This is a genomic window from Candidatus Tisiphia endosymbiont of Ptychoptera albimana (genome assembly GCF_964026605.1).
In the GTDB taxonomy this organism is placed as follows: Bacteria; Pseudomonadota; Alphaproteobacteria; order Rickettsiales; family Rickettsiaceae; genus Tisiphia.
In genome coordinates, this window is the sequence record NZ_OZ032164.1 from 1,356,274 (window position 1) to 1,413,944 (window position 57,671).

At 32.2% G+C, this 57,671-nt stretch carries 57 protein-coding genes, 1 tRNA gene and 1 pseudogene (1 of these 59 running past the window's edge); 32 read left to right on the forward strand and 27 right to left on the reverse strand.

The annotated features are described in order from the left end of the window. Positions 1-156 precede the first annotated feature (156 nt). The 3 genes from AAGD36_RS06465 to AAGD36_RS06475 all read right to left on the reverse strand — a co-directional run bounded on the left by AAGD36_RS06465 (position 157) and on the right by AAGD36_RS06475 (position 2,420). Positions 157-831: a TIGR02281 family clan AA aspartic protease gene (locus AAGD36_RS06465; RefSeq protein WP_341756028.1), complete on the reverse strand. Its 675-nt coding sequence runs from the start codon at positions 829-831 to the stop codon at positions 157-159. 26 nt (positions 832-857) lie between these two features. After that, positions 858-1,580 (reverse strand): amino acid ABC transporter ATP-binding protein, encoded by a 723-nt coding sequence (locus tag AAGD36_RS06470; protein ID WP_341751450.1) that lies wholly within the window; start codon positions 1,578-1,580, stop codon positions 858-860. Between the two features lie 93 nt (positions 1,581-1,673). Continuing rightward, positions 1,674-2,420 (reverse strand): MBL fold metallo-hydrolase, encoded by a 747-nt coding sequence (locus AAGD36_RS06475; RefSeq protein ID WP_341755366.1) that lies wholly within the window; start codon positions 2,418-2,420, stop codon positions 1,674-1,676. Between the two features lie 31 nt (positions 2,421-2,451). Between AAGD36_RS06475 and AAGD36_RS06480 the strand changes: the two genes are divergently transcribed. From AAGD36_RS06480 to AAGD36_RS06500, 5 genes are all read left to right on the forward strand, one after another. Beyond that, complete coding sequence (locus AAGD36_RS06480) at positions 2,452-3,123, forward strand: phosphatase PAP2 family protein (RefSeq protein WP_341755367.1); 672 nt, start codon at positions 2,452-2,454, stop codon at positions 3,121-3,123. 96 nt (positions 3,124-3,219) lie between these two features. Then, entirely contained in the window at positions 3,220-3,393 is a 174-nt protein-coding gene (locus AAGD36_RS06485; protein WP_341748418.1) for a zinc-finger domain-containing protein, read from the forward strand. Further along, positions 3,368-5,389 (forward strand): DNA mismatch repair endonuclease MutL, encoded by a 2,022-nt coding sequence (gene mutL, locus AAGD36_RS06490; RefSeq protein ID WP_341755368.1) that lies wholly within the window; start codon positions 3,368-3,370, stop codon positions 5,387-5,389. Before AAGD36_RS06485 ends, mutL begins: the two co-directional genes overlap by 26 nt. Before the next feature lie 43 nt (positions 5,390-5,432). Continuing rightward, positions 5,433-6,677, forward strand: coding sequence for a 5-aminolevulinate synthase (gene hemA, locus AAGD36_RS06495; RefSeq protein WP_341751454.1), 1,245 nt, complete (start codon positions 5,433-5,435; stop codon positions 6,675-6,677). A 190-nt stretch (positions 6,678-6,867) separates the two neighbouring features. Further along, the gene (locus tag AAGD36_RS06500; protein ID WP_341755369.1) at positions 6,868-6,993 is read left to right on the forward strand and encodes a hypothetical protein; all 126 of its coding nucleotides are present in this window, start codon (positions 6,868-6,870) and stop codon (positions 6,991-6,993) included. Here the strand turns inward: AAGD36_RS06500 and AAGD36_RS06505 are convergent. The 3 genes from AAGD36_RS06505 to AAGD36_RS06515 form a co-directional block, all read right to left on the reverse strand. Beyond that, positions 6,979-7,716: a sugar phosphate nucleotidyltransferase gene (locus AAGD36_RS06505; protein ID WP_341755370.1), complete on the reverse strand. Its 738-nt coding sequence runs from the start codon at positions 7,714-7,716 to the stop codon at positions 6,979-6,981. The two genes, AAGD36_RS06500 and AAGD36_RS06505, sit on opposite strands and share 15 nt — an antisense overlap. Position 7,717: 1 nt before the next feature. Next, positions 7,718-8,470, reverse strand: a complete 753-nt coding sequence (locus AAGD36_RS06510) for a YebC/PmpR family DNA-binding transcriptional regulator (RefSeq protein WP_341755371.1) — start codon at positions 8,468-8,470, stop codon at positions 7,718-7,720. Between the two features lie 146 nt (positions 8,471-8,616). Then, entirely contained in the window at positions 8,617-9,327 is a 711-nt protein-coding gene (locus AAGD36_RS06515; RefSeq protein WP_341755372.1) for a B3/4 domain-containing protein, read from the reverse strand. Positions 9,328-9,506: 179 nt separating this feature from the next. On the opposite strand from AAGD36_RS06515, the pseudogene coxB reads away from it, so the two are divergent. The 5 genes and pseudogenes from coxB to AAGD36_RS06540 form a co-directional block, all read left to right on the forward strand. Next, positions 9,507-10,265: pseudogene (gene coxB, locus AAGD36_RS06520) on the forward strand (cytochrome c oxidase subunit II); the annotation flags it as partial. 19 nt (positions 10,266-10,284) lie between these two features. Then, positions 10,285-10,902 (forward strand): CatB-related O-acetyltransferase, encoded by a 618-nt coding sequence (locus AAGD36_RS06525; RefSeq protein WP_341751460.1) that lies wholly within the window; start codon positions 10,285-10,287, stop codon positions 10,900-10,902. A gap of 8 nt (positions 10,903-10,910) precedes the next feature. After that, positions 10,911-12,536, forward strand: coding sequence for a cytochrome c oxidase subunit I (ctaD, locus tag AAGD36_RS06530; RefSeq protein ID WP_341755373.1), 1,626 nt, complete (start codon positions 10,911-10,913; stop codon positions 12,534-12,536). Then, a complete protein-coding gene (locus tag AAGD36_RS06535; protein WP_341755374.1) occupies positions 12,533-12,961 on the forward strand; it encodes an RDD family protein in 429 nt (142 codons plus the stop codon). Before ctaD ends, AAGD36_RS06535 begins: the two co-directional genes overlap by 4 nt. Before the next feature lie 10 nt (positions 12,962-12,971). After that, complete coding sequence (locus tag AAGD36_RS06540) at positions 12,972-13,733, forward strand: gamma-glutamyl-gamma-aminobutyrate hydrolase family protein (protein WP_341756029.1); 762 nt, start codon at positions 12,972-12,974, stop codon at positions 13,731-13,733. A 354-nt stretch (positions 13,734-14,087) separates the two neighbouring features. On the opposite strand, the gene dnaE is transcribed toward AAGD36_RS06540, so the two are convergent. After that, positions 14,088-17,672 (reverse strand): DNA polymerase III subunit alpha, encoded by a 3,585-nt coding sequence (gene dnaE, locus AAGD36_RS06545; RefSeq protein WP_410521235.1) that lies wholly within the window; start codon positions 17,670-17,672, stop codon positions 14,088-14,090. After that, entirely contained in the window at positions 17,662-18,966 is a 1,305-nt protein-coding gene (locus tag AAGD36_RS06550) for a UDP-glucose dehydrogenase family protein (RefSeq protein ID WP_410521260.1), read from the reverse strand. Before AAGD36_RS06550 ends, dnaE begins: the two co-directional genes overlap by 11 nt. A 108-nt stretch (positions 18,967-19,074) precedes the next feature. On the opposite strand from AAGD36_RS06550, the gene AAGD36_RS06555 reads away from it, so the two are divergent. Continuing rightward, positions 19,075-21,594 carry a DUF3971 domain-containing protein gene (locus AAGD36_RS06555; RefSeq protein WP_341755376.1) on the forward strand — a complete coding sequence of 840 codons (2,520 nt, stop codon included), beginning with the start codon at positions 19,075-19,077 and terminating at the stop codon, positions 21,592-21,594. 66 nt (positions 21,595-21,660) lie between these two features. Here AAGD36_RS06555 and AAGD36_RS06560 read toward each other — a convergent pair whose 3' ends face one another. Together AAGD36_RS06560 and AAGD36_RS06565 are read right to left on the reverse strand one after the other, a co-directional pair. Then, the gene (locus tag AAGD36_RS06560; protein WP_341748052.1) at positions 21,661-22,008 is read right to left on the reverse strand and encodes a type II toxin-antitoxin system PemK/MazF family toxin; all 348 of its coding nucleotides are present in this window, start codon (positions 22,006-22,008) and stop codon (positions 21,661-21,663) included. Then, complete coding sequence (locus AAGD36_RS06565) at positions 21,989-22,201, reverse strand: hypothetical protein (RefSeq protein ID WP_341748051.1); 213 nt, start codon at positions 22,199-22,201, stop codon at positions 21,989-21,991. Before AAGD36_RS06565 ends, AAGD36_RS06560 begins: the two co-directional genes overlap by 20 nt. Positions 22,202-22,390: 189 nt before the next feature. Here AAGD36_RS06565 and sdhC point away from each other — a divergent pair, with 189 nt between their 5' ends. The 6 genes from sdhC to AAGD36_RS06600 all read left to right on the forward strand — a co-directional run bounded on the left by sdhC (position 22,391) and on the right by AAGD36_RS06600 (position 26,254). Beyond that, positions 22,391-22,777, forward strand: a complete 387-nt coding sequence (sdhC, locus tag AAGD36_RS06570; protein WP_341748050.1) for a succinate dehydrogenase, cytochrome b556 subunit — start codon at positions 22,391-22,393, stop codon at positions 22,775-22,777. A gap of 420 nt (positions 22,778-23,197) precedes the next feature. Further along, positions 23,198-23,581, forward strand: a complete 384-nt coding sequence (gene sdhD, locus AAGD36_RS06580; protein WP_341755377.1) for a succinate dehydrogenase, hydrophobic membrane anchor protein — start codon at positions 23,198-23,200, stop codon at positions 23,579-23,581. A 21-nt stretch (positions 23,582-23,602) separates the two neighbouring features. Continuing rightward, the gene (locus AAGD36_RS06585; RefSeq protein ID WP_341755378.1) at positions 23,603-24,508 is read left to right on the forward strand and encodes a HEPN domain-containing protein; all 906 of its coding nucleotides are present in this window, start codon (positions 23,603-23,605) and stop codon (positions 24,506-24,508) included. A gap of 322 nt (positions 24,509-24,830) precedes the next feature. Next, positions 24,831-24,916, forward strand: a tRNA-Leu gene (locus AAGD36_RS06590). A gap of 43 nt (positions 24,917-24,959) precedes the next feature. After that, the gene (locus tag AAGD36_RS06595; RefSeq protein ID WP_341751468.1) at positions 24,960-25,523 is read left to right on the forward strand and encodes a NifU family protein; all 564 of its coding nucleotides are present in this window, start codon (positions 24,960-24,962) and stop codon (positions 25,521-25,523) included. A gap of 5 nt (positions 25,524-25,528) precedes the next feature. Continuing rightward, positions 25,529-26,254 (forward strand): SDR family oxidoreductase, encoded by a 726-nt coding sequence (locus AAGD36_RS06600; RefSeq protein ID WP_341755379.1) that lies wholly within the window; start codon positions 25,529-25,531, stop codon positions 26,252-26,254. A 59-nt stretch (positions 26,255-26,313) separates the two neighbouring features. Here AAGD36_RS06600 and AAGD36_RS06605 read toward each other — a convergent pair whose 3' ends face one another. From AAGD36_RS06605 to AAGD36_RS06650, 10 genes are all read right to left on the reverse strand, one after another. Then, on the reverse strand, positions 26,314-27,009 hold the full coding sequence (locus tag AAGD36_RS06605; RefSeq protein WP_341756031.1) for a metal ABC transporter ATP-binding protein: 696 nt from the start codon (positions 27,007-27,009) through the stop codon (positions 26,314-26,316). Between the two features lie 365 nt (positions 27,010-27,374). Continuing rightward, positions 27,375-27,710, reverse strand: a complete 336-nt coding sequence (locus tag AAGD36_RS06610; RefSeq protein ID WP_341751470.1) for a DUF2610 domain-containing protein — start codon at positions 27,708-27,710, stop codon at positions 27,375-27,377. Between the two features lie 338 nt (positions 27,711-28,048). Next, positions 28,049-28,804 carry an inositol monophosphatase family protein gene (locus AAGD36_RS06615; protein WP_341755380.1) on the reverse strand — a complete coding sequence of 252 codons (756 nt, stop codon included), beginning with the start codon at positions 28,802-28,804 and terminating at the stop codon, positions 28,049-28,051. A 154-nt stretch (positions 28,805-28,958) separates the two neighbouring features. Further along, entirely contained in the window at positions 28,959-29,525 is a 567-nt protein-coding gene (gene efp, locus AAGD36_RS06620; protein WP_341751472.1) for an elongation factor P, read from the reverse strand. A gap of 97 nt (positions 29,526-29,622) precedes the next feature. Further along, positions 29,623-30,144 (reverse strand): methylated-DNA--[protein]-cysteine S-methyltransferase, encoded by a 522-nt coding sequence (locus AAGD36_RS06625; protein ID WP_341755381.1) that lies wholly within the window; start codon positions 30,142-30,144, stop codon positions 29,623-29,625. Between the two features lies 1 nt (position 30,145). Then, positions 30,146-33,439 (reverse strand): FAD-dependent oxidoreductase, encoded by a 3,294-nt coding sequence (locus tag AAGD36_RS06630; protein WP_341755382.1) that lies wholly within the window; start codon positions 33,437-33,439, stop codon positions 30,146-30,148. Between the two features lie 25 nt (positions 33,440-33,464). Then, positions 33,465-34,241 carry an ABC transporter permease gene (locus AAGD36_RS06635; RefSeq protein ID WP_341755383.1) on the reverse strand — a complete coding sequence of 259 codons (777 nt, stop codon included), beginning with the start codon at positions 34,239-34,241 and terminating at the stop codon, positions 33,465-33,467. Then, positions 34,241-34,978, reverse strand: a complete 738-nt coding sequence (locus tag AAGD36_RS06640) for an ABC transporter ATP-binding protein (RefSeq protein WP_341755384.1) — start codon at positions 34,976-34,978, stop codon at positions 34,241-34,243. Before AAGD36_RS06640 ends, AAGD36_RS06635 begins: the two co-directional genes overlap by 1 nt. 16 nt (positions 34,979-34,994) lie before the next feature. Continuing rightward, positions 34,995-35,318, reverse strand: a complete 324-nt coding sequence (gene trxA, locus AAGD36_RS06645) for a thioredoxin (protein ID WP_341755385.1) — start codon at positions 35,316-35,318, stop codon at positions 34,995-34,997. Between the two features lie 241 nt (positions 35,319-35,559). After that, positions 35,560-36,405, reverse strand: a complete 846-nt coding sequence (locus AAGD36_RS06650) for a pyruvate, water dikinase regulatory protein (protein WP_341751478.1) — start codon at positions 36,403-36,405, stop codon at positions 35,560-35,562. A 392-nt stretch (positions 36,406-36,797) separates the two neighbouring features. On the opposite strand from AAGD36_RS06650, the gene hemE reads away from it, so the two are divergent. From hemE to AAGD36_RS06670, 4 genes are all read left to right on the forward strand, one after another. Then, the gene (gene hemE, locus AAGD36_RS06655) at positions 36,798-37,817 is read left to right on the forward strand and encodes a uroporphyrinogen decarboxylase (protein ID WP_341756032.1); all 1,020 of its coding nucleotides are present in this window, start codon (positions 36,798-36,800) and stop codon (positions 37,815-37,817) included. Then, positions 37,795-38,883: a ferrochelatase gene (gene hemH, locus AAGD36_RS06660; protein ID WP_341755386.1), complete on the forward strand. Its 1,089-nt coding sequence runs from the start codon at positions 37,795-37,797 to the stop codon at positions 38,881-38,883. The genes hemE and hemH overlap by 23 nt, the downstream gene beginning before the upstream one ends. A 17-nt stretch (positions 38,884-38,900) precedes the next feature. Continuing rightward, positions 38,901-39,338 carry a protoporphyrinogen oxidase HemJ gene (hemJ, locus tag AAGD36_RS06665; RefSeq protein WP_341755387.1) on the forward strand — a complete coding sequence of 146 codons (438 nt, stop codon included), beginning with the start codon at positions 38,901-38,903 and terminating at the stop codon, positions 39,336-39,338. Between the two features lie 110 nt (positions 39,339-39,448). After that, complete coding sequence (locus tag AAGD36_RS06670; RefSeq protein ID WP_341755388.1) at positions 39,449-40,819, forward strand: MFS transporter; 1,371 nt, start codon at positions 39,449-39,451, stop codon at positions 40,817-40,819. Here AAGD36_RS06670 and AAGD36_RS06675 read toward each other — a convergent pair. Next, the gene (locus AAGD36_RS06675; protein ID WP_341755389.1) at positions 40,764-41,459 is read right to left on the reverse strand and encodes an HD domain-containing protein; all 696 of its coding nucleotides are present in this window, start codon (positions 41,457-41,459) and stop codon (positions 40,764-40,766) included. The two genes, AAGD36_RS06670 and AAGD36_RS06675, sit on opposite strands and share 56 nt — an antisense overlap. A 185-nt stretch (positions 41,460-41,644) precedes the next feature. Here AAGD36_RS06675 and AAGD36_RS06680 point away from each other — a divergent pair, with 185 nt between their 5' ends. Further along, complete coding sequence (locus tag AAGD36_RS06680) at positions 41,645-43,597, forward strand: primosomal protein N' (protein WP_341755390.1); 1,953 nt, start codon at positions 41,645-41,647, stop codon at positions 43,595-43,597. A 195-nt stretch (positions 43,598-43,792) separates the two neighbouring features. On the opposite strand, the gene AAGD36_RS06685 is transcribed toward AAGD36_RS06680, so the two are convergent. Continuing rightward, positions 43,793-45,280 carry a carboxypeptidase M32 gene (locus AAGD36_RS06685; protein ID WP_341755391.1) on the reverse strand — a complete coding sequence of 496 codons (1,488 nt, stop codon included), beginning with the start codon at positions 45,278-45,280 and terminating at the stop codon, positions 43,793-43,795. Between the two features lie 724 nt (positions 45,281-46,004). Here AAGD36_RS06685 and AAGD36_RS06690 point away from each other — a divergent pair. The 4 genes from AAGD36_RS06690 to metG all read left to right on the forward strand — a co-directional run bounded on the left by AAGD36_RS06690 (position 46,005) and on the right by metG (position 49,220). Continuing rightward, complete coding sequence (locus AAGD36_RS06690; RefSeq protein WP_341755392.1) at positions 46,005-46,766, forward strand: SIMPL domain-containing protein; 762 nt, start codon at positions 46,005-46,007, stop codon at positions 46,764-46,766. A gap of 125 nt (positions 46,767-46,891) precedes the next feature. Continuing rightward, positions 46,892-47,116 carry an AbrB/MazE/SpoVT family DNA-binding domain-containing protein gene (locus tag AAGD36_RS06695; RefSeq protein WP_341755393.1) on the forward strand — a complete coding sequence of 75 codons (225 nt, stop codon included), beginning with the start codon at positions 46,892-46,894 and terminating at the stop codon, positions 47,114-47,116. Further along, a complete protein-coding gene (locus tag AAGD36_RS06700; RefSeq protein WP_341748102.1) occupies positions 47,113-47,511 on the forward strand; it encodes a type II toxin-antitoxin system VapC family toxin in 399 nt (132 codons plus the stop codon). The genes AAGD36_RS06695 and AAGD36_RS06700 overlap by 4 nt, the downstream gene beginning before the upstream one ends. Positions 47,512-47,681: 170 nt before the next feature. Next, on the forward strand, positions 47,682-49,220 hold the full coding sequence (gene metG, locus AAGD36_RS06705) for a methionine--tRNA ligase (protein WP_341755394.1): 1,539 nt from the start codon (positions 47,682-47,684) through the stop codon (positions 49,218-49,220). A gap of 15 nt (positions 49,221-49,235) precedes the next feature. On the opposite strand, the gene AAGD36_RS06710 is transcribed toward metG, so the two are convergent. From AAGD36_RS06710 to AAGD36_RS06730, 5 genes are all read right to left on the reverse strand, one after another. Continuing rightward, entirely contained in the window at positions 49,236-49,556 is a 321-nt protein-coding gene (locus tag AAGD36_RS06710) for a DUF721 domain-containing protein (protein WP_341752329.1), read from the reverse strand. Beyond that, complete coding sequence (locus tag AAGD36_RS06715) at positions 49,543-50,556, reverse strand: UDP-phosphate alpha-N-acetylglucosaminyltransferase (protein WP_341755395.1); 1,014 nt, start codon at positions 50,554-50,556, stop codon at positions 49,543-49,545. The genes AAGD36_RS06710 and AAGD36_RS06715 overlap by 14 nt, the downstream gene beginning before the upstream one ends. Next, complete coding sequence (gene radC / locus AAGD36_RS06720) at positions 50,553-51,233, reverse strand: RadC family protein (RefSeq protein ID WP_341751491.1); 681 nt, start codon at positions 51,231-51,233, stop codon at positions 50,553-50,555. The genes AAGD36_RS06715 and radC overlap by 4 nt, the downstream gene beginning before the upstream one ends. 8 nt (positions 51,234-51,241) lie before the next feature. Further along, positions 51,242-52,036, reverse strand: a complete 795-nt coding sequence (gene map / locus AAGD36_RS06725) for a type I methionyl aminopeptidase (protein WP_341755396.1) — start codon at positions 52,034-52,036, stop codon at positions 51,242-51,244. Positions 52,037-52,264: 228 nt separating this feature from the next. Beyond that, entirely contained in the window at positions 52,265-52,825 is a 561-nt protein-coding gene (locus tag AAGD36_RS06730; RefSeq protein WP_341751493.1) for a cytochrome c oxidase assembly protein, read from the reverse strand. A 137-nt stretch (positions 52,826-52,962) separates the two neighbouring features. Here AAGD36_RS06730 and rpoH point away from each other — a divergent pair, with 137 nt between their 5' ends. From rpoH to rpsI, 6 genes are all read left to right on the forward strand, one after another. Beyond that, the gene (gene rpoH / locus AAGD36_RS06735; RefSeq protein ID WP_341755397.1) at positions 52,963-53,847 is read left to right on the forward strand and encodes an RNA polymerase sigma factor RpoH; all 885 of its coding nucleotides are present in this window, start codon (positions 52,963-52,965) and stop codon (positions 53,845-53,847) included. A 59-nt stretch (positions 53,848-53,906) separates the two neighbouring features. Further along, positions 53,907-54,659 (forward strand): tol-pal system protein YbgF, encoded by a 753-nt coding sequence (gene ybgF, locus AAGD36_RS06740; RefSeq protein ID WP_341755398.1) that lies wholly within the window; start codon positions 53,907-53,909, stop codon positions 54,657-54,659. Between the two features lie 28 nt (positions 54,660-54,687). Continuing rightward, on the forward strand, positions 54,688-55,341 hold the full coding sequence (locus tag AAGD36_RS06745) for a DUF2659 family protein (protein ID WP_341755399.1): 654 nt from the start codon (positions 54,688-54,690) through the stop codon (positions 55,339-55,341). 153 nt (positions 55,342-55,494) lie between these two features. Beyond that, positions 55,495-56,736 (forward strand): PQQ-binding-like beta-propeller repeat protein, encoded by a 1,242-nt coding sequence (locus AAGD36_RS06750; RefSeq protein WP_341756033.1) that lies wholly within the window; start codon positions 55,495-55,497, stop codon positions 56,734-56,736. A gap of 123 nt (positions 56,737-56,859) precedes the next feature. Continuing rightward, entirely contained in the window at positions 56,860-57,327 is a 468-nt protein-coding gene (rplM, locus tag AAGD36_RS06755) for a 50S ribosomal protein L13 (RefSeq protein ID WP_341748112.1), read from the forward strand. A gap of 6 nt (positions 57,328-57,333) precedes the next feature. Then, positions 57,334-57,671: the 5' portion of a 30S ribosomal protein S9 gene (gene rpsI / locus AAGD36_RS06760; RefSeq protein ID WP_341755400.1), read on the forward strand. The gene runs 136 nt beyond the window's last position; 338 of the gene's 474 nt are visible here — the first part of the coding sequence; it begins with the start codon at positions 57,334-57,336; its stop codon lies beyond the right edge, outside the window.

Sequence of the window (57,671 nt, forward strand, 5' to 3'; positions counted from 1 at the left end):
TCAAAGTAGCACCACTACGCATTATGTAAAAACAAACTATTATAAGCAGTTTGTTAGGAGCTAACACTTGATAAGTGCTATCAAGTTCATAATGGAAGAAGCAAAAATGCTCAAAAATCAATATGTTAGATAGTTGTTTCCTAGAAGAGTATACACCTAATAACTCAAAATCAACATATCTCGATCTATTCTGAAACCTTTAAAACGCTCTAATAACGACATGCCTAGTAACGATACGTCAAGACCGCCAGTACCTATGTGAGCTTCAACATTTCTAAAAAAAGCTCCTCTACCAATCTCAACACTATTTAATCTCACGGAAGCAGCCCTACTCGTACCATTAGCTGTAGAGTAAGTTCTGGTGTAATTTAGTTTTGATAAGTCAAATCCCAGCATTTTAGCATCGTTAGTAGTAAGGGCAACATCACTTGCTCCGGTATCAATCATAAACTTAATCTTTACCCCATTTACTAGTGCATTAATATAAAAATGCCCATCGCTACTACGACTAATCACTAATTCCCCTTGTTTATTGACCCAATTATATGATGGTATTAGTACGGATATGACTCTTTGAGCGGCGTAATTTAACTCAAACTTGAAAGCATAACTAGTAATTATAATTAAGAAAATTCCGCCCCAAGTTAATAATTGAATAGAGACTATTTTTATCCCCTTCTGACTAAGGGAATTATAAACGATACTGATAATAATCAAAATCGTTATGAAGCAAGATATACTATTCTGATTACTCCAAGAGAATTCAGGAAATTGGGCATCTACCAATTTACGTATCAAGAAGGTAATAACAGTACTAATACATAGAAGCATTGCTAATTTTACAAGACTTTTATTACTCACATTAAATCACCTATATTCTCTAAAAATAATCTTGCTCTATGAGATTTGGGTTTTTCAAAAAACTCTACTGCCGGCTGATCAGCTAAAACTTGTCCGTGATTCATAAAAATGATCCTATCCGCTATCGCTTTGGCAAATTTAATATGGTGAGTAACAACAATCATCGTCATTTGACTTTTTAATAAAGAGATAATTTCAATAATATCTTTAATATTTTCAGGATCTAAAGCTGAAGTAGGCTCGTCAAATAACATTATTTCTGGATTCATCATCAAGGCTCGGCAAATCGCCACTCTTTGTTTCTGTCCCCCAGATAAATTGACAGGAAAGGCGGTAATTCTTTGTCTTAAACCAAATTGTTCTAATAATTTCTCTGCCTTAGCAATGGCAGCCATTTGCTTCATTCCTAAAATATTAACAGGAGCATATATTAAATTATCTTGGACATTTAAGTGCGGAAAAAGATTAAACGCTTGAAAAACCATGCCAATTTTAAGACAAAGTTTCCTTTTATTTTTTTGCGTCAATTTTTTGTCATCGATTAACACATGCCCACTGGTGGGAACTTCTAAAGCATTGATAATTCGCAATAAAGTAGATTTACCACTACCAGAAGATCCTATAATCGCTATAGTTTCTTTTTTCTTGAACTCAAGACTAATATCTTTAACAGCATAGGTTTTGCCATAATTTCTTGAAACCTTATCGAGTATTATCATATACTCCTAATAATTTGAAAAGTTGATAGACCTACGTGAATTCGGGATGAGAATTAACTAATTTTTATCCCGAATTGGGGTAACTCAGGTTTGTTAAACTATAAATTTGTAACCATCATATAGAGGTTTTATATTACTTGGCAATATTTTTGATATCTCATGGTAATCAATAAAATGATTCATATTCGTTAATAATATTTGTTGAGGTTTATATTCATCGTTCCACTGTAAAATTTTATCTAATCCTGCATGGCAATCATTAGATTCATACGCCATACAGTCTAATATCCAAACATTGATATTTTTCAAGAATGGTTTAGATTCTGCCGGAAAAGCTAGCACATCACTAGAATATACAAAATCATCCATTCTAATACCTAAACTATCTATAGGACCATGATGTTGTCTGAAGAATTGTACATCTATGGTATTAATTTTAAATTTTGCAAAAAAATCTACCGGTCTTGCAATCAGTTTATCTGGAGCAAATAAATGTTGGTGACGATTCTCAATTTTCAATGCTGTGCTACTGTCAGAAAAAATTTCTAGTGGTATTTTTTGGAAAAATGGAAATACACGTAACTCATCAATACCGTTAACATGATCTGCATGATAATGGGTTAATATAGCACCATCCAATTTTTTAATCTTTTCTCGCATTAATTGATTCTTGATATCAAAACCAAAATCAACAAGAATTTGACTATTACCATCATCGATGTATATTGATGATCTAGTTCTTTTATTGTAACTTGAAGTAGAAGTGCATATATTGCAATCACAATTAATTATCGGCATACCAAGTGATGAGCCACATCCTAGCACTGTTATTTGTAGCATATACTTAAACCAAACAAAATTGAAATTGAAAATGTTTGAACTTTTATATAATTTCCATGGTCTTAATCAAGAGATATTCTTGTGGATCAATAGAATTACTAACCATTTTAGCATAATAGCTTATATTCTACAAATTATCTCTTATTGTTTTAATATTACCAACTTTGCTATCGTTTATTTTATATATTGTGGATATTTCTATATCCAGTTAAAAAAGATTCAAGATTTTAATCAGCGTCAGATCAAATTTTGGTCTATATATAATAAAATGGTAATGATTGGTATAATTTATGCTATATTCGGTTGTACTTATGCTCTATTTAAGTTTTCGGTTAATATACCTAGACCATTTTGCTCATTACCTCTTAATAGTTTTGTAACAATTGCTAATGTTGAAGTTGAAAGATGTTTATCCAGTTTTCCAAGCAGTCACTCCGGATTAGCATTAATGGTATCTTACTGTATTTGGCCATATATAACAATGTGGCAAAAAATTATAGCCTTTTTGATTGTTTTATTAGTGGCAGTCTCACGTATTACTCTTGCTATGCACTATCCAGCTGATATTATTTATAGTTTCCTTATCACCATAATGATTATAGTGGTTAGTAAAATGATTTTTAAAATTTTTACCAACAATTTAATAAAATGGTTTGGTGAAAGGATTCTTTCTCTATTATATCATAATTTTCTAGACCACTAATATAATTAGTGATTTTTATTTTGAATAAATTTCACTTATGTTTTATAGTAGTAAGATACTAAAAAACTCTTATATAGCTTCAAATTTATGCAAAATATGGAAATTATTGAGACTATCTCTACATCCGTATCATGTTTTGGCAAAGAACCACCTTTTGATCATCCAAGAATTTATTTGGAGATTGATTCAACCAAAGGCTCTATTGTGTGTCCTTATTGTAGTAAAACATTTGTGTTAGTAAGTAATGAAGATAAAACTCCTGTCAGATAGTACTATAAACCGCATCGCTGCTGGGGAAGTAATTGAACGACCAGCTTCGGTAGTAAAAGAATTAGTTGAGAATGCTATTGATGCAGCTAGCACTAAGATAGATATAAGCTTACAGCAAGCAGGGAAAAATCTTATTATTATTTCTGATGACGGAATAGGCATGTCTGAAGAAGAGCTAAAAATTGCTGTAGAACGTCATACTACTTCTAAACTTGATGAATCAGATTTACAAAATATTCACACTTTTGGTTTTCGTGGAGAGGCATTACCTTCAATAGGTTCTGTAAGTAAGATGTTGATTACTTCAAAGGCACGTGGGGCTGATAGGGCTTATCATATACAACTTAGCGGTGGGCATAATAAAGAGATTAAACCTACCATTTATAACGAGGGTACTAAGATTGAAATACGTGATTTATTCTTTGCTACCCCTGCAAGACTAAAATTTTTAAGATCTGATAAAACTGAATTAGCAGCTTCGGTTGATGTAATCAAGAAAATTGCATTAGCTCATCCTAAAATCAGCATTAATTTATCTCATGATGGAAAAAATATCATAAAAGTAAAAGGTCAAGATGGAAATTTTGATGATCTGTTAAAGCAAAGAATAATTGACATATTGGGTTATGATTTTATTGAAAATTCTGTCCATATTAATCTACAAAGACCGGAAATATCAGTATATGGCTTTACCAGCATTCCTACCTTTAATAGAGCTTCTGCTGAGGATCAGTTTTTATTTGTTAATAATAGACCCGTTAAGGATAAATTACTACAAATCGCTCTAAGACTAGCTTATCAGGATTATTTAGCTCGGGATAGACATCCAGTTTCAGTTTTGTTTCTACAGATAGATCCCCACATGGTCGACGTTAATGTACATCCTGCCAAAACAGAAGTAAGGTTTCATGATCCGGGTACTATACGGGGATTACTAATAAGCTCTATCAAAGATGCCCTTGCCACTAGAAGTCATATGGTGTCAACGAATGTTGCCACAACTGCCTTAGGTCTTTTTCGAAATACTACTACTAACTTTGTTAAAACAAATAAGGCATTTCAAAAGAACCCTGCCTCTTCTTCTGACAAAGTATATCCAAATGGTTTAAGTATATCTGATAATATCAGTACTTATAAGGCTCAAAATTTAACCATCCCTAGGCACAATGATAGTTCTAATGTTCAGCAACAATTAATAAAGACAGACCCACATGCTAAAGTAGAAGTGCTAGAGGATGATATCCTAGACCTAGATTGTAATAATAAACCTCTTGCAAAATTCACTTCTACTAGGGAATCTGCAGGAGGATTGAAACCTCATCCTTCAAGCAGTATGGCAAATTCCGTTATGGATTCGAGTCTAGCACCATTGCCTAAATTACCAGCAGAAGTAGAGTTATGCAAAAAACCTAATGTTGCACTAGGAGCAGCAAGAGCCCAACTGCACGGCACTTATATAATATCACAAACAGCAGATAGTATTATTATCGTAGATCAACATGCAGCACATGAGCGTTTGGGATACGAGAAAATTAAGCAAATGATAAGTAACAATGGCTTAATTAAGCAACGATTACTCATGCCTGAGATAGTAGAATTACCGGATGTCAAAAGAGCTGATTTATTGTATAATAAAAAGGATGATCTTTCTAAATTAGGTTTAAGCCTAGAAAAATTTGGCGAGCGATCTATCATTGTATCAGAGACTCCAAGCTTACTTGGAAATACCGATATAAACCGACTTACCCAAGACTTGGCAGATAATTTATCTGATCTTGGTGAAAATATTTCCTTGATTCAATTGATTGAACATGTTACAGAAACCTATGCATGTCATTATGCTATCAGAGCAGGTCGTAAATTATCTTCTGAAGAAATGAATGAATTATTAAGACAAATGGAAAAAACCCCATTTTCTGGTCAGTGTAATCATGGTAGACCAACTTACATCGAACTCAAACTCAAAGATATTGAGCGATTATTTGGACGTAGGTAACCTGAGGTTAGGTAGGTTTTAAACTGTATAAAAAAATAATATAATGTCTAACTATAATAATATATTTGATAATCACATAACTAGAATTAAACAAGAAGGCAGATATCGTGAATTTGTTCCTGTTCAAAGGCAGGCAGATAACTTTCCGTCTGCTTGGCATGGTGATAAAGAAATTGTTATGTGGTGTATCAATGATTATCTTGGTATGAGTAAGCATCCAGATGTTACCAAAGCTGCTCTAGAGGCTACAACCAAATATGGAATTGGTTCTGGTGGCACAAGAAATATAGGCGGCAATAATAGCTGCATAATAGAATTAGAGCAAGAACTAGCAACCCTACATAATAAAGAATCAGCTTTAGTATTTACGTCCGGTTATGTTGCCAATGATACTACCCTTGCAACACTGGCAAAAATAATGCCTAATATAGTTTTTTTCTCAGATGAATTAAATCACGCTTCTATTATTTCCGGTATCTGTAACTCAAAAGCTGAAAAACATATTTATCGACATATTGATATTCAACATCTTGAAGAATTACTCAAAGGAGTGGATATTAATAGACCAAAGATTATTGTTTTTGAGTCAGCTTATTCTATGGATGGATTATTTTCTCCCATAGAAAAAATAGTGAACTTAGCTAAAAAATATAATGCTTTAACCTTTATTGATGAAGTACATACAGTGGGTCTATACGGCAAGCATGGTGCTGGCATTGCCGATCTTCAGGGTTGTGCTGATAAAATTGATATGATCCAAGGAACGCTTGGTAAGGCTTATGGCACTATTGGTGGTTATGTTGCAGCCAATCGTCAAATTATCGATTCTATAAGGCTTACTGCACCAGGTTTTATATTCACCACCTCTCTACCCCCAGTTATTGCTTCAGCAGCAACTGCCAGTGTTCGTCATTTAAAAAATTATAATATAGAGAGGGAAACTTACCAAAAGGTAATAGCCAAGGTAAAAGAATCTTTTGATAAAGCTAAAGTGAATTATTTTAAAAATGATAGCCATATTATACCAATAATTATTGGCGATCCAATTAAAGCCAAACAAGCCTCTAATATGTTGCTAGATAACTATAATATTTATGTTCAGCATATTAACTTCCCAACAGTACCACGTGGCACAGAACGTTTAAGAATCATCCCAACACCTAACCATACCGACCAAATGATTCATGACCTCACCACAGCCCTTGTTGAAATTTTTAGTACTCTCGATATATCACCATCAATCAATTCTTACTCTATAATAAAATTACCTTTACACCCTGCAGCGTAGCATAATTGCAATCAGTAGTTAATGTACATAGTAGCATTAACTACCAAAGATGCCATTCCTACTTGTCACTATGTCATCAACCATGATTTTAATAGCAGGTGTAGCAATAATAATTCTTCTTACTAATACATTTGCTTCGATCGATTTCTAAAGAAAATAATGTATAATTAAAATTATAGGAGAAAAGCTTATGGGTATTAAGGCTTCAAGGGTACAAAACAATAACAAAAATAGTACCACTGCGATGGTGCAAATTTCACCTTCTACTCCTCGCAATGACGTTGAAGAATTTTGTGTGTATTTACCTGCCCATTAACTTAGCAATAGTTTTATTAGCTTCTTCTAGCTCCTGTTTAGTATTTACTCCAAGCACTATGTCGTGGTCTGAAGATAGCAAATATGATACTTTTTCTCCGCTATCCTTAGCTATTTTTACAAGGGCGGTCAAATATAACTCTTTTGATCTATCAACCTTACCTAAAAAAATAGTAGGTAGATATTTTTTTAATATACCAGCTTCAAAAGCCATAATACCAGAATTACAAATTGTTATAGCTTGTTCTTCACTCGTTGCCTCTTTAAATTCCACAATTTTTAAGAAATATCCTAGTTCATCAGTAACTATTCGTCCATATTGCCCCGGGTTATCACGTCTAAAGCATAACGTTGTAATGGCGGAATTTGTAGAAATTAGGTGGTCTAATAAATCGTTAATAATATTTGCGGTGATTAAAGGATTATCTCCGTAAAGCACTGCTACAATTTTATTGTCATCAACTAAGTCTAAAGCAGTATATACCGCATGAGCAGTACCAAGAGGTTCTAGCTGTAATGCAAATTTACAAACCTCCTTATAAGAAGAGGTATATTCTTCTAATTGCAATGAACGAACTAAAATGATATCGTTAGTCACTTTGTTAGCATTTGTTATCACCCTATCAAGCATAGGTCTACCACCAACTTCGTGCATTACTTTTGGTAACGAAGATTCCATTCTTCTCCCATTACCGGCAGCTAAAACAATAATTTGGCAATCCATATTAAATGTCCTTCATAGCTTGATAAATTGCATCAGATAATTCATAATTACCAAAAACTTTTTGTACGTCATCGCTTTCTTCTAAAATATCCACTAATTTTAATAGCTTCTCTGCTTTATCATTATCTTCTATAATTATGGTATTTTTAGGCACCCAACCTACGTAAGATTCTTCAGGATGTCCATATTTATTGGTCAGAAAATCAACAGCTTGCATAAAGTTCTCAATATCCGTGTAGATTAAATATGTATCTTCTTCAGAAATCACATCTTTTGCCCCAGCCTCTAGGCTACTGTCAAACATAGCTTCTGTTGTTGCTAAATTTGCCGGATATTGTATTACTCCAAGATGATCAAACATATAACTGCTACTTCCAGTTTCACCTAAATTACCACCAAATTTGCTAAAAGCTGCTCTAATTTCCGCAGCCGTACGATTTTTATTATCAGTTAAAGCCTCTATTATTATCGCAATCCCACCAGGAGCAAAGCCTTCATATCTAATCTCTGCATAATTTTCGTTATTATTCGAATCACTTGCTGCACTTATTGCCTTATCTATTCGATCCTTTGGCAAATTTTGACTACGAGCTGCCGCTATACTACTCCGCAGCCGTGGATTATTGCTTATATCAGCCCCTAATTTAGCAGCAGTAATAATTTCTCTAACTAACTTAGTAAAAATTTTTGCCCTTTTTTTATCTTGTGCACCTTTTCGATGCTGAATATTTTTAAATTTTGAATGACCAGCCATATTGTAATCTTAAATCATTTTAAAAAATCTACTCATTATAGCTAAACTAACGCCTCTTCGCAATGACGGAGCAACGCTAATCAGGTTAGCTATAGTAGCCGAATCGTACCAAAAGGCTGCTTAAAGTCAATAATAAATTCTTCAAATTATAGAAGTAATTCTTGAAACCCATCTTTGATCGAATAAGTATGCACATTAGTAGCACCAGCATATTGTGTTAATAACCTTGTCATTTCATGCATTTGTTCTTGTAACAACTGATTTCCATCAAAACTAAAAATTATTGTAATAAGATCAGTTGTTGAGTCCTGAATTAAGACCTTACTTGAATCAGATGTAGGGCTGCCAAATGGTCCATCCTGATCACATAACACGGGTAAATGCTCAAGATTAATTGCCCTCTTTGTAGTACCAATATAAGTTTCCCCTAGTTTTCCTGGTCGAAATTCAATATCTCCTGATAACTTAGATAAATCATAAGATCCTACAGACCGTAATGAAGTAATAGAAATATAATTATTTATGTCTACAACCGTATTAATTTGATATAATCCCTTATCTGAAAGAATTCTTTTTAATAAAGCTTCATTAGAGCCCGGGTAACTAGAAACTTTTACCCCTAAGTTCTTGTAAGCATCGCGTAAAGCTTTAATAGGAATTAGTTCACTAATTGTTTTAGGAGCATGTTTTTTTTGACTTTTGCCACTATCTTGCAACAAATCCCATAAGCTTTGGTTTAATGAACTTACTTGCACCTTTGCTGTAACAACCCCTAATACTAGAACCCCTCCTGAGGCTTCTATCAATTCTTTGCTGATACTTATTCGTCTGTTAAACTCTCGTACCACACTTTTCATAATTGAATCTCCAATAATTTAATAATAAATTCTTCAAATTTTTTTACCATCCCATATTTTTTACTTTAATAAAACTACATATCATCTTATTATTGTCTAACTATAGCATATGGAGTTAAGCCCACTAAGTATTATTTATGAAAAAATTTATAATTTTATATCTGTTATTTGCTCACGATTGCTTAGCCTCAGAACCTCAGGCGTGGCAAATGTTGTTACAAACTCCAGCAAGCCCTCTTATGGAAGAGCTTCACGGGTTTCACAATTTCCTACTGTTAATATCAGGAGGAATAGTTGTCTTTATTACCATTCTACTAGTCTATGTTTGTATTAGATTTAATGCAAAAGCCAACCCTATTCCAGCAAAATTCTCTCATAATATCTTAATTGAAGTTATTTGGACGATAATCCCTATAATAATTTTAGTTATTATTGCTATACCATCATTTCGTATTTTACGGTTTGCCGAAAAAATCCCTGAGATAGACATGACGGTTAAAGTTGTAGGATATCAATGGTATTGGCACTATATCTACCCTGATCATGAGAATATTGAATTTGATAGTTATTTAATTACTGATGAAAACTTAAAACCTGGTCAAAAAAGATTATTAGAAGTTGATAACCGTATTATCATACCAGAAAATACTACGGTAAAATTTCTAATTACGGCAGGAGACGTCATACATAGTTTTGCAGTACCAGCACTGGGCATAAAGATGGATGCCGTTCCTGGAAGAATCAATGAAACTTGGACTAAAATTAGCAAAAAAGGCGTGTATTATGGTCAGTGTTCAGAGCTTTGTGGTATTAACCATGCTTTTATGCCGATTGCCATTGAAGTGGTAAGCAAGGAAGAATTTCAAAACTGGTTGATTATGGCAAAGTCAAAATTCTCTATGAATATGAAGACTAACAAAAAATTAGCCTTCAAATAAATTAAATAAAAGAGTTACTATGGTACATTTCAACAAGCATTATCCCCATCTTTACGCAAAACAGGTTAAAGAAACTATATTTTTAAAACATTTTATTCATAATCCTAACATAATGGTAGGTGATTATAGTTACTATCATGATAGCCACTATCCAGAACAGTTTGAACGTAATAATGTTATAGGTTGTCATCAGTGTAAATTAATTATCGGTAAGTTTTGTGCTATTGCCAAAGGAACTACCTTCATCATGGATGATGTAAACCATCTCATGGATGGTTTTTCTACTTATCCATTTTTTATTTTTGAAGGTTGGAATAATTATACTCCAACTTGCAACAAAGCTAGAAGTACAATAGTTGGTAATGATGTGTGGTTTGGTACGAATTCAGTCATTATGCCAGGAGTAACAATAGGAGACGGAGCAATTATCGGAGCATATGCAGTGGTCACCAAGGATGTACCACCCTATTCTATAGCTGTAGGTAATCCTAGTAGAATTATTAGAAAAAGATTCTCAGAAGACATAGTAGACAAATTAGCACAAATAAAATGGTGGGACTGGGATTATGATAAAATTACTAGAAATATCGAAGTCATAGTAGGTGCAGATATTGATCAACTTAAAGAATGTAAATAGTAACCATTATGACACTTAAAGATAAAGCCTCTATTAGACCTCTTGCAGAAGTAATATCTGATCATCACGAAACCCCTACGGGTTTACAAAGATGGATTTTTTCTACTAATCACAAAGATATTGGCGTAATGTATATTATATTCGCCATATTTGCTGGGCTTGTTGGTGGATTATTTTCTGTTATTTTTAGGTTAGAACTAGCAGTACCCGGCGGGCATCTACTAGGTGGTAATTATCAGCTATACAATGTATTAATTACCGCTCATGCTATAATTATGGTATTTTTCATGATTATGCCAGCTTTATTTGGTGGATTTGGTAATTACTTTGTACCAATTTTAATAGGTGCCCCGGATATGGCTTTTCCTAGGCTAAATAATATAAGTTTTTGGCTACTTGTCCCTGCTTTTATATTATTAATGCTGTCAGGTTTGGTTGATGGAGGAGCTGGTACTGGCTGGACGCTTTATCCTCCTCTAAGTAGTCTAGTAGGGCATCCTGGGGCTGCTGTCGATATGGCTATTTTAAGCTTACATCTTACAGGGCTTTCCTCCATTCTTGGTTCAATTAATATGATTGTCACTATCTTTAATATGAGAACTGATGGTATGGGGTTATTTGAAATGCCCTTATTTGTTTGGTCAATTTTGGTTACTGCCTTCTTGCTGATACTAGCAATTCCTGTGTTAGGGGGTGCAATAACCATGTTACTGACTGATCGAAATTTTGGTACTACTTTTTTCAAGCCTGATGGTGGCGGAGATCCAGTGTTATTTCAGCATTTATTTTGGTTTTTTGGTCATCCAGAAGTATATATCGTAGTATTACCGGGATTTGGTATAGTCAGTCAGGTCATCTCTACTTTCTCCCGTAAGCCAATATTCGGTTATTTTGGTATGGTGGTAGCTATGGTAATTATAGGATTTGTTGGCTTTATAGTTTGGGCTCACCATATGTTTACTGTTGGTCTCTCGTACAATGCATTAATATATTTTACTGCTGGTACTATGATTATAGCTGTACCTACTGGTATCAAAATCTTTAGCTGGATTGCCACAATGTGGGGAGGATCAATTACTTTTGAAACGCCTATGTTGTTTTCCATAGGGTTTATCTTGCTATTTACTATTGGCGGAGTTACCGGCATAATATTATCAAATTCAGCAATCGACAGAATTTTACATGATACATATTATGTTGTAGCACATTTCCATTACACCATGTCGCTAGGGGCTTTATTTACCGCATTTGCTGGGTTCTATTATTGGTTTGGTAAAATGTCAGGGCGGCAATATCCTGAAATGATGGGTAAAATTCATTTTTGGATTACCTTTATCGGCGTTAATTTGACATTCTTTCCTCAGCATTTTCTAGGATTAGCGGGTATGCCAAGAAGAATACCGGATTATCCGGATGCGTTTGCCGGCTGGAATATGGTTTCATCTATCGGAGCAGTTATTTCCTTTATTGCAGCTCTTTATTTTGTATTTATTGTTATTTATACTATGAAATATGGCAAAAAATGCCCAAATAATCCTTGGGGTGATGGGGCTGATACCCTTGAATGGTCAGTATCATCTCCACCACCATTTCATACTTTTGAAACATCACATGAAAGGAAACTAATTTTATGAATGGATATATCTATTGTGGCTTTTGGCGAAGATCTATTGCTGTAGTTTTGGATCGAATTTTCTTAATTATTTTTCTTCTAATTTGTATTATTATGATACTACTAAGTAACCTTCCACTAGCCGATACACTATCCGATTCTTTCATTTCGACATTAATAATACTATCATTAACAATATTATATGATCCAATATTTGAGTCATCTTCAATGCAAGCAACTCTTGGTTGCTATATTTTAGGTATGAAGATCATAAACGAGGATGGTACTCGAATAAGCTTTTTAAAATCGTTGATTAGATTTATTATATTAGCACTAATAAGTAGTACTGTAATATTGGGGATTATAAGTATTATCTGCATGATATGTACTAATGAGAAAAAGTTTCTACATGACATAATTTGTGGTACTCGCATGGTAAAGCGATAAGGTTAATATGATACAAAAAAAACCAGTAATAGGGATTACTCTAGATTTGGCTAATAATTCTGAAAAGTATGCCTATGCTCCTTTTCCTTGGTATGCAATTAGACAAAATTATGCAGATAGCGTGATAAAAGTTGGGGGAATCCCCTTAATGCTACCCTATCAATATGATACAATTGAAGTGATGCTGTCAATTATCGATGGGCTAATTATTCCCGGTGGCGATGAGGATATTCACCCTAAATTTTATGGTCAAGAATTCACTTGTGATAGAACAGCTACCAACGAGCAACGTGATAATTTTGAGTTACTACTTATCCAAAAAGCTCTAGAAAAGAATATGCCATTCCTTGGAATATGTCGTGGTATGCAGATGTTAAATGTAGTATGTGGTGGCAACCTTATCCAGCATATACCTGATTACATAAAGTCACAAGCAGGAGTAGCTACGGTTATTAACCACGAGCAACCTGTCCCCAAACATACATTATCGCATTCTATAACGATAGAACCAAACACTATTCTTGCAAACTTATCGGGAAATAAGCAAACTTGTATGGTTAACTCGAGCCATCATCAAGCAGTAGGAAAAATAGGCAAGGAGCTCCAAGTTGCAGCAACAGCACCGGACGGAATAATTGAAGCAATTGAGTCAATAAATCACAAATTTGTTATAGGAGTAGAATGGCATCCTGAATATTTAAACCCTAATGATTTAGATTTAAATTTATTTAAAGGATTAATCGAAGCTATAGCTAAACTGGAAAGGTTTTAGCCAAAGAACCGCCTATTAGCGAGGGAGACGATGAAATCGCCGACGTGGCGATCTCATGAAGTAATATCTGCCTTTGTTAGGTGACCTCTAGGTGATTTGAGTACTACTTCACAAGATTGCCACGTTGCCGCTTCTTGCAGCGGCTTCTCGCAATGACGGTTTAAGCCTTACAATAGCACTTCGCTAATAGACGATTTTTTAACTTTTTTCATCATTCAATATGTGATTTTAATTATTAAAATCACATATTGAATGGAGTATTATATTTTAACAATCAGGTGGGCAGCCGCTTCAAACCTGATTGTTTCTATATATAATACTGAATTCGATGTAACAAGTTACATCGAATTCAGGTTAACTAGAACCTAGCATAAACCGATTTAAAAATTCAAAATCTTCAGTTTCTAGACATAAAATTTCTGGTAAATGGACTCGAGCAGTAAAGTTATTATTTATATACCCTTTGCCTTTCAAGTGTTGGCATTGTGGCACGATGGAACTTCGCGTAGGAACAACGATTTGACTACACCTAGTCTGCTCACCACTTGTACACCTAGCCAACTCTTGAAATTCATCTTGTATACTCACTTTAAGCAGTAAAATTATTCTTGTATTACTACGTTCAGGGCTAATACGGTTTTTAAGCAAATCAACGATTTGACATAGTTCATAATGATTTTGTGGATAGAGTTTTATCTCTAGTCGTTCTTCATTCATTATATCGTCAATAGTTGTGAAGCTTTTAGCGATTAACCTTGTTCCTCCAGCATCCTTAAACAAATCACAGTTTGCCACAACTAGACATTGAATGTCAAGTAAGTGAACAAAATTTTTAAGTATTTCTTCACTATAAATAGTTAATTCGAAAATACCAAACTGATCAGATAGTTGTAAGGTTATAAACCTTCCACGAGATGACATACGTGAATCTTTTTTTTGTATTACCCCAGCTATCCTTATCTGCCTACTAGAAGTAGCACCACTATCATTTTGTAAGTCAAGTGATGTTGCAATATTAAGCCTAGCTAGCAAATCTTGATATCTTGATAATGGATGTAGCGTAATGAATAGTCCTAATACTTCAAATTCATAAGAAGAGACAGTATTATTATCAAGTGGTTCTGCTTCAATTAACACTTGTTGACTTGCAGAATTTACCTTAATCAGGCTAAATTGATCAGAAACTTTTTCTGCATGATAGGAAGAGGCGTAAGCTAAAAGTTTAGCAATACTTAACAGTAACTGATTACGATTAGAATGTAACGTATCAAAACACCCGGCTTTAATAAGATTCTCTAATAATTTTCGATTAATAGATTTAAGCGATAGCCTCTCAATAAAATCTATAATATTTTTAAACTTACCATTTTTAACTCTTTCTTCTGCTAATATTTTGCCAAAAGTAGCTGTGACACTTTTGATAGCACCTAGGGCATAGATGATAAATGTCTTTCCTTCTTCATGAGTAGTACTAAAATAACCAGTGGAAAGATTGATATTAGGAGGAATAATAGTAATATTGTTATTTCTAGCTTCTTGCATGAATAGATTGATTTTATCATGATTATTTAATTCAAGATTTAAACAAGCTACCAAAAATTCGGCTGGGAAATTTGCTTTCAGATAGGCGGTTTGATAAGATATTACACCATAAGCTGAGGCGTGTGCTTTATTAAAACCATAGCTAGCAAATTTAGCCACTGTTGTAAAAATAGACTCTGCTTGCTGGCGTGAAATATTGTTAGCTATTGCACCTTTAATAAAAGTTTCTTCTTGCTCTGCCATTTCAGATTTTATTTTTTTGCCCATGGCTTTACGAAGTAAATCTGCTCCACCTAAGCTATAGCCGGCAATTACTTTGGCAATTTCTAAGACCTGTTCCTGATATATAACAACTCCATAAGTCTCTTCTAAAATTGGTTTAAGCATCTCATGCAAGTAATCTGGTAGCTGCAAACCGTGCTTACAAGCAATATAAGTTGGTATATTATCCATAGGACCAGGGCGGTATAATGCTCCTAACGCTATTATATCTTGGATGGAGTCAGGTTTTAGACGTCTTAAAGCATCCTGCATTCCACTACTTTCAAACTGGAAAACACCGGTAGCTCTACCATTACACAGTAGTTCATAAGTTTTTTGATCATCAAATAGCATATTAGTAAAATCAATATTTATGTCTTGCTGTTTTAATAATTCTAGACATTTAGTAATAACAGTCAGAGTTTGCAGACCTAAAAAATCAAATTTAATTAAACCAGCAATCTCAGCATATTTCATGGAATATTGTACTACCAACATATCCGAATTTAGGTCTTTATAAACTGGTAATATTTCTACTAAATCTTTGCCAGCTATAACGATTCCCGCTGCATGTGTAGAAGCATGCCTGTTAAGTCCCTCAAGCACTAAGGATGTATCCAATACTTGTTTTATTAGCTCCTCTTGACCATCTAAATTATATAGACCACTGCCATGGGCGGCGTTGTTCAACTCCTTTACTTCCTTTATAGCCTGATTTAATGTAACGGGAGTAACAGCATTAAATGGCACAAGCTCAGTTAGATATTCGGCATATTTATAAGGCAAGCCAAGAACTCGTGATACATCTTTGATAACAGCTTTTGCCTGCATCTTACCAAAAGTGATGATTTGACCAACTTTATTATCCCCGTATTTAGAACGTACATAATTAATAACTTCTTCTCGCCGTTCTTGACAAAAATCAATATCAAAATCTGGCATTGATATACGTTCAGGGTTTAAAAAACGCTCAAATAGTAGACCAAATTTAATAGGATCGAGATCAGTGATAAGAAGACTCCAAGCAACTATTGAACCCGCCCCAGAGCCTCTACCAGGTCCTACCATAATACCCTGCTCTTTACTCCATTTTATGAAGTCAGAGACTATAAGAAAATAGCCAGCAAAATCCATCCGACAAATAATATCTAGTTCGTAATTAAGACGAGTTAAATATTGTTGTTTAATATCTTGCTGTTTATCTATGGCAATATTTTCCCATTTAAATTTTGTATCAAGTCTTGATAGTAATCCTGCTATGGAGTTTTGCTTAATTAGATCTATTTCATTAATATCTAGACTAGAGAAATTTGGTAACATTGGTGGATTAGCATGTGCCATAAAATGGCATCTTTGGGCTAAATGGACGGTATTTTGTACAGCATCAGGTAAATCACTAAAAAGTTCTAGCATTTCTTTTGGTGATTTAAAATAACAACCAGTACTAACCTTTTTACGATTCTCCTCTTCTTTACTAACACCAGCAGATATACATAATAATACATCATGTGCATCATGCATGTTAACATCGCTAAACAATACTTTGTTGGTAGCAATTAGTGGAATACCAAGGTCATCGGCTATTTTTATATAATTTGCTTCTATAGATTGTTCTATTGCTAAATTATGCCGCATAATCTCAAAATAGAAACGATCACCAAAAATGCTTTGTAGCTTAGTGGTCCAAAAAATGGCTAATTCTTCGTTTCCATCAATCAGGCTTTTACCAATTATCCCATCAGTATAAGCGGATAAGATAATAAGCCCTTCATGGTACTTAACTAAATCATCAAAAGTAATATGATTACAAATTTTGCGATCATTTTCAGTGAAACTAGCACTAACTGCTTTTAGTAAATTTTTGTAACCTACCTCATCTTTAGCAATCAGCACCATTTCACCAAAATTATCTTTAGTAAAAGCAACGTTTACAATTGCCCCATTTATAGGTTGTACTCCTGCCCTGCAGCTAGCTAGAGCAAACTCTAGTGAGCCAAATAAGTTACCCTTATCTGCTAAACAAATCGCTGGCATTTTGTGTAATTGTGCCAGCTCTACTATACGATCAATTGTTAAAGCACTCTCAAGAAATGAATATGAGCTTTGTACTCTTAAGTGAATAAAATCAAACTTCATATTGTGTACCAATAAGATAATATTTAAACCCAAGAGATTTTAGCATATCTCCGTCAAGAATGTGCCTGAAATCAATAATTATAGGAGATTTAACTTGATGGCGAATAAGCGACCAATCTAAATCTTTAAACTCCGACCATTCGGTTGCCACTACAATTATATCACTATTTTGACAAGCACTAAGTGCTGAATCGGCAAAAAATATATTTTTTAGCTCTTTTTTAGCATTATCCATACCTATTGGATCGAAGGCTATAATATTAGCTCCTTTATCAACTAGAATTTTGATGATTTTAATAGAAGGGCTGCTTCTAATATCATCTGTACCAGCCTTAAAAGTAAGACCCAATACGGTAATATTTTTATTAGTCAAATTATCATTTATGATATAATCAATCCTATCCGCCATATCATAGGCTCTTTGATCATTACTACTTATAACAGAATTAACTATTTGTAAGTTACATTGATAATGCCCCGCTATTTGTGAAAGTGCTAAGAGATCCTTAGGAAAACATGAGCCACCAAATCCAGGACCAGCATTTAAACATTCTTTACCTATTCTCTTGTCGAGTCCCATAGCAATCGATAGTTCTTTGATATTTGCCCCAGTTCTCTCACATAAATTTGCCATTTCATTAATAAAAGCAATCTTTGTTGCTAAGAAAGCGTTTGAGGCATATTTGGTAAGTTCTGCCGTAACCAAATCAGTACATATAAGAGATATATTCTTTGTAGTCAAAGGCATGTAGATCTTTTTTAATAAATCTTCTGCGTGTTTATTATTTGTGCCAATTAATATTCTATCAGGGTTTAAAAAGTCATCTACAGCAGTACCTTCTCTAAGAAATTCAGGATTTGAGGCAATAGGAAATTTAAGATTCCTTTTTTTTAAATAATCAATAATTTGGTTACATGTTGTTGGAGGTACAGTTGATTTAATAACAATCAAACAATCATCGTTGATCCATTCACATAAATTATCGATAGCAGTAAAAATATATTGTAAATCTGCCTCCCCTGAAGGTAGTGGTGGTGTTCCTACTGTAATAAATACCGCTTGGGCATTTCTTAATTCAGCCGAGTAGTTGGCTGTAAACTTCAACTTACTAGACTTTACTAATGGTGGTAGGTACTGAGCTAATTTTGGTTCATAAATTGGTAAAATATTTTTTTTAAGCTGATCGATTTTAGAAATATCGGTATCTAAGCAAGTAACGTCGTGTCCTAAGTAACTCATCATTACGCCAGATACTAATCCAACGTAACCAGTGCCTATAAAATGAAGTCTAATATTCATAAATAATTTTCAAATTTTTTTCAGTATATACTTAGTGCAACAAGTTTGTTGTGCTATATTGCTGCAAAGTATATATTAACTGATCAAGTACTAAATAACAAGATGATGCTCATTAAAAGATTTTTTATTAACCTAAGCATAATAGTTTGCACAATTGTAGTAATTTTAACTTTATTAATATTAAGTAGTAGTAAAGGATATTTAGATAAGCCAATTAAGAAGATAATAGAATTTTACCTTGATAAAAAAGCTATGAAAATACGGATAGGTAACTTACAAGTAAGAAATAATATTCTATCAATCGATAAAATCTTTATGGATTTAGCAAATAACGCCCAAGGTGAAATTACTAATTGCAAAATCAGTTTTATTATTGATGATATAACAACCAAGCCTTTAATTCTTAGTACTATTGACATAGATAGTTTTTCCTTAATCTCTAAAGATGATCAACTAGTAATAAATGCTAAAATATCTGCTAGTTCCATTGTGGATTTTTTTAAAAATAAGATTGAAACACAGTTAAACTTGGGGTCTATAAAAAATGTCTCTTTGCTTGATAGTTATGGCGAGAAATTACCTGATGGTGAAGGATTTTGTTCCTATAACAGTAAAATTTCTAGAGCTTCTAAGAAATCAATCAATTGTAAACTAGAGTTTGGTGATAAAGCATATCTATTATTCAATAGTGTATTGGATGGTAGCATAATTCAAGCAAGTGGTAATGCTCAGAATATTCCTATAATGATTTATCAAATTGCTGAGAAAATTATTCCTGATAATCAAGTAATTTTATTTCTACAGGAATATATGAAAGGTGGTTATATTAGAAATGGAGAATTTGATTTTAATTTTGATAAAAATTCTTTAGAAAAGAATATTTCCTTAGAAACTGCATTGAAGGCTAAGCTGCATGTTGTAGATCTTGAATATCAATATGATAAAGACTATCCCCCTTTACGAAAAATTGATACTGATGTTACTATATCTGGGCTATCTGTTAAGTTCATATTAAATCAAGCATATAGTAGTAATAGTCTTATTTCAGGTGGGGTAATAACTTTTGATTGGCAAGGGATGGATAAATCAAATTTTATTGTTAATGCTGATGCTAAGGGGAGTGTTAACGATTTAATTGATTTCATATCAAATGAGGATTATAACAAGATAAAAAAACAAGGGATCGATCTTAAAAAGATTACTGGAATCGCTAACTCAAAAATTGGCATAATAATACCAATTAGCCCAGTTATCAAAAATACTTATGACATTTCTACAATAATAACGGGAGTAAATGGCAAAGCATTTAGTGACAATGTCATATTAAAAAATGCCAAAATAACTGGAACATTTAATGGCGATAAGGTAAATTTGATCGGTATAGGTAAAATTAATGGCTATGACAGTAATTTACTTATCGATGTTAATGTTACTGATAATAACCAAGATGATTATCAGAATCTATTAAAAGTAAAAACTACCATTATGGGTAATAACCAAAAGGTTGGTATATTAAAGTTAATCTCAGGTAGTAGTGTCCTAGATTTTGAATATAAAGAGCAAAAAGATGGGAAAAGCTTAATTAAAGCCAATACTAACCTCAAAAACTTAGAATTTTATATTGATAAAATATCTATACATAAAAAACTTGGTAGTGAAGCTAAATTTACTTTAACTGGCAAGTTATATAATAACCTAAATGGTGATATTGATTTTAATCTTTCGGGAGAAAATAACTTAAAAATAGTTGCTAAGGTTAAAGTAGCAGAAGATAAGTATGATGTTACTTTACCTGTAATGAAGTATAATACGACTGATCTAGTAGGAAAATTGCTTTTAGGTAAAGATAGCTTGAATGCTCAGATTCATGGGAAACAACTAGATTTGTCTGAATCTAATATGATGCAATTCTTAGAGAAAGAAGGAGATCCAAAAAATATTCATTTAACAGTTGATGTAGATAGGGTAAGGTTAAAAAATAATATAATGCTTGATAAGCTTAATTTACAAATTGATTGTAATAAAATCAAATGTTTTTCTGGTTCTTTAAATTCAAAAATTGGTACTAAATCTTTTAAAATGCTACTTACAGATAAAAAAGATCTAGAACAATGGATAGTTACCTGTGATAATGCTGGAGCTTTATTTAGAGGTATTGGTATGTATAATAAAATGAAATCTGGTATTATAAATCTGACACTTGATACAAAAAGATATGATGCTAGAAAGGGAGAAGTGATACCAATCGTAGATGGAACATTTGATATAAAGCGCTTTGTTACCACCGATGTGCCTTTTCTTACTAGAATGGTATCGGTTGTTTCTTTCCCAGGTTTTATGAGTTTTATATTAAATAATAAGGATATCATGTTTAGGAACATGACAGGTAGATTTAGTTATATAGGTAATACCATAAATATTGCTGATACATCAGCTACCGGACCATTTTTTGATTTTACAATGCAAGGTACAATTGATACTAATAAACATCAAATGAAGCTTAAAGGTAATGTAATACCTTCTTTCTTTTTTGCAAGTAACGTTATCACTAAAGTACCAATAATTGGTAAAATATTTTCAAAGGTTGTGCCTTACTCTATGGAGATGAAGTATAAGGAGTAATAGTCCCTATGTCATCAACCCGAGCAGAGATGATACTGATAACTTGTTATATCAAACCTAGGTTACTTAAGTCAAACTTAAAGTAACTTTAATAGCTTTTTCAATATTAATAATCTCAGTTTTATTCAACTGTTCTATAAACTCTCCCAATCTAGATTTATCTATGGTTCTAATTTGATCAGTTAACGCTTTTGCAGTTTTGTTGTTAACTGTAACTCTTACTTCAAAAGGAAAAATATTATTAATATTTGAGGTAATGGGGATAATTATTACTCTACTAGATATTTTATTCTGAATATTATTAGATATAACTATTGCAGGTCTTGTTTTTTGAATTTCAGTTCCAATTGTTGGATCAAGATTTACCCAATAAATATTGCCTCGTATTATTTCTTTATTTTTTACTAATGTCATCTATTGCATCCCACTCTTTTAGCAAATTTTGACGTTCATTATCTTGCTCTGCATCTTTATATGCCAAAGTAAGTTCCAGTTCCTTTTTTTCTAATTCTTTAGCAATAGCATTGCTTACAAAGTTACTAATTTTTTTAGAAGGAATCATATATTTTAATTTATCATATAAGGTCTCGTTTAAACTAATACTCATCGTTCTCATAAAATTAACTTCATTATTGTATAATAGTTATTGTACAATACAATACAATACAATACAATATGAAAACTTGAGTATTTTCTAACTAGCGTTTATACTGTTGCTATTAGAGTTATAGGGGCTTCATCCTGAATTTGTTTTAGGATATAGATTACACCTATAGATAATTTATGACAGAAACTTATGACAAAAACAAAGCAGGAAATTTATAATAGTAGACCTACTTCTCCTCATTTGACGATATATAAAAAGCAGATAAGCTCCGTTTTGTCTATTTTGCATCGTATAACGGGGATAGGCTTATTTTTTGGACTATCAATATTGTCGTGGTGCTTTATTTTATTAGCTTTTAGTAAATTTGATCCTGAATATTTACAGTGCTTTAAATGTAATTTACTTAGAATTCCTCTAATATTCATAAGTTTTGCATGGTTTTATCATTTATGTAATGGGGTGCGTCACTTAATTTGGGATAGTGGGCATTGTTTCTCAATAAGGGCTATTAACTTCACAGGTTGGTTTGTGGTAGTAGCTTCGATATTGATGATGTTAGTTTTTTGGTTGTTATAGCTAACTAGAACAGGTTGTTAATATTAGATATCTTTCGAAACTCTACTTCTGCTGGTAATTTGTACGTCGTTCCGGTACTCAAATCCTCACGTACGCCTAAGTACGCTGCGGTTTTGCGTTCCGTGACTCCTTCAAATTCCTCAGCACAAGCGAGTTTCGAAAGATATCTATTGTTTATAAATTTCTAAGTGTCTATTAGTGATTCACCTTACGTATAGCATTTAAAAATTGCAGAAAAGTACAAGACGTCATTGCGAAACCACGTAGTGGTTGAAGCAATCCATAAAGTAATTAGAAATGGATTGCTTCGTCGTGCTTACGCACTCCTCGCAATGACGCTAGGTTGTTTTCCCTATGACTTTTAAATTGCCATGGGTGTTATACGTAAGGTGAAATAATAATTTAACTTAAGGCCTCTATATGAATAATAATTTAAGGACAGAGTTGGCAAAAGCTAAAGGGGTTGGTTCGGCAAAAAGTGGTTCGAGTCACTGGTTGCATCAAAGAATAACAGCTATTATTTTAGCAATTTGTTCTATTTGGCTAATATTTTTTATTAAATATGCTACTAGAGAGGGTTTTACTCATTTTGTTAGTACTTTACAAAGACCTTACAATATTGTCCCTTTAGGAATACTGCTTATTACCGCTTTCTATCATGCAATGCTTGGTATGCGTGTGGTAATTGAAGATTATATTAGTTGTATTAAGCTCCGCACAGGGTTAATTATATTACTTAAAATATTTTGCATTATAACGATTGCCTTCTTAGTGGTAGCATTATTTTATGTTATAGTAATCTGATGGATTAATAAAAGTAATCTTATGCAAACCACATTACCTGAACGTTCATTAGTTATTAAAAAAAGATTAGACATTATTGTCCAAGAAATCTTAGCTGCTGGCAAATCAAAAATAGCAATGATAGTTTTATTTGGCTCATATGCTAGAGGGGATTGGGTACAAGACGTGTACACAGAGAATCATATTACCTATGTTTATCAGAGCGATATAGATCTGTTACTGATCTTAAAAAAAGGAAAATATGCTGGATATAAAGCTATTAACTTAAAATATAACATATATAAAAGATTAGATAGAAAATTCCCCATAGATATTACCAAAGATCCATTAGTATCTATGAAAGAACCATCAGTGACACTGATACTTGAGCCTATTCACTTTGTAAATAACCAACTCGCGAAAGGTAAGTATTTTTTTCGTGATATTAGAAATGAAGGAATCTTGCTATATGATACTGGGGAATTTGTGTTATCGGAAGCTAAGGACTTGCCATGGTCGGAACGCAAACCAATAGCTCAAGAAGAATATGAATGTTGGTTTGGTAGAGGAAAAGGACTATTCATTGGAATAAAAGCTTTTTTTGAAGATGACAATTACTCTGAATCAGCCTTTTTACTTCATCAAGCTACCGAGAGTTTTTATAATGCTATTTTGTTAGTATTTGATGGTTATAAACCTAAATTGCATGATCTATTAGAACTAAACCAAATTGCACGGATTTTCTATCATGATCTTTGCAAAATATTTCCCTATGAAAGTGAAGAGCAAAAAGCATGTTTTGACTTACTCCGAGATGCTTATGTTAAAGCAAGATATGACAAACACTACAGGATTACTAAGGAGCAGTTGCTGTATTTAATTGGCAGGGTAGAACAATTGCAAAAAATTACTGAAAAAATTTGTTTGGAAAAGCTTAGTCAAGAATAAATATATGATATATTCTGTAACAAAAGGCATAGTACCCTACATTTTTCTATAATCGTCATAGCAAGGCTCTTTAGATGCCGTGGCGATCTAGGTAAACGCAAAGCTGTTTTTTTAGAGTAACGTTTCGCGTATTCTAGATTGCCACGTCGGCGATTTCATCGCCTCCTCGCAATGACGGTTTTTTGGCTGAAATCTTTCCGGTTTAGCTATATACTCGATGAAAATCAAGAAGAAATGAGGTTTTATAGTAAAAATACTTGCTTTTTAACGTTTTTTTTATTAGTCTGTGCAATCTTCATAGAGTCTAAAATAACCTGACCTTGCCCGCGTGATGGAATGGTAGACATAACGGACTTAAAATCCGTGGGGTGCAAACCCTTGCCAGTTCAAGTCTGGCCGCGGGTACCATTCATTTTTATCAAGATCATTCTTTTTATCGAGGAAAAAGTATATGTTTATTCAAACTGAAATTACTCCTAATCCTAATGCGATAAAATTTTTCCCTAACATACCTGTTAGCCCTAATGGACCGGTTCATTTTAGTAATCTTGATGAGGCAAAAGGTAAAAGCAGGTTAGTAGTTCAATTATTTAGTATAAATAACGTAAAATCTGTATTTTTTGGTAGTGATTTTATTACCGTTACTAAAGAAGAAGAAAGTGATTGGCTAGTTTTAAAACCTGAAATTTTGATGATTATTATGGATCATTTTACTGCTGGTTTTACTGCTTTTGATGGGGAAAATGGTCAATCTGCCATAAATAATTCTGACGAGATGTCTGAAATCGAACAACAGATTGTAGAAATTATTGAAACACGTGTACGTCCTTCGGTTGCCATGGATGGAGGTGATATAATATATCGAGGATTTGAAAATGGAGTGGTAAAATTAGAACTTCGTGGAGCTTGCCAAGGTTGTCCTAGTTCGGCTATTACTTTAAAAAATGGTATTGAATCAATGCTTAAACATTTTATCCCCGAGGTAGAATCTGTTGAAGCTGTAGACGAGTTATAGATATTATGTCAAAGTTAGCAGTAGTTACAGGGGGAACAAGGGGGATAGGCAAGGCTATTACTATAGCATTAAGGGATAGAGGCTTTACCATTGTAGCAAATTTTTATAGTGATTACCAAGCTGCTAAAGATTTTAATGAAAATTATTCTATTAAAACTAAGCAATGGAATACAGCAAATTATGCTGAATGTTTTAGGTCAATAAAGGAACTTGAAAATGAATTTGGTCGTCCAGTAAGTGTCCTAGTGAATAATGCTGGTATTACTAGGGATGCGATGATGCATAAAATGACTGAAGAAGAGTGGCAAGAAGTGATTAACGTTAATCTTAGCTCATGCTTTAATATGTGCCGTGCAGTAATTAACCAAATGCGAAATCAAAATTACGGACGAATTATTAATATTAGTTCAATTAATGCTCAGGCAGGACAAATAGGGCAAACTAATTATTCTGCTGCTAAAGCTGGAATTATAGGATTTACTAAGGCGTTAGCTAGGGAATCAGCTTCTAAAAATATAACGGTAAATTGTATAGCTCCTGGATATATTAAAACATCAATGGTTGAAAAGATGCCAGCTAATGTACTAGAGCAAATAATAGCAGCTGTGCCAATGAAAAGGTTGGGTAGACCAGAAGAAATTGCTAGAGCCGTAGAGTATCTAGCAGATGAGCAAGCTGGTTTTATTACTGGGGAAACGTTGTCAATTAATGGTGGGTATAATATGTCATGAGGTATATTTCTACCAATCCTTCATTGCGGACAATGCCCAAGTGAGTTTGCCAAAAATATCTAATGTTTATGGTCATGATGATGGACATAAAAACCAATTGATGACAAGGTGTTTAGGAAGTCTTGGTTCTGTGCTAAATCGTTAGGCTTACCACTACAACATATATGTCCATTCAAACATATAACTTGGTCAGAGTTTTTCATCACAGTAAATAAGTCATGTGATATCATAAAAATTGTAATATTTAGACGTTTTTTTATTTGATTAATAATCCGATAAAATTCTTGCTGACTAGTAACATCTAATGATTGAGTTGGTTCATCTAAAATAATTAGATCAGGATTGTTGAGTAAGGTAGCAGTTAGAATTAGCTTCTGAAATTGACCACCAGAAAGTTCTGAAATATCATGATGTTTATAATTATCAAAATCAATAAAATTATTCCATTCTTGCCAATCATTGCGAGTAGCATTTGAGGCTAATAAATATAAAAAATTTTCAGCTGTAATTGGTAAGTCTGAAGCAAAATCTAGTCTCTGCGGTACATAGCCAATTTTTAGATGGGGGTGAATTGTTATATTACCAGATGAGGCACTGTCTAATCCCAAGATTAATCTAGCTATTGTTGTTTTTCCAGCACCATTTGGACCAATTAAAGTCGTAACCTCACCTTTTTTAACGGTAAAATTAATATTATTAAGGGGTAACTTTTTGCCAAATTGTTTAGATACATTACTGAATTTTATTAATGTAATATCTTCTGATATAGACACAACCACCTGATCAAAATTATTATTGTGTGCCAATTATGATAAATAGCTAACCTCAGTTTGATGTAAGCCATAGTACTCTACATTTCTCTATAATCGTCATCGCGAAGCATCTTTGGATGCCGTGGCGATCCAAATAAACAGCGAAGCTGTTTCTTCTAATACGCTTTGCATATCCTGGATTACCGCGTCGCCGCTTTTTCGCGACCCCTCGCAATGACGCTCGTAAGGACTCTTAACAGTAGTGACGTACACCTAGCAGCTCGACTTTGCTGCTGCCTAGCTCTTCTTGAAGTTATACTATCGTCTACCCAACTCTTGAAATCATAGCAATATACATCGAACTCAGGTTAACTAGCAGTCTCACCGTTAACATCATTATTACTATCTTGGTCGTCATTATCACTTTCCGATTCTTCACTTTTTTCAGATTTATCATCCTCTTCTTGTGCAGAACCAAGAGCATACACACACAATTCTTCCAGCAGAACATTATTCTTATTAGCCAGTTCTTGCAGTTTAGTTATCGCATCCATGACCTCAGCTGGTATTTTCCCACCACGTTGCTTTGATAACCAGTCATCCTGAAAATGCAAGGGATGATGCCCCGGTTCAGGTTGCCCTACATATATAGTAAACGGTGCCATTTGTCCACCAAAATCACAATTAACACTAAACTTTTTCATAACATAACATTAAATTATTAGAATAATATTAGGGATTTCAAGATTTAATCCTAAAAAACCATAGTACCCTACATTTTTCTATAACCGTCATAGCAAGGCTCTTTAGATGCCGTGGCGATCCAAAGTAAACAGCGGAGCTGTTTTTTTAGAGTAACGCTTCGCGTATCCTAGATTGCCACGTCGCCGCTTTTTCGCGACTCCTCGCTAATAGACGATCAGCAACCATTTTAATAGTGGTTATATAAAAAATGTAGGGTACTATGCTAAAAAACTTATCCCTAACAAAATTGTATATGATACAACAAAAAAATAAAAGTAAAAAATTTTGGCAACAAAAATTAACTACTCATTGACGTTTTTTCAAGTAATAGATGTTTAAATTTCTCGGAAAGTTCATAATTAGTAGCAACAAACGTTTTGTCATTATTTATTATTGCTCCACCTGATTCTCGGACAATTAAATCAAAACTAGCTTTTAAAGTGTAATTTAATGATGAAAAATAAACAGCATCAATCTTACCAGCTGCAAGTAATAGAATTCCATAACAATGAGAACCAAAAACCCTAGCATTTTTCAAAAAAACTGGGTTTATGTTAAAATCGTCAGTAGAAATTAGAAAATTATCAAAACTAGAACAAGCAGAAACCCTTAATCTACCACTATTATTAGTGGTATTATTTCCTACCCATACCCCTTTTCCCTTCTCAACATAATAAATCTCATCAAGAGCTGGAAAGTTTATCACAGTACAAACCGTGGTTAAAATTTTATTAATCTTTTTTAAACACGTTATAGATACAGCAAAAAATGGTATACTTTTTTCTAAATTACTCAAACTATCAAGCGGATTTATTAATAAAACCATCTCAGAAGCGTTATCTAATTCAAACTTATCCTCTGGAAAAAATAAAGAACTTGTATATTTTTGCAACTCATTACGTAATAAATCTTGTGTTTTAATATAAGATTTATTGCAGAAATCATAGTTTCCCTTATTAGATCTTTGAAGCATTTCCAGCTCTAAAAAATCTCTCTTCAAAAACTTAACAGCTTTACATGATGCAGTAATAAGTAAGTTAGTTATAGGCTGCATAAGCTATATATGACTTCAAAAGTTGATGATAGACGATAGTATAACTTCAAGAGGCAATAGCAAAGTCGAGCTAGCTGTGCGTACATGAGTAACTAGGCAGCTTTAATCTTCAGAGACAATGACCTTAACTCTTAAAGTTCTACCTGAGTATATATTACTTTGCTCTCTCAACAAAGCTTATATCTTCAATTTTTATAACTATTTTCTCCCCAGTAACTAAATAAGGCGGTACCATTACCTTTACTCCATTGGTTAAAATCGCTGGTTTATAAGAAGATGTTACCGTAGAGCCTTTAATTACAGGATCAGTTTGCATAATTTCAGCAATAACGGTTTGCGGTAATTCAGCATTTAAAGCTTTTTCTTCATAAAACTGTACCTTGAGTACCATATTATCCTCAAGAAATGGCAATCTTTCGCTAAGAATTGCCTTATTAATTAAAATTTGCTCAAATGTCTCATTATCCATTAACACGAGGTCATCACCTTCAAAATATAGGAATTGTAAATCCTTATTCTCAAGCTGTGCTTTTTCAACATAATCGGATGAATTAAAACGCTCATTAAGTTTTGTACCAGTTTTTAAATTTTTCATCTCTACTTGCACATAAGCCCCACCTTTACCAGGTTTGGTATGTTCAGGTGTTTTGCTCACAACCCATAAATCATTATTATACACTATAATGTTACCAGCCCTAATAGCATTTGCTGAAATTTTCATATTATTATCACTTATCTAAAATAATTCTTTTGTATATTTGTTCAAGCTGGTTATTAACACCTTTCTAGGTCTATTTTATCATTTTTATCGATAAAGGTCAAAGTATAATCATATCCTTATAGCTTTCTTCTAATTCTAAAAGTTTTTTCTTGAGTTCAAGTCCTCCAGCGTAACCAGTTAGTCTACCATCAGTACCTATAACCCTATGACATGGTACTATAATTGACAAAGTGTTGCGTGCCACAGTGTTTGCTACTACACGTACAGATTTAGGAGCAAATATTAAATTTGCAATATCCTTGTAACTCATCACTCTAGCATATGGGATGGCAGAGATGGTAGACCATACTTTCTCCTGAAAATTAGTCCCCGTGAAACGGTAAGGTACGGTAAATTCTTTTCTAGTACCATTTATGTATTCTGTTAGCTCTTGGTAAGTTTGATCGAATATACTGCAATTTTGCTGTTCATGATAACTACTATCTAAAATTGGCATATGTTTTTGCCCTACAAAATATAAACCTGTTAAAAAGTCCCCATCTGATACCAATAATATATTCAAATCATTTGAGTATATTAGAGCAATTGGTAAGTCTATATATCTATATATTTTTGTCATTTTAATTTTTTTCTTGGAGAGAATTTTGTTCTAAACGACTTTTACACCCTGTGAAGTCAACTATTTTTGCATCTTGATCTTGGCAAGCACAAGTAAAAATATATTTCCTTTCGTCTGTGACTCCCTGAATACATTGTCCGCAAATACCTTTCATCATACACTGCATAGGAGAATTAAGACTTACTATTAATTGAGTTTTGTTACCAAAAAAATCATCTTTTATATCTTTTATAGCTTCCATCATTTCTGTACTACCCGCAGCTATTATCCTATCTATGCTCAAATTTTTCCAAAGGTAACAATACCCCATTATAGCATACACCAAATCGCCCTTAACACTAATATCTTCCGCCCTATTTTTTGATAAAATACCTTCTTCACAACACCAAACTACTATATCGGCTGCTTCTTCTATTCTGTCTTGATAGAACCTATCTTGTAAATTTTTATAACCAGCAAAATATATAATTTTACAATTATTATTTTTAAGAGCCTTAGCTATTGAGCATAAAACTGCATTTCCAACTCCTCCACCAACAAGCACTACATTACTATCCTTTAATATCTCAGTTGGCTTACCACTAGGTCCCATTAGTACTACTAATTCATTTTGCGATAAATATCTACATAATTTACTTGATTTACCATTTTGCCAAACTATCAAATGAATTAACCCTTTTTCTGAATCAACATAAGCTCCAGTGACAGCCAATGGTTCGATAATTTTTGAAATATCACTAGAATAATTTTGTAAACGGAAAAATTGCCCCGGTTGAAAATTTTGAGCAGCGATAGGAGAATGTATTACCAGCTCTACTATCTTATAAGATAGAGCATTAATCCGTTTGATACGGCTAGCTAGTAAATAATCTAGTTTAACGAAGAAATCTAGATTATTACCAAAAAAACTTGGTTTATTTTTGATAAGTTTTTTTCCAATAAACTTGTACCCCTCTTTACTACTTGCTAAGGCTTTAACCACACTTCCAGAGTATTGAGGATTACAATCACCAAAATATGTTATACTTCCTGCATAAGTCAATCTAGTTGGTAATTTTGTTGCCGAAACCCGCCTGTACTCCTCACGTACGCCTGTGTACGCTGCGGTACTCGGCTTCGTTTCTCCTAAAAATTCCTCAACTATTTTTGACTTATGCAGGAAGTCTGTTATACTCGAATGATTTTCCAAATAACTATTATCTTTATGCGTACCTATTGCCATAAGTACAGTCCTTACCTTAAATTTTTTCCTTATACCTAAATTATCAAATTCTATTGATTCAGCGTAAGTATACTGATCAACATCAATGCCTAAAGGTATCATATCTTCAGCAAAATTTACACCTGCAGCCATAGCATACATAACTTCCTCAGGATTTAACTTGTAGGCAGGAGAATCCTTTAATTTTCCTCTATAACAAATTGTTACTCCACCTAGTTCATCGAGGATTTTTTTTACAGCTTCTGTATCTTGTACTTGCCTAAATAATTTTGCATGCGAGATAAATTCTTCGGCTATTAATTTGTCCTCATCTGTCCAATTTTGTTCTGTATGATTTTTCCCATTCTCCTCAACTGACAATTCATACTTTTTTAGAAATTTTTCTACTTGTAACTTATAATAATTTAAACTTTCAGTTGCTGCATCAATAGAGGTCAGTCCTCCGCCAATGATAATAATAGGCATCCTAATAAGCAAATTAGTGTTAGATTGTTCTAAAAAAGCTCCTCCTGATTGTAATGTCATTAGAAAGTCGGAGGCTGTTTTCACACCTTTTGCAAGAAAATTTTTCATTTGAGCAATTTTGGGCTTACCAGCTCCAACACACAAAGCAACATGGTCAAATCCTAAATGAAATACCTGCTCCATAGTTATATTACTATCTAAACTTACACCACCAAAAAGCTTAAAATGACTGTTTCTCTCCAGTATCAGACGTAATATAGTTAAATTATTTTTATCCCACCTTGCAGTAATACCATACTCGGCTACTCCTCCAAAACCTTCAGGTATTTTTTCTGATAAGTTTTTTTTATAATCAGACCAGTATTTAATAGGCTTGTTAATATCAAAAGGTAATGGGATGATTTTTAAGCCATCTATAGCTACTACAGTATGTCCGTCTCGTAATAAATAATAGCTTAAACTAAACCCAGCTGGTCCTTGACCCACTACTAAAACTTTGTAATTAGTTGAAGGCTTTGGCATCAGAGAAAAAATGTTAAGTGGATTCCAATTGGTAAGTAATAAATATATTTCCACCCCGTAAGGTAGAAGCAAAGTAGTTTCCAAAATATTAGATTCAACAAGAGGAATATCTACAGGTTCTTGCTTTTGATAAATGCAAGCATTAGAACAATCATTACAAATCCTATGACCGGTAGCAGCCACCATTGGATTATCAATGACAATAATAGCAAGAGCAGCTAAATTAAATCCCTTGGACTTTACATAATTCATCTCAGAGATTTTCTGCTTCAGCGGACAGCCCGACTTTGATGGCGTAGTCGGTAGTATATTCGCAGAATCATTCGAGTATAACCCTTTAGAACACGAGTCTTTTCCCTGTTTATGACAGTAGATACAATAGTGAGTAGCATTTAATACTGTATCTAGATTAGATATAGGATTTAAACAATCAAACCCTACTCTTACATGTTTTTTATATTTAGCTACCTTATTAAGATCTATTAAATTATCTTTATCTGTTTTATTTGGTAAAGAAAATAATATACTTTCAGATTCATTAAATCTCCTTTGAAACTCTACTCCTGCAAGAGGTCTATTATAAACCATAAAGGCAGCATATTTTGCTGCTATATCTAACTCAAAAGCATATTTTTCATCATCTAATTGCCATTTTATTACTTGACGAGCAAACTTGTCTTGGGTAAACTCCTCTCCTAAAAGTTTTTCTAAAAAAATTGATACACTATCAAAATCAATCTCTTTTAGTTTTTCAGGAGGATATTTTCTTACCGCAACACGCTGGATGAACTTTCTCTTACATTCATAAATTACATCAAATTCTTTATGACTAAATCTCAGATTGGCTATTTCTTGTTCAATACCAAATAACTTAGCTAGAAAATCATCAAAAACAGGCGAAATTTCTAATAAAAAATCCGAGTAATATTTTTGATCAACTTGATCAGGATTAGCCCTTAATGATAAAATAGTTTCATAAAGAGAATAACTATGGCTACGCAGAAAACTTAGAAAAATTTCATCTAATTTTTTTAAGCCTTCTAATCTATTCAGATCTATAAAATCTAAACCAAAAGCAAGTGTCATATAGCTAAAACCTTCTTTAGATTAGCTATATATAATATATGACATTTTTAGAAAAAAATCTGTAGCCAAGATAACTGAAAAATGAAACAATAACGGCTACAATAAAGGATTTTATAATCATAAATACATCTGGCAACACTCCTTCTATTACTAAGAATTGAACTGGTCTTATGACAAGAAAAATGGGGTTAATTTCAAAAAATATTCTCTTTGATTCTGGTACCATAGAATATGGGTACACTATTGGTATAGTCCAATATGCAACATTCAAAATCAAATTTAATACCTGTGGAACATCACGTATATAAGGAGTTAAAAATGCAAATGCGATAGAACTACTAATCACAGAAATAATCAGCGGTAACACAAGTATTGGTACAAAAAGTATATATACACTAAATCTTTCAGGATATAAAATGATAAAAGCTATATACATAGCTACAAACGAATAAATTAGGGTATAAACTTGTGTTAAACTATCCGATATAGGAAAGATAGTTCTAGAAATTACTACCTTTTTTATAATACCACTGCGATTAATTAATGAATTTGATGATATATTTAAGCTGCTAACAATAAATGTCCATAACGGTAAACCACCGACTAGATTCATAATCATTGCTTCTCTTGGTAGCTTAAGTAAAAATCCAAAAAAATATGAAATGATCATTATATGCACAAAAGGCTGAACTAAACCCCATAACGAACCTAAAAAAGAATCTTTATTTTGATGAGATATAGAAGCTTGGGTTAATAATACCACTGACAACCAGTATTTCTTGGAAAAAAAATACTTTATCATTAATAATTCCCACTATTATAAATTTTTAGTATTTCATCTGGATTACCGTCTGCGATAATACTACCTTCTTTTAATAATACACATCTATTACAATTCTCCTTAATAATATTTTCTTGATGACTTACTAATATTAAAATAGGTATATTTTGTAACTTGTTTTTCATAAAATTAGTCGACTTCTCAATAAAATGACTATCACCAGCAGCAAAAACTTCATCTAGTAAAAGAATATCTGAATCTTGAAAAGCCGATACAGAAAAAGCCAATCTTGATAACATACCAGAGCTATAATTTTTTACCGGTAAATCTATTTTATTCCCTAGCTCAGAAAAATCTATAATTTCTTGTTCCAGTTCTTTACTGTACTTACCTAACATATTATTATAAATCATAAGCATTTTGATATTTTCTCTGCCAGTTTGCTCTAATTCAAAACCTACTCCCATCTCAATAATGGCGGCAAAGTTACCATGAACTTTAATTTTTCCAAACTTTAATGGATAAATTCCAGCAATTACTTTAAGCAAAGAACTCTTACCTGAACCATTGCTACCAATAAAGGCAATTTTTTCGCCTCTTTGACAGGAAAGATTTATATTATTTAAGATAGGAATTGACGAAGGAAAAAGTTTACCTCCTTTAATAAAAAAGTGTCTTAAACTTTCTACCCTTTGTTGGTTATTGATTCCTTCTACACAACCATCAGATATCTCTATAAATACTAGTTTAGACGTCATATATTAAAAATATGATTTATATTTTTACTGAAGAGTTAATCCATTCTTCAATAATATTTTTGGGGAATACTCCAGTCTTAGTAGCTAGTTGTTTCCCATCTTTAAACAAAATCATTGTAGGTATACTACGAATACCTAAACTTGAAGGTATATTGGGATTTTGATCTATGTCCATTTTAACGATTTTTATTTTGCCCACTAATTCCTTACTTAATTCTTCAATAATAGGTGTTAACATTTTACATGGTCCGCACCATTCAGCCCAAAAATCAACTAATACAGGTGTGGTGGACTCTAAAACTTCCTTATTAAAAGAATCATCTGTTATATTACTTGCCATAATCTCTTATTTTTTGAATTATTAAATACCGAATAAAAAACACCTTCGATGTCATCCCCGCGTAAGCATAATACCCTACATTTTTCTATAATCGTCATAGCAAGGCTCTTTATATGAGGCATAATACTCAACAGCCTGCTATTTTTCTAGATTCCTCTACCTACGTGGGGATAACATCCCTGTGTTTTAACAATTATAATCATACTAAGTAATATTCTTATTGTAAATGACTGCTTTAAGTTTACTTAAAAATGTTAGTATTTAAATTGTTAAGAACATATTTCTTACGATCATAATAAAGTTTCATAGCTACAGCAGCAGTTTCTTCTACAGATCTTCTTGAAACATCAATTATTGGCCACCCTTGTTGCTCGCAAATTTGTTTTACTTGCATACATTCTTCTTGGACTGTTTTAAAATCTGTATAATTAGTATTATCGCTCATCTGTAACAAATGCATTCTAGTTTCTCTTATTTCAATTAGCCGAGTTGGGTTAATAATCAAACCAATTACAAGCTGTTTTGTAATGCTGCCTAACAAGTCTAAAAACGGATAACCATGAATATAAGGTACATTTGCTGTTTTAAATCCATTATATGCTAGATATACGGAAGTTGGAGTTTTTGATGTCCTAGAAGGACCAATCAGAATAATATCAGCTTCATCTAATTCACTAGTCATCTGACCATCATCATGTCTAAGAGTATAATCAATAGCATGAATCTTATCAAAATAACCTTCATCAAATTTATAATCATAAACTAAACTTTCTTCTGTTTCTACACCTAAAAAAACTGAAATTTCTTTTACAATTCTACCTACAACAGAGATACAAGGAATTTTTAAATCATAACAAAATTTAGTTAAATTTCTTCTTAGTTCGTGATCTAAAATAGTGTATAATACAATGCTTGGTTTCATCTTGATTTTTTTCAAAACCTCATTTAATGATTCTGCATTTCTTAACATTGGCCAATGATACAATTTTGACTCAATTTTGCTAAATTGTGACAAAGCAGTATTAGCTGCATGTTTAACTGTTTGCACTGAAGAGTCTGAAACTAAGTGAATAATCAGCTTATTCATAGTTTATTAGTCTTTGTGGATAATTTTTATTCATATTTTAATCTCTATATTAAAAGTAACCAATAACTACCCTTATATATCCCGTATATAGAGGTTAATAACCTCTATAATTTAAAGAATAATTTTGTGGATAATTTTGTGTGTAAAATGCTAGATATCTAATATCTTTCACGTTTTCTCATTCTACACACATAAACCACTATGAATTATCCACTAAAAAAATAATCCTATGAATAATGTGAGTAATAATTATAATCAATAAACTTCACTGGTAATTTAGCAATAAAAAAATGTGTATAACTATGTGTATATATAATTAATCTACATATTAACAATGTCTATATCAACTAAAAAAATATTATATATAAATATATATTATTATGGGTTATTTCATGAATCAGCTTTTACAAACTTTTAAGAAAAAAAATGATCTTGTACCTATTTGGTTAATGCGTCAAGCTGGTAGATATTTGTCTGAATATCAAAAAATAAGAAAAACTGTTAGTGGTTTCTTAGATTTATGTTATAATGTTGATAAGGCTGTAGAGGTGACTTTACAACCAATAAGAAGGTATGGATTTGATGCTGCTATAATTTTTTCTGACATTTTGGTTTTACCTGATGCACTTGGATGGGATGTAAAATTTGAAGAAAATATAGGACCAATATTACGTAAATTTCAATCAAAAGAAGATTTTAAATATCTTGAAGGAAATTCTAATGGAAAACTAAATGTAATTTATGAAATAATCAATAAAACTAAAGCAAAATTACCAGTTGATACTGCATTGATAGGTTTTGCCGGTAGTCCATGGACGGTAATGACTTATATGCTTGAAGGAAGAGGCAAACAAAGTTTTGAAACAAGTAAAAAATTTATTTATGAAAATAATAACTTAGCACAAGAACTTCTAGACTTTATTACTGAAAAAACTATTATTCATTTAAAGGAACAAGTAAAAGCTGGGGTAGACTTAGTACAATTATTTGATTCATGGGCAGGGATATTAGAAGAAGCAGAATATGATCAGTTTGTAGTGCAACCAACAAAAAAAATAGTATTAGCTTTAAAAAAACAGTTTCCACATTTACCAATTATAGGTTTTCCAAGAGGTTCTGGGCTTTTATATGAAAAATATATTGTTAATACTGGAGTGGATGCTATTGGAGCAGATCAGTTTGTACCGGCTAGTGCCATGAAATTATGGAGTGAGAAAATTGTTGTACAAGGTAATTTAGACCCATTTATATTGCTTACTAATAAAGAAATTATCGCAGAAAAGGTAAGTAAAATAATTGCAAATTTTAAAGAAAGAAATTTTATATTTAATCTTGGACATGGTGTTTTGCCAAATACACCAGTTGAAAATGTTGAGTTTTTAGTTAATTATGTTAGAGAATTTAAATACTAAAATATCTCAAAAAAAAATAGCCATCGTACTTTTTAACCTTGGTGGACCAAATAGCTTAAACTCAGTCAAACGATTTCTATTTAACTTATTTTATGATAAGGCAATTATTAACTTGCCAAATCCCCTAAGGTTTATTCTTGCTAAGATAATATCAATTACTAGAAATAAAAAATCTCAGAAAATATATTCTCTAGTAGGTAATAATTCGCCTATTTTACAAGAAACAGAGTCTCAAAAAGATGCTATTACAGAGAAGTTAAAACAAACTATGAATGAGGATTTTAAGATTTTTATAGCAATGCGTTATTCTTATCCTGATTCCGAAGAAGCAGTAAGAAAAATAAATGAGTATAACCCTTCAGAAATAATATTGTTACCATTATACCCACATTTTTCTAGCACCACTACTGGATCTTCGATTAAAGATTTTATGTCTTCTCTTCATAAAAATAAAAGTGAATATTCCCGACATATTAAAACTATTTGTTGCTACCCTATCGATGACGAATTTATTGAAGCTCATTTATCATTAATAAAGCAATCATTTAAAAAATTGAAAAACAAAAAAAACTTTCGTATATTATTTTCAGCTCATGGTCTGCCTGTAAAAATAATAAAAGCAGGAGATCCATATCAGTGGCAGATTGAAAAGACCGTAGAAAGTTTGGTATCTAAGCTTAGCATAGATAATTTAGATTATAAAATAACTTATCAAAGTCGTGTTGGTCCAGTGGAATGGCTTAAACCTAATACGGAGGATGAAATTGAGATAGCAGGAAAAGAAGATAAATCTCTTATAATAGTCCCAATAGCATTTGTATCAGAACATGTTGAAACACTGGTGGAATTAGACATTGAATATAGAAAGATTGCTGGTAAGTACAAGATAGAATATATTAGGACTCCTGCTCTTGGAACAAATAAATTGTTCATCAATAGTATAACTAAAATGGTATCAAATTTAGTTAATTATAGTTTCGATACAAAAAATTTGATATGTAGTTCAATTAATAAAAGAATATGTCCTTATAATTTTACTATGTGTCCTTGTAATTTAAAAAACTAAGTAATGGGATAAAATTAATGGCTAGTTATTATTTATGGTTTAAAGCATTCCATCTTGTATCAGTAATTTCTTGGATGATAGGTTTACTATACCTACCAAGATTATATGTCTACCACACTAAAGTTGTAGTAGGTAGTGAAACTGACAAGATGTTTCAGTTAATGGAAAGTAGGTTACTCAGAATCATTATGAATCCGGCTATGATCAGCACTTATACCTTAGGTATAATTAACAGTTATATATACGGATTAGTAGCTTTAGGAACATGGTTTTACGTAAAAATGACAGCAGTTCTAGGTATCACTATTTTTCATGGTTTATTAGCTAGATGGAGGAAGAATTTTGTTGAAGGCAAAAATAATCATTCTGAAAGATTTTATCGTATCATTAATGAAGTACCAGCACTGTTGATGATAGTGGCTGTTGTCATGGTTATTGTTAAACCATTTGATTAATATATTTTTCTGTTTTATTATTTTATTACTGATTTCTAATTGTGACGCATATAATAATTATTGAAGCAAGCAATTATTATAGCTAATTATAGTGAGGTTTAAACAACTATATGAGCAAAATTATTCAAGCAGATAATAAGGTTATGCAAAAACAGACTAGTTTGACTAGAGAACAAAAAGAGGTTGTTGGATTACTCTCAATAGGGACATTTCTTGAATACTTTGACTTAATGCTTTATGTGCATATGGCGGTATTGCTTAATGAGTTGTTTTTTCCAAAAACTGACCCACATACGGCTACTCTTCTTTCAGCCGCTGCTTTTTGTTCTACTTACTTGCTTAGACCATTCGGTGCATTAATATTTGGTTGGATAGGCGATAATGTAGGAAGGAAAGCATCTGTAGTCATTACAACTTTTTTAATGGCAATATCTTGTTTTATCATGGCTAATTTGCCAACTTTTGCTCAAATAGGGATTACTGCAGCTTGGCTGGTGACAATATGTCGTATTGTACAAGGTATGACTTCTATGGGGGAAATCACAGGAGCTCAATTATATCTAACAGAATATCTACAACCACCAGGACGATATGTTTCTGTAGCTATGATGAATTTCTGTGCAGCTTTAGGTACATTTGGTGCTTTAGGTATAGCCTTTATTGTAACTTCTTATAATGTTAATTGGCGACTGGCTTTTTGGTTTGGTGCAGGTGTGGCATTAGTTGGTATGATTGCTAGGGCAACGTTGCGAGAAACGCCTGAATTTGCCGACGCTAAACGTCGATTAAACAGAACTTTCCAACAGTTGAAAGGTATAGGATCTAACATTGACGTTGAACATGTAATGCAAGATACTCTCAATATTCAAGAAAAAATTAATTGGAAAACAACAATAAGTTTACTGTTAGTAGATTGTATGTGGCCAGTGATGTTTTACTTGGCTTATATGCATGGTGCTAATATTTTAAAATATTCTTTTAATTACACATCTGAGCAAATTATCAATAATAATTTCATTATTTCGGCTGTGATGGTGGTTAATGTTTCTCTAGTGGTATATTTAAGCAATAAAATATATCCACTAATGATTTTAAAAATAAAATTAATTTTATCTTCTATTACTTTACTTGCGACTCCATTTTTATTAAATGGAGCAACAACTGGCTTTGATATATTGATAGTTCAATCTTTATTACTATTCTTTGCATGTGATGCATCACCGGCTAATGCAATATTCTTCAAATATTTTCCAGTTTTTAAGCGTTTTACTTATGCTAGTGTGATATATGCTATATCAAGAGCTTTAATATATGCTATCACTTCTGTTAGTCTTGTTTATTTAACAGATTATTTTGGTCATTGGGGGTTGTTTATTATTATAATTCCAACGATTGCAGGCTTTGCATATGGATTATCATATTTTATTAAACTCGAGAAAGATGCTGGAAATCTTTCTGAAAAGAAAACTTATATTGTTTAGATGATATAGTAGGTAAATATTGATAACATAGCTCTATTAGTTTTTTTTCTAAACCAATTGCTTCTAAGTATATAGCTAGACGTATAAATTCTTCTATAGTTTCCTCAATAATCTTCCTAGCTTTTTCAGGTGATTTAATTCCTATAGTTTGTAAGTTGTGAATTCGATCAAAAATTTTAATAAATGCTACATCATATTTTTTTTGTTGATATAATAAATTTAAAATCTCTTTGGAGCTAATCTTGCCGTGAGGTTTAACCCTAGTTAAAGCTTCTACTTGACTAGCTACTACACTTCCAAAAATATATTCAATCATCTTTTCGGTCAGTTTTGTATCCTCGATAGTATCATGCAGTATACTGGTAACAATCATATCAGTTCTGAAATAGCTTGGAATTTCTGATGCTGCATATTCCGCTACCATATACGCTACTTCAATTGGATGCGAGTAATAGGGTTCGCCAGACTGTCTCATTTGACTGCCGTGATATTTTTTGGCGTAATAAATAGCTTTTTTAACTTCGTCAATATTTATTGGTCGGTTTACTTCCTCATTTATCTTACAGAGTTTGTTCAATAGCCTAGTAGTATACTGACAATATTCATACTTTGAGTTGTCCCAATAGTTAATATCTTCCATAAAAACCATAATATTTTAAATCGCTATACAAGTTAAACTAAAAATTAGAATATTACTAGGAATTTATTATATTTTTTTTTGAAAAAGATGAATATTTTTACATTTTGTTATTGTTTATCTATTAGTGCTTCTGCTAATTAGTGTATAGTATATGGTATACTCAAATGACCTGAAAATGAATTTCAATGCAAGTTGCAAAAATATTATTGCCATTAGCTAAGCTTTTCCCGTTGGATTATTTAATTCCAAATGGATTAAAATTAGCTATAGGAGATTTAGTAGTTGTCCCATTTAGGAATAAAGAATTAACGGGTATAGTTTGGCAATTAGATACTGAAGTTTCAGAGGGAACTAGTAAAATCAAATCTATTAAACAAAAAGTGCCACTTGAATTTAGGTTTAATCAGGAAATATTTAATTTAATTAAATGGGCTGCTAATTATTATATGACTTCACTTGGTTCAGTTGCTAAGTTGACTTTGCCGATCGATATTGCCCAGCAACCTATAAAAATAAAGCATCAAGAATTAAACAAAGATTTTATTTTGCCAACTCTTTCAGTAGAGCAACAAGAAGCACTTTCTCTATTAAGTCAATCGGATAAACCATCAATTATTAAGGGAGTAACCGGATCAGGTAAAACAGAAATTTACTTTCATCTATTGGCTGATTATTTGAAGCAAGGTAACCAAATATTGATCATGTTACCAGAAATTGCTTTAAGTCAGCAAATTATAAATCGTTTTACAGCACGCTTTGGCTTCCAGCCAGTAATATGGAATTCTGCGATTACTAAAGCTCAGAAAAAGATGATTTTAAGAGGTTTGCTCAACAATGAAATTAAAGTTATAATTGGTGCTAGAAGTAGTCTATTTCTACCGTATAGTAATCTTGGATTAATTATTATTGATGAAGAGCATGATAGTTCTTATAAGCAAGATGATGGTATATTATATAATGCTCGCGATGTAGCGGTATTGCGGGGAAGCTTATCCAAAATAAAAGTAGTATTATGCTCGGCTACTCCGTCTATTGAAACAATTTATAACGTAAGTACCAATAAATATCAATTAATTGAATTGTCAAATCGTTACCAGGAGGCAACTTTGCCAGAAATTCAAATAATTGATATGAAAAAGGAGAAATTATCAAAAAATTCTTACTTATCTAAGGAATTAATAGCATTAATTGGTAAAAAGCTAGCAAGCAAAGAGCAGGTGTTATTATTTTTGAATCGTAGGGGTTATGCCCCTTTGATGTTATGTAAACTTTGCGGTTATCGTTTTACTTGTAATTCTTGCTCTGCTTGGTTAGTGGTACATAAATCTAGCAAAAAACTTGAATGTCACCATTGTGGTTATCAAAGTAGGATTCATATTTTTTGTCCTGATTGTCGGGAAGAAGACTCTTTAACTGTTTGTGGTCCTGGGATTGAAAGAATTGAAGAAGAAACTAGGCATCTTTTTCCCGATAGTAAAATTGCGGTAATTAGCAAAGATTATGCCCAAAAACCTGAAAAGATCCGCGAATTACTATATAAAATGGAGCATTCTGAGGTTGATATTCTAATTGGTACTCAGATGATTACTAAAGGTTATCACTTTCCTAACCTTACTTTAGTAGGTGTTGTTGATGCTGATCTTGGGGCTATTAGTAGTGGAGATTTGTGGTCAAGTGAACGCAATTATCAACTACTTCACCAAGTAGGAGGTAGGGCAGGAAGAGAAGATAAAAAAGGTCTAGTATTAATGCAAACTTATTATCCAGATAATGCTATATTTAGTTATATAAAAAATGGAGGAGATCAGTTTTTACAATATGAACTTAAAACAAGGCAAGCAGAGAATATGCCTCCTTTCACCAAAATGGCATCAATAATTTTGTCTGGAAAAAATGAGCATAAAGTGCTTGAAATATCCAAAACTCTAGTTGCAATTGCACCAAAAAGTTCAGCTAGAATACTCGGACCATCTAGTGCATTGATGTTTAAATTAGCAGGAAAGTTTCGTTACCGTATTCTAATCATAGTGGATAGGAAATTTAATTTACAAAAATTTTTACAAACATGGTTAAGTTTAATCAAAATCCCTGCTTTTTGTCATTTAAAAGTGGATATAGATCCTAAGAGTTTTTCTTGATATTACTCTCATGATTATTCAAGTAAAAGTTTTAGCTTAGTACTACATTGAGAGCCTTCGGTGCGAATGACGGATTCGGGGTCTAAAAATGTTGAATAGTCTTCTTGGCTATTTTTTTAGACCCCTGCTTTCGCAGGGGTGGCGATAATACTGAGCCTAATATTAACTTGTTACAGATACTTGAGGTTAAATAAGTTATAAATATTTTTGTTGGAGATATTTTAAAAATATTTCCGATTGAATGCGATCTTCACCCGTAGCGTCTTTAATTAATTCACTGGTATTTTTTAATGAGCCATAGCTTCTAATATTATTATCTAAGAATTGGTTTACACCATTGAATTCTCCTCTTGTTATTTCCTTTTTTATATTGTGATTAACTTCCTGTGCTTTTTTCATGACCATTGAAGCAATAATTGCTCCATTAGTATAGGATGGAAAATAACCAAAACTGCCCATTGGCCAATGTATATCTTGTAAGCATCCGTCTTTATCGTTCTGTGGAGTAATGCCTAAATATTCCTGCATCTTATTGTTCCAATAATGTGGCAGATCATTTAAAGATAGATCTCCGCTAATTAGCAATCTTTCTAGTTCAAACCTAACTATTACATGCATTGGATAAGTCACTTCATCTGCTTCTACTCTAATAAAACCTAGTTTGACTCTTGTCATTAATTTGTAAAGATTTTCTGCAGAATATTCTAGTCCTTTGAATCCAAATTCATCCTTAAGTAGCTTTGATAGATATTGACAAAATTCTCCTGATCTACCTACTTGCATTTCCATAAATAAAGATTGACTTTCATGGACAGCCATACCTTTAGCCTTACCTACTGGTTGGTTTTTATATTTGCTGGGCAAGCCCTGTTCATATAAACCATGACCAGTTTCATGCATAATCCCCATAATCCCTGAAATAAAATTATGCTCATTATATCTATTAGTTAACCTAACATCATCAGGAGTACCCCTACAAAATGGATGGGTTGATTCATCTAACCTACCTTTAGTGAGGTTAAAACCCATTATTTCCATAAGCCTTTTAGCAATTAATTTTTGTTGTGCTTCACTAATACTATTAGTGATAGGTAGAACATTTTCTTTACTTTGTTTTTCTACTATTTGACTAATTAATTCTGGTATAGTTTTTTTTAGATTATTAAACACTACTTTAACTTCATCAAGTGTACGTTCAGGATCATATGTGTCAAGTAAAGCATCATATACAGAACAGTTTAGTACATGGGCTTTAGATTTAGCCATTTTTTGTACGCAATCTAATACTGTTTGTAGGTAAGGTTTAAGTGATAGATAATCATTATTTTTTCTAGCATCTCGCCAAATTAACTCACATTTTGCACTAGCAGTAACATACATTTTCCATAAATCATCATCTATACATGTAGATTCTGTAATTCGTCTTTTTGTTTCTCTTAAATTAGCTAACTGCCAAACATCAAGAGTGTTCACGTTTTCAGAGACAGATTCTATTAGTTCAGCTAATTTTTTCGATTGTAACCTAGAGCGGGCTATGGAAGATAGTAGTGCTATCTCACTTGTTCTACTATCAATTGATCCATGCGGAATATTTACTGCGATATCCCAATAAAGTATGTTAATCACGTTATTAATTTGAAAAATTTGCTCTAACTCTTGCTCTAATAATGTATAATGTTTCATATAATTCCCCCTACTTTAAAAGTTGTTTTAATCCTAAACTGGCTAGAATATTCAGAAAAATGCATTCTTGAAGCGGCTGACACGAATGCATTTTAATCTATTATCGCTAATAATCTTATTTTTATTGATATAACAACAAGATTATTAGCAAATGAAATATTTAACAATATATTCCTGAACTTTTAAAAAAAATAGTACAATTAATAAAAAATATTAGATATGAATTTGCAAATTCATAGGTTTCTAGTTTATCTGCTGGGATTTATGTTTTGACCCCATTTTGATCTCTCTAAGGAGATAGAATATTTTGTAGCTAATAATCTGACAGATCAAGAGATTAGTCAATGGATAGAAATAATTTCTAGAGATGGTAATATAATTCACAATAACCCTAATTCTGAAGCAATTATAGGTAATTTTACTAATTGTTCACAAGAGATGAAGTTAGAGGATGACAATAATTATTCACCAACCCAAGACACTATTGAAGTATGCTAGCAAATACACATTCATGGCTGTAGATATGTATTTTTTAATAAGAATAGTAAGATTCTTACTTGTAAGTTCTTTACTTTAACGTATACTAGACTTATAGGGTCTAAGCATAAATCCCCGTGGATAAACTGGATGTTTTTTGGGTTCTAGTGGGGAAGTGCTTTTTTTTGAAATAAGATGGAGCGTTTTGGATAGCCTCAAAAAACAAAACTATTATAGGGGTAGTATTATGTATAAAAGTCTTCTTACTATAGCGTTAATATCATTTACTTTACCGGTAATTGCTATGCAGTCTAAAGATTTACCAACAAATCAGAATGGTTCGTATCTTAATATATCTGTTACTGAACAAATGGATGTAAAAGAAGATTTACTTATATCTAGTATGCGAATAGAAAAAGAGGGAGTTGATCTAAAATATATACAGGATGAGATTAACCTAATGATGTCTAAAGCAGTAAAAATGGCTAAAGAAGTTGAAGATATTACTGTATCAACAGAACAATATTATGTTTACCAATATAACCAAGACCAAAATATTGATAATAAAAAAGATGAAGTAAAGAAAAAAATGTGGCGTGGTACTCAGGTATTATCACTGAAAAGCAAATCATCTGAGGCTTTATTGACATTAATTGGAAAATTACAGAATGAAGGGCTATTAATACAAAGTTTAAATTATACTCTTTCTAATGAAAAAAGAGAAGTCATCCGAGATTCTATGATAGAAGCTGCTATTGCAAAACTAAAGCAACGAGCTACACGTGTAGCTAAAGCTCTTGGTAAAGAATACGATGGATTTACTATGATAAATGTTGATCCTGAAACAAGGAGAATGCCAGTGCCTAGATTGATGATGGGATTACCTGTAAATGCTAATGATAGTGCGGTTAATATGCCAGTTGCAGAACCAAGTACAAGTGAGGTAACTATAACTGTTTCAGCTACTGCTTTGCTTAAATACGGCTCAGTGTTAGGGAACAAGCGATAAAGTACCGCTTATATTTCTGATAGAAAATTTCTTAAATAGCACTAGCCGATACAATTAGCGTTAAGGTAGCTGCGATGAGCCGACACTTACATTTTATAGCACAACGAAAGCACGAGGTAATAATTATGAAAGTATCTAGTAAAGGGCAAATAACTATACCTATAGATATTAGAAGTAAATTTGGCTTCTTGCCAGATACAGAAATCACTTTTATAGAAAAAGAAGACGGCGTTCTATTAAAAAAATATCAAAATCAAAATAATAGAGGTAATAAATTAATATTGCATATGTCTAGAAAAAGCACAGTAAAAATGTCTACTGATACCATAATGAAATTAACTAGATCATGATCTTAGTTGACAGTAATATATTATTGGATATTATCACCTGTGATGCTAGTTGGTATAATTGGTCTTCTAACCAATTGTTAAAATTATCGCAATTTCATGAATTAGCAATTAATGATTATATATATACAGAAGTTTCAATAGGATTTGAAAGAATTGAAGAACTTGAAGAAATAATCGGCGATAATTTTAAAGTTCTTCCTATCCCTAAAGAAGCCCTATTTTTAGCAGGAAAAGTTTTTATACAATATAAAAAAGCAAATAGTGGCAAGAAAAACTCCGTATTACTAGATTTCTTTATCGGAGCACATGCGTCTGTATTAAATATTCCTCTTCTTACAAGAGATGTGGCACGTTACAAAACATATTTTTCTAAACTCCATCTTATTCACCCTTAGGTCAAAAGATTTACAATCTTATTCTAATGTATACTTGTGACTGCTTGATTTCGAAATGACACTGGCTTGCTTTTATCGGCAACAAGCGGCTCAAATTAACTATTTTTATAGTATACATATTTAGCAAGAATAACTATAACAAATATAGGTTTATCCATTATAAATTCATTATGAAAAATACATATTATATTACCACCCCTATTTATTATGTTAATGATATACCTCACATAGGGCATGCTTATACAAGCGTTGCGTCTGACGTAATAGCAAGATTTATGCGTTTATCAGGTAAAGAGGTAATGTTTCTGACCGGTACTGATGAACATGGTCAAAAGGTAGAAAAATCTGCTATTGTCAAAAATGTTGAACCACAAATATTTACCGATACAGTATCTGAAACTTTTCGTACATTAATGCACTCAATGAACATTTCTAATGACGATTTTATTAGAACTACAGAAGCTAGGCATAAACAAGCAGTAAGTAGTCTATGGCAAAAATTGCTGGATAGTGGCAATATTTACCTTGATAGCTATAAAGGCTGGTACTCGACGCGTGATGAGGCTTTTTATGATGAATCAGAATTAACAGAAGATGGACTAGCTCCGACTAAAGCTCCTGTTGAATGGCTTGAAGAACCAAGTTACTTTTTTGCCCTATCAAAATGGCAAGATAAATTATTAGATTTTTACGATGCTAACCCTGATTTTATCAGACCAAGTACTAGACGTAATGAAGTTATTAGTTTTGTCAAATCCGGATTGCATGATTTATCCATATCACGTTCTAGTTTTAAGTGGGGAATTAAAGTACCAAATGATGAAAAGCACGTAATATATGTATGGCTTGATGCACTAACCAACTATATTTCGGCTTTAGGATATCCAAATGATACAAGCAAGTATAACAAATTTTGGCCGGCTGATGTTCATATAGTCGGTAAAGATATATTACGCTTTCATGCCGTATACTGGCCAGCATTTTTGATGGCAGCTGGCTTGCCGCTACCAAAATGTGTTATGGCACATGGGTGGTGGACTAATGAAGGACAAAAAATCTCTAAATCTATAGGGAATGTAATTGATCCATTGCAATTAATAAAAGAGTTTGGTTTAGATCCAGTTAGGTATTATTTGATGAGAGAGGTAATATTTGGCTCAGATGGTAATTATTCTCGTAGTAGCTTAATCAATAGAGTGAATAGTGAGTTATCTAATAAAATTGGTAATTTATTGCAAAGAACTCTAGCCTTTGTTTATAATAACAACGAGACAAAAATTCCGTCAATTGGCAAGGAATCTATCGATAGCATTTATGAGTCATTTTTAATGAAGCTATCCCACCAAATTATATCAGAAAATTCACTGTTCACTAAGACTTTTGCTATTAATTCTGTGTTAGAAAATATTATTACTTTAACCGAAGAAGCCAATATTTATATAGATCGAGAAGCCCCTTGGCAGTTAAAAAAAACTGATCCTATAAGGATGAATGAGGTGTTATATACGCTACTTGAGACACTAAGATATATTGCTGTAATGTTACAGCCATTTATTCCTGATTCGGCTAATAAAATGCTTGATCAGCTTGGTGTACCAAAAAGTCAGAGAATGTTTAAACATTTAACAAAGGAGTTTATTTTAATTCCAGGTAGTAACATTAGCCAGCCAAAAGCTATATTTCCAAGATTTCAGGATAATACTCGATGAAAATAGAAGTCTATTCTAGTTATTTCTTGTAGCATATATTGTAGTTCTTAAACTATGTATGGCCTTAAAACCTAGATAAACGGAAATACGCTCAATAATTATCTGTTGGTGAAATGATATTTCTAAGGCGATGCTCGAATTTTCCACTTGTACATGTAAAATATTTATTCTCTGTCCTTTCTCTTTAGGGCTAGATATTTTTAAGGGGCTAGTTTTGCTACTAAATTTTGGTCCAACAATCTTGCTCCAATTAATCATAATTTCTGCAAGCAATGGGTGCTGTTTACCAAAGATTCGTCTAATAATTATGTTGATGTCATGGCTAAGCGGTTTCATGGGCAAAATTAATTATTGTAACCATTACTACTAATATAGCAAAGATAATTGATAATAAAGGAAAGTACAGAGAAATGATTGATAATACCATAAGTAATATATTGCATATTATAATTCTACTCACTACTTCCTTATGACTTTTACCATTTCTGACTGCTTTTTGAAAAAAATGCTTTAAGTGAGGTTGCCAAATTTTCTCCTTATTAACTAGTCTAATTAGTATGGTTAATCCTCCATCTGCTAGGTAATATAAGCTAGCAATAGATGAAGCAACAAACAAATGAACACTAGATGCTGAAATAAGTAGCAAACATAAACCTAATAAAAATCCTAAGCTTATACTACCTACGTCCCCTAGAAAGATTTTAGCAGGATGCCAGTTAAATATCAAAAAACCTATGGAACATGCTAATATAATGATGTTAAGCACAATTATAAAATTTATATTTACTATTATATCAGATTTTAGATAACAAAGTATCAATATAGTGATCGATAAATGAATAGATTCAGCACCACTAATACCATCTATTCCATCAAGAAAATTATAAATATTTAAAAAGACAATCAATCCTATTATAGATAGCATAAAATCAATATATAAAGGTAATTCGTGATGAAATAATACTACTGGAAATAAAAATAGGAAAATGGCTATTGTAGAACAAATTATGTGAAAAATTAGTCTTACAAATATCGGAATGGAAATAAGATCATCTAAAAATGAAATGCTGGAAATGATCAGCAGTAAAGGTACAATTTTAATTGAGTTTATCAGAGTTTTTGTTGAAAAATATTCATAGGCGATAAGAGCAATTATTACCACTATAACTATCGCAAGTCCACCTCCTCTTGGTGTGATTCTACTATGTACTCTACGTGGATCTGGTATATCCACCACTCCAAAAGATGGAAGACTAGAAATCAATAGCCAAGTAAGAAAGCTTGTTGCTATAAAAGATAATAAAAACAAAAAACTATAATTAATAAAGTTACTCATAACAGCATATTAGATTTAAAACTGAAATATTCATTGGCTGTAATAATTACGTGGTCATGAACCGATATGTTCATATTAGCACAAGTTTCTACTATTTTGTGTGTTAGTTCAATATCAGTATTTGAAGGCTTACTAACACCACTTGGATGATTATGTACCAATATAATTGCACCAGCTTCATTAAATAAAGCTCTTTTAATTATTTCTCTTGGATATATTGTTGCCTGATCTATAGTGCCTTGGCTTAAAATTTCATCAGCAATTAGGACATTCTTTTTATTTAAAAATAAGATACGAAATTGTTCTGTTTTCATGCTGCCCATCGTTGCTTTTAGATAGTCTATTAGAACGTTCCAAGAACTAATTACATTTTGATTTATTACTTTTTGTTTTAGCATTCTGTTAGTTAGTTCACGCATAATGACAAAATTTACATATAAATTATCATTAGTTCCTTTAATATTAAGCAATTTTTCTTTATCTGTATTTATTAAATTAGCGAGACTACCAAATTGTGTTAATAATTCCTTTGCTAATGGTTTTACATCTTTTCTAGGTATTACAGAAAATAATATCATTTCAAGTAATTCATAATCTGCAAGATTTTCTGCAGAAACAATAATACGTTGTCTTAAGCGTTGTCTATGCCCAATATAATGGGGTATATCATCTTTCATATTTAGTTTTACAATAAGTCTGTTTTATAAGGCGGATATGTCAAATGTTTTGGTGATAAAGTAAAAATGTCAAAACCATCTTTGGTTACGCCTAAACTATGTTCAAATTGTGCTGATAATGATTTATCACTTGTTGTAACTGTCCAACCGTCTAATTTACTTAGATGAGTGGAGTGATGTCCAGCATTTACCATTGGTTCAATAGTAAAAAACATACCTTCCTCCAAGACCAAGCCAGTGCCAGCTTTGCCATAATGTAGAATAGTTGGTTCTGTATGAAATATACGCCCTATCCCGTGACCAGTATAATTTCTAACAACTGAATAATTATGTTTTTCAACATAAGTTTGTATAGCATTTCCGATATCTCCTAAATGTACTCCTGGTTTTACTAGTTCAATTCCTATCATCATAGCATCATAAGTAACCTGTACTAAGCGTTTTGCTTTAATTCCTACATCACCAACATAATACATTCTACTAGTATCACCATACCATCCATCGACAATTACAGTAACGTCAATATTTATTATATCGCCATTTTTAAGGAGTTTATCATTTGGAATACCATGGCATACTACATGATTAACAGAAGTACAAATTGACTTTGGGAAGCCGTTATAGTTCAAAGGTGCAGGGATTGCATTATTGGACACAATAAAATCGTGGCAAAGATCATTTAAATAGATCGTACTCACTCCTGGTTTTACATAATTAGTAATGAAATCTAAGGTTTCTGCAGCAAGTTTACCTGCAATATGCATTTTCTTAAAGTTTTCTTGGGAATGAATTGTTATGGTCATAAAATAATTAACTTTTTTTATTAAAATCATCTATAGCTAACCCGATTAGTATTTAGCCATAGTAAATTGTTGTCATTGCGAGAAGCCACTTTGGTGGCGACGAAGCAATCCAAGAAGACGATTGGATATAGATTGCTTCGTCGTAGCAATGCTACTCCTCACAATGACGAAGTAATGCTAATCGGGTTAGCTATATAAATATATACTAAATTTCTACTTCTTAAATTATTATTTGAATTTCATTGAATCTTTTTCAATGGTTCTTACCTTATAAAAACTATAAGATAAGGTTATTGTATCCACATCATTCATTTCTTTATCTTCCTCAAAATCAGAGTCTATAAAAAATGTCACTGGCATCAACATTTTTTCTCCTGCTTTTAATAACTGTTCTTCAAAACAAAAACAATGTATTTTAACAAAGTATTTACCAGCTTTATTAGGTGTAACATTATAAATGGAAGTTCCTATTATATCATCGTTACTTAGATTTTCAGACTCATAAAAAATTAGTGTATTTTGTCCTGGGATAACTGTAGCCCTTCTTTGTTTAGGAATAAATCGCCAAGGTAATTTACTGTCAACATTAGAATCAAATTCTATAGTTATCACTCTAGTTCCTTTTTTAGGAGAATATATATTGAGTTCTTGTTTTGTGGTAGTACCACCATATCCAGTGACTTTACAAAATAAATTGTAAATTGGTATTGATGCAAAGCTTAAAAAAACCATGCTAAGTACTAAACTAACTAGGGCTAAGGCAAAATTTCTATTAGATTTTTGTAACACTATGTTGCTCTCTTTTTGTAAAAAAGTCAAATTTCAATTTTTTACAAGAAGTCTATTTAAAATATTTTAAACTTATGATATTATGTACCCATTCTAGTATATCCCCTAAGTAAAGGAATCTATTTTAAAGGTATTATATGACTAACAAAATCAGTGTGCCAGTAATTTCTGCAGAATCAGGGTTTTATCAATATTTGCAAAAGATCAATAAAGTTCCGTCACTTTCACAAGAAGAAGAGTTTCTACTTGCCAAAGCCTATCTTGAGCAGAATGATCTAGAAGCTGCTCATAAGCTAGTAACTAGTCACTTGAAATTGGTAGCAAAAATTGCCGTTAGATATAGAAATTATGGACTACCTCTAAATGAGCTTGTGTCAGAAGGGAATTTAGGTCTTATGCAAGCAGTAAAGAAATATAATCCTGATTTAGGTTTTCGCTTGTCTACTTATGCTTTGTGGTGGATTAAAGCTTCAATCCATGAATATGTTTTAAGATCTTGGTCTTTGGTTAAAATGGGTACTACAGCAGCACAAAAAAAGTTATTCTTTAGTCTTGGTAAAATTAAGCATAAAATTGCTAACCTATATTCAAGAGCTGTTACAGATCAAGATTTTGTTCAAATTGCTCAAGAACTTGGAGTGACTAAGAATGAAGTTAGTGAAATGAATTCTAGGTTATCTGGTCCAGATTTATCATTGAATAATTTGGTAAATAGTGGAAATGATAACAGTGATAGCGAGCTAATTGAATTTTTACCGGAAACCCGTCCAAGTCAAGAGCTAAGATTAATTAGCCAAGAGGATTCTGTTAACAAACATAATTTGCTAACACAAGCGATGAAGATATTAAATGATCGTGAATTACATATTCTCACTGAGCGTAAATTAAAAGATTCTCCAAAAACTCTTGATACTCTTAGTATTGAATATAAAATCTCTAAGGAAAGAATTAGGCAGATTGAGAACACAGCATTTGAGAAAGTGAAAAACTTTATATTGCAACAGATGCCAAAAGTTGTTTAAGTGGATTACTTCTAGTATACTCAGATGGTTTTACAATATATTAAATTAAATATTAATTCATGAAAGCAATTGCTATACATTTATTGATTATTTTGATTTCTACGCAAGTATTTGCTGGAAATCAAATTACTAGAAAAGATTTGAAATTTAATTCATCTAATGATTGCACAGAAAGATTAGATATTTTGGAGAAAGAGAATCAGCACTTACTTGGCAGAGTCGAAATAATTGAACATACTATTGCCAAATTAGAGAGAATTTTAGGCTCTACAAAACAAGAGGTAATAAGTTCTGAGGATACCAGTACAGCAAAAAATTTAGCAGATGATTCTATAGTTGGTGATGTCTTTGAAATACCAGCTACTAAAGAAGTACAAAAGGAAGTTGCGTCGCATGATATTGCAAGACCCATTTCGGGGATAGCAAAAGATAAGCAACTTTATGACTTAGCACTTGCCTCTTTAAAAGATAATAAATTAACCGATGCAGAAGAAAAATTTGTAAATTTTTTAAAAAATTACTCTAATAGTCCTTTGGTAAGTAATGCGTATTTTTGGTACGGAGAATCTTTTTTTAGACGTAATATGTTTGATAAAGCGGCTATAAATTATCTAAAAGGTTACAAACAATCACCAAAAGGTTCTAAAGCTTCTGACTCATTGTTAAAATTAGCATTATCTCTTGGGGAATTGAAGAAAATACAAGAAGCATGCTCTATTCTTGATAAACTTGAAACAGAATTTCCGAGTAGATCAGCTACATCAATAAAAAGAGCTAAGGATGCAAGAACCAAATTTGCTTGTAAGCGTTAGGTTCTTATGAACAAAAAGGTAAATAATAATGACTGACATTTTAGAAGAAGTCTTAAATGATAAAAATGAAGAAAAGAAACTTTATTACTTTAAAAAACTTCTTCCTATAACTATAATCCTCGCACTAATAGTCGTATTATTTATGCTAATAAACAATTGGCTTGACGGTAAGAAAATAAAGAATAATCAAAAGACAGGTGATATTTTAGTTAAGTCTATGTCGCTTATCAATGACAACAAAGACCTAACCATAAAGTCGTTGGATAATTTAATTGAAACAAGTAATAATAAAGTAGGAGAGCTTGCTGCTATCGAACAAGTCAGTATAAAAATACAACAAGGAGATTTTATAGAGGCTAGAACTTTATTAAAGAAAATTATTGATAACAAGAATTATGCCGAATTAACAAGTGCATATGCACGTCTAGTTTGGTTAAGTTTAATGATAGACGAAACAAATTTATCTAATGCAAACATTAATGAAATCGAGGAATATTTAAATTATTTTGATGATGAGAATAAACCATTCTTTGGTACTGCAAATATTATCAAAGCAATTTGGTATATTAACAACAACTCAAAAGATTTAGCAGAAAATACTTTGAAAAAGGTAATATCACTAGAAAGTACAACTGAAGTAGTTAAAGAGCAGGCTAAAGCTTTACTTTCAAACTTACAATAATCGGAAGTTCGATGTAACAAGTTATATCAAACTTCCGGAATATATAGAAACAATCAGGCTTGAAGCGGTTCTGCACATAACAAGCCAATTCGATATAAGAATTGTTAATTCTTATATCGAATTGAGCTTACAATAACAAAGGCTTAAATTATGATAAAACAACGATTAATTATTTTCTTACTACCTTTTCTTCTAACTTCTTGTGGTCTTGGAGCTAAAAAGATTAAAAATATTGTAGAATTAACTCCTAGATTATCTGTAGAAAGTAATGAAACAATTCAAATAGATTCTGCTGTAAAAATAAATATATTTAGCCCTGAACAGCTGCAAAATAAGGAATATACTGTTGCAAAATATAAAATAATATCAGAGCCAGTTTTTAATAAAGCTGTTGCCTATACCATTGATACTAAAGGTAATATTTCCGCTTTTTCTATGAAAGATAAATCTATTATGTGGTCATATAATATCAGCACTAACAAGAGTGATTATTATGTTGGTGGAGGGATCTTATGCCACAATGATAAACTATATGTTACCTATGGTTCAAGATTCTTGGTAGTATTAGATAGTAGGTCAGGTCATGAAATAATCAGAAAAGAGTTGCCTGATATTACTAGAGTAAAACCGGTATTAATTAATAATTATACTATTGTAGTTCAAACAGTAACTAATCAAATATTAGCGATTAATATTGATAACTTAAATTTTGTTTGGCAACATGAAGGTGTAGTAGAAACTTTGTCATCAAGTTACCATGTTAGCCCAATAGTACAAAATAATCATATAATAGTAAACTATAATTCAGGACAAATTCTTGCTCTAGAAGCAGCTAGCGGTCAAGTTCTATGGACTAACGATTTATCTAGTCATCAAGAAATAGGCTTGCCAAATTTTGAGGCAGCATCTATATTATGCAAACCTATTGTCAATAACTCTCACATATATATAGCTAATAGTGCTGGTAAGATAGTAAAGCTAGATATCATGACGGGTAATATTCTTTGGCAAACCAAAGCTTATGATGTGCAATCTATGTTGTTAGCGGGTAATAGTTTATTTATAACAAATAATGCTGGACAAATAGCTGCTATAAGTACTGATTTTGGTAAAGTCAAGTTTGTAGCAGATCTAAATGATGGGAAAGATATTAAAAAAGTTAAAGCCTCATCATTCCTAACTCCTATAATTGGTAAGGTAGCTGAGGCAGAAGAGTGGAATTTAAATATTATTTCCACTAAAGGTGAATTATATAGTTTCCAATCAGATGTTAATGGTAATTTAAGCACCACTCCACAGATTGCTAAAATTACTAAAAATATTGAATATCATGGAAAAACCTGCTGTGGTAGTATGTATTTTGCTACTGATAAAAAAATTATGTTTGTCGATTAGTCAAGAAACTATGTAAAATATATATTTACATTTATCTTGACAAAATAGTGGTTATAATGCTATTTAGTATAGCTTAGGCTAGGACAATGATAACATTAATTCTAATTAATAAAGATATATAACGTGAAAACTTATTCTGCAAAACCATCACAAATTCAGAAAAAGTGGTGGGTCATAGATGCTAAAGACCTTGTACTAGGTAGACTTGCTAGTGAAGTAGCTAAAATCTTACGCGGCAAACATAAGCCTTCCTTCACTCCTCATTTAGATTGTGGAGATTATGTAATAATAATTAATTCCAAGCATATTTGCTTGACAGGTAAAAAATCAGACCTTAAAGATGGTAAGTTTTATTATCGCCATACTGGTTTCCCAGGTGGGATAAAGGATACAACAGCTGGAAAAATTCTGTCTAGTAAATATCCTGAACGTGTCGTTAAGCTTGCTGTAAAAAGAATGATTACGCGAAATGTTTTGGGATCAAAGCAGATGGGTAATCTATATGTCTATGCAGAGAATGAACACCCACATAAAGCTCAGCAACCTGAGTTTTATGATTTTGCAAGCAAAAATACAAAGAATAAAAAATAGTGAATTATGACAATATTAAAGGTTCAAAGCGAAAAAACCAAAAGCGATGTTCAGAGTAAGTTAGTTAAGCCTAAAACGCCTGTAGAAAGTAGTGATAATAAAGTCTATGGTACAGGGAGAAGAAAAAGTGCAATTGCTAGAGTTTGGTTAAAAAGTGGTAGTGGTAAGGTAATTGTCAACAAAAAAAATATGGAGCAATATTTCACTCGTGAAGCTCATACCAAATCTCTCTTGCGACCATTTGTTGTGACTAATACTGCTGGGCAATATGATATAATATGTACTGTTAGAGGTGGTGGAATATCAGGGCAACTGGGTGCTGTACTACACGGTGTTTCTAGAGC

What these genes read in the sequence shown, in the direction of transcription:
- AAGD36_RS06465 (WP_341756028.1), bottom strand. Translation starts at nt 831, where the DNA reads ATGCTTCTATGTATTAGTACTGTTATTACCTTCTTGATACGTAAATTG.
- AAGD36_RS06470 (WP_341751450.1), bottom strand. Translation starts at nt 1,580, where the DNA reads ATGATAATACTCGATAAGGTTTCAAGAAATTATGGCAAAACCTATGCT.
- AAGD36_RS06475 (WP_341755366.1), bottom strand. Translation starts at nt 2,420, where the DNA reads ATGCTACAAATAACAGTGCTAGGATGTGGCTCATCACTTGGTATGCCG.
- AAGD36_RS06480 (WP_341755367.1), top strand. Translation starts at nt 2,452, where the DNA reads ATGTTTGAACTTTTATATAATTTCCATGGTCTTAATCAAGAGATATTC.
- AAGD36_RS06485 (WP_341748418.1), top strand. Translation starts at nt 3,220, where the DNA reads ATGGAAATTATTGAGACTATCTCTACATCCGTATCATGTTTTGGCAAA.
- mutL (WP_341755368.1), top strand. Translation starts at nt 3,368, where the DNA reads ATGAAGATAAAACTCCTGTCAGATAGTACTATAAACCGCATCGCTGCT.
- hemA (WP_341751454.1), top strand. Translation starts at nt 5,433, where the DNA reads ATGTCTAACTATAATAATATATTTGATAATCACATAACTAGAATTAAA.
- AAGD36_RS06500 (WP_341755369.1), top strand. Translation starts at nt 6,868, where the DNA reads ATGGGTATTAAGGCTTCAAGGGTACAAAACAATAACAAAAATAGTACC.
- AAGD36_RS06505 (WP_341755370.1), bottom strand. Translation starts at nt 7,716, where the DNA reads ATGGATTGCCAAATTATTGTTTTAGCTGCCGGTAATGGGAGAAGAATG.
- AAGD36_RS06510 (WP_341755371.1), bottom strand. Translation starts at nt 8,470, where the DNA reads ATGGCTGGTCATTCAAAATTTAAAAATATTCAGCATCGAAAAGGTGCA.
- AAGD36_RS06515 (WP_341755372.1), bottom strand. Translation starts at nt 9,327, where the DNA reads ATGAAAAGTGTGGTACGAGAGTTTAACAGACGAATAAGTATCAGCAAA.
- AAGD36_RS06525 (WP_341751460.1), top strand. Translation starts at nt 10,285, where the DNA reads ATGGTACATTTCAACAAGCATTATCCCCATCTTTACGCAAAACAGGTT.
- ctaD (WP_341755373.1), top strand. Translation starts at nt 10,911, where the DNA reads ATGACACTTAAAGATAAAGCCTCTATTAGACCTCTTGCAGAAGTAATA.
- AAGD36_RS06535 (WP_341755374.1), top strand. Translation starts at nt 12,533, where the DNA reads ATGAATGGATATATCTATTGTGGCTTTTGGCGAAGATCTATTGCTGTA.
- dnaE (WP_410521235.1), bottom strand. Translation starts at nt 17,672, where the DNA reads ATGAAGTTTGATTTTATTCACTTAAGAGTACAAAGCTCATATTCATTT.
- AAGD36_RS06555 (WP_341755376.1), top strand. Translation starts at nt 19,075, where the DNA reads ATGATGCTCATTAAAAGATTTTTTATTAACCTAAGCATAATAGTTTGC.
- AAGD36_RS06560 (WP_341748052.1), bottom strand. Translation starts at nt 22,008, where the DNA reads ATGACATTAGTAAAAAATAAAGAAATAATACGAGGCAATATTTATTGG.
- AAGD36_RS06565 (WP_341748051.1), bottom strand. Translation starts at nt 22,201, where the DNA reads ATGAGTATTAGTTTAAACGAGACCTTATATGATAAATTAAAATATATG.
- sdhC (WP_341748050.1), top strand. Translation starts at nt 22,391, where the DNA reads ATGACAAAAACAAAGCAGGAAATTTATAATAGTAGACCTACTTCTCCT.
- sdhD (WP_341755377.1), top strand. Translation starts at nt 23,198, where the DNA reads ATGAATAATAATTTAAGGACAGAGTTGGCAAAAGCTAAAGGGGTTGGT.
- AAGD36_RS06585 (WP_341755378.1), top strand. Translation starts at nt 23,603, where the DNA reads ATGCAAACCACATTACCTGAACGTTCATTAGTTATTAAAAAAAGATTA.
- AAGD36_RS06595 (WP_341751468.1), top strand. Translation starts at nt 24,960, where the DNA reads ATGTTTATTCAAACTGAAATTACTCCTAATCCTAATGCGATAAAATTT.
- AAGD36_RS06600 (WP_341755379.1), top strand. Translation starts at nt 25,529, where the DNA reads ATGTCAAAGTTAGCAGTAGTTACAGGGGGAACAAGGGGGATAGGCAAG.
- AAGD36_RS06610 (WP_341751470.1), bottom strand. Translation starts at nt 27,710, where the DNA reads ATGAAAAAGTTTAGTGTTAATTGTGATTTTGGTGGACAAATGGCACCG.
- AAGD36_RS06615 (WP_341755380.1), bottom strand. Translation starts at nt 28,804, where the DNA reads ATGCAGCCTATAACTAACTTACTTATTACTGCATCATGTAAAGCTGTT.
- efp (WP_341751472.1), bottom strand. Translation starts at nt 29,525, where the DNA reads ATGAAAATTTCAGCAAATGCTATTAGGGCTGGTAACATTATAGTGTAT.
- AAGD36_RS06625 (WP_341755381.1), bottom strand. Translation starts at nt 30,144, where the DNA reads ATGACAAAAATATATAGATATATAGACTTACCAATTGCTCTAATATAC.
- AAGD36_RS06630 (WP_341755382.1), bottom strand. Translation starts at nt 33,439, where the DNA reads ATGACACTTGCTTTTGGTTTAGATTTTATAGATCTGAATAGATTAGAA.
- AAGD36_RS06635 (WP_341755383.1), bottom strand. Translation starts at nt 34,241, where the DNA reads ATGATAAAGTATTTTTTTTCCAAGAAATACTGGTTGTCAGTGGTATTA.
- AAGD36_RS06640 (WP_341755384.1), bottom strand. Translation starts at nt 34,978, where the DNA reads ATGACGTCTAAACTAGTATTTATAGAGATATCTGATGGTTGTGTAGAA.
- trxA (WP_341755385.1), bottom strand. Translation starts at nt 35,318, where the DNA reads ATGGCAAGTAATATAACAGATGATTCTTTTAATAAGGAAGTTTTAGAG.
- AAGD36_RS06650 (WP_341751478.1), bottom strand. Translation starts at nt 36,405, where the DNA reads ATGAATAAGCTGATTATTCACTTAGTTTCAGACTCTTCAGTGCAAACA.
- hemE (WP_341756032.1), top strand. Translation starts at nt 36,798, where the DNA reads ATGAATCAGCTTTTACAAACTTTTAAGAAAAAAAATGATCTTGTACCT.
- hemH (WP_341755386.1), top strand. Translation starts at nt 37,795, where the DNA reads ATGTTAGAGAATTTAAATACTAAAATATCTCAAAAAAAAATAGCCATC.
- hemJ (WP_341755387.1), top strand. Translation starts at nt 38,901, where the DNA reads ATGGCTAGTTATTATTTATGGTTTAAAGCATTCCATCTTGTATCAGTA.
- AAGD36_RS06670 (WP_341755388.1), top strand. Translation starts at nt 39,449, where the DNA reads ATGAGCAAAATTATTCAAGCAGATAATAAGGTTATGCAAAAACAGACT.
- AAGD36_RS06675 (WP_341755389.1), bottom strand. Translation starts at nt 41,459, where the DNA reads ATGGAAGATATTAACTATTGGGACAACTCAAAGTATGAATATTGTCAG.
- AAGD36_RS06680 (WP_341755390.1), top strand. Translation starts at nt 41,645, where the DNA reads ATGCAAGTTGCAAAAATATTATTGCCATTAGCTAAGCTTTTCCCGTTG.
- AAGD36_RS06685 (WP_341755391.1), bottom strand. Translation starts at nt 45,280, where the DNA reads ATGAAACATTATACATTATTAGAGCAAGAGTTAGAGCAAATTTTTCAA.
- AAGD36_RS06690 (WP_341755392.1), top strand. Translation starts at nt 46,005, where the DNA reads ATGTATAAAAGTCTTCTTACTATAGCGTTAATATCATTTACTTTACCG.
- AAGD36_RS06695 (WP_341755393.1), top strand. Translation starts at nt 46,892, where the DNA reads ATGAAAGTATCTAGTAAAGGGCAAATAACTATACCTATAGATATTAGA.
- AAGD36_RS06700 (WP_341748102.1), top strand. Translation starts at nt 47,113, where the DNA reads ATGATCTTAGTTGACAGTAATATATTATTGGATATTATCACCTGTGAT.
- metG (WP_341755394.1), top strand. Translation starts at nt 47,682, where the DNA reads ATGAAAAATACATATTATATTACCACCCCTATTTATTATGTTAATGAT.
- AAGD36_RS06710 (WP_341752329.1), bottom strand. Translation starts at nt 49,556, where the DNA reads ATGAAACCGCTTAGCCATGACATCAACATAATTATTAGACGAATCTTT.
- AAGD36_RS06715 (WP_341755395.1), bottom strand. Translation starts at nt 50,556, where the DNA reads ATGAGTAACTTTATTAATTATAGTTTTTTGTTTTTATTATCTTTTATA.
- radC (WP_341751491.1), bottom strand. Translation starts at nt 51,233, where the DNA reads ATGAAAGATGATATACCCCATTATATTGGGCATAGACAACGCTTAAGA.
- map (WP_341755396.1), bottom strand. Translation starts at nt 52,036, where the DNA reads ATGACCATAACAATTCATTCCCAAGAAAACTTTAAGAAAATGCATATT.
- rpoH (WP_341755397.1), top strand. Translation starts at nt 52,963, where the DNA reads ATGACTAACAAAATCAGTGTGCCAGTAATTTCTGCAGAATCAGGGTTT.
- ybgF (WP_341755398.1), top strand. Translation starts at nt 53,907, where the DNA reads ATGAAAGCAATTGCTATACATTTATTGATTATTTTGATTTCTACGCAA.
- AAGD36_RS06745 (WP_341755399.1), top strand. Translation starts at nt 54,688, where the DNA reads ATGACTGACATTTTAGAAGAAGTCTTAAATGATAAAAATGAAGAAAAG.